52 protein-coding genes, 2 tRNA genes, 2 rRNA genes, 5 pseudogenes and 2 riboswitches are annotated in these 57,052 nt (G+C 35.7%); of the genes and pseudogenes, 13 read left to right on the top strand and 48 right to left on the bottom strand.

Features of this window, described 5'->3' with window-relative positions:
• From I7822_RS26690 to I7822_RS26665, 6 genes are all read right to left on the bottom strand, one after another.
• Positions 1-73, bottom strand: a 16S ribosomal RNA gene (locus tag I7822_RS26690); the annotation flags it as partial.
• 469 nt (positions 74-542) lie between these two features.
• Positions 543-1,865 (bottom strand): NCS2 family permease, encoded by a 1,323-nt coding sequence (locus I7822_RS26685; protein ID WP_207982092.1) that lies wholly within the window; start codon positions 1,863-1,865, stop codon positions 543-545.
• Between the two features lie 168 nt (positions 1,866-2,033).
• Positions 2,034-2,135, bottom strand: a riboswitch (purine riboswitch).
• An 82-nt stretch (positions 2,136-2,217) separates the two neighbouring features.
• Positions 2,218-3,738 carry a glutamine-hydrolyzing GMP synthase gene (gene guaA / locus I7822_RS26680; protein WP_243459699.1) on the bottom strand — a complete coding sequence of 507 codons (1,521 nt, stop codon included), beginning with the start codon at positions 3,736-3,738 and terminating at the stop codon, positions 2,218-2,220.
• A 386-nt stretch (positions 3,739-4,124) separates the two neighbouring features.
• Positions 4,125-4,226, bottom strand: a riboswitch (purine riboswitch).
• A gap of 26 nt (positions 4,227-4,252) precedes the next feature.
• Positions 4,253-6,466 (bottom strand): DUF4129 domain-containing transglutaminase family protein, encoded by a 2,214-nt coding sequence (locus I7822_RS26675; RefSeq protein ID WP_207982090.1) that lies wholly within the window; start codon positions 6,464-6,466, stop codon positions 4,253-4,255.
• Positions 6,463-7,683: a DUF58 domain-containing protein gene (locus I7822_RS26670; protein ID WP_207982089.1), complete on the bottom strand. Its 1,221-nt coding sequence runs from the start codon at positions 7,681-7,683 to the stop codon at positions 6,463-6,465. Before I7822_RS26670 ends, I7822_RS26675 begins: the two co-directional genes overlap by 4 nt.
• The gene (locus I7822_RS26665) at positions 7,683-8,645 is read right to left on the bottom strand and encodes an AAA family ATPase (RefSeq protein WP_207982088.1); all 963 of its coding nucleotides are present in this window, start codon (positions 8,643-8,645) and stop codon (positions 7,683-7,685) included. Before I7822_RS26665 ends, I7822_RS26670 begins: the two co-directional genes overlap by 1 nt.
• 525 nt (positions 8,646-9,170) lie before the next feature.
• On the opposite strand from I7822_RS26665, the gene I7822_RS26660 reads away from it, so the two are divergent.
• Positions 9,171-10,340, top strand: coding sequence for a DUF4317 domain-containing protein (locus I7822_RS26660; RefSeq protein WP_207982087.1), 1,170 nt, complete (start codon positions 9,171-9,173; stop codon positions 10,338-10,340).
• Between the two features lie 182 nt (positions 10,341-10,522).
• Here I7822_RS26660 and I7822_RS26655 read toward each other — a convergent pair whose 3' ends face one another.
• The 4 genes from I7822_RS26655 to I7822_RS26640 all read right to left on the bottom strand — a co-directional run bounded on the left by I7822_RS26655 (position 10,523) and on the right by I7822_RS26640 (position 12,469).
• On the bottom strand, positions 10,523-10,681 hold the full coding sequence (locus I7822_RS26655) for a Fur-regulated basic protein FbpA (RefSeq protein WP_207982086.1): 159 nt from the start codon (positions 10,679-10,681) through the stop codon (positions 10,523-10,525).
• A 25-nt stretch (positions 10,682-10,706) separates the two neighbouring features.
• A complete protein-coding gene (locus I7822_RS26650; protein WP_207982085.1) occupies positions 10,707-11,120 on the bottom strand; it encodes a hypothetical protein in 414 nt (137 codons plus the stop codon).
• Positions 11,121-11,206: 86 nt separating this feature from the next.
• Complete coding sequence (locus I7822_RS26645; RefSeq protein WP_207982084.1) at positions 11,207-11,995, bottom strand: hypothetical protein; 789 nt, start codon at positions 11,993-11,995, stop codon at positions 11,207-11,209.
• 15 nt (positions 11,996-12,010) lie between these two features.
• Complete coding sequence (locus tag I7822_RS26640; protein ID WP_207982083.1) at positions 12,011-12,469, bottom strand: flavodoxin; 459 nt, start codon at positions 12,467-12,469, stop codon at positions 12,011-12,013.
• A 717-nt stretch (positions 12,470-13,186) separates the two neighbouring features.
• Here I7822_RS26640 and I7822_RS26635 point away from each other — a divergent pair.
• Positions 13,187-13,441: a hypothetical protein gene (locus I7822_RS26635; RefSeq protein ID WP_207982082.1), complete on the top strand. Its 255-nt coding sequence runs from the start codon at positions 13,187-13,189 to the stop codon at positions 13,439-13,441.
• A 147-nt stretch (positions 13,442-13,588) separates the two neighbouring features.
• On the opposite strand, the gene I7822_RS26630 is transcribed toward I7822_RS26635, so the two are convergent.
• From I7822_RS26630 to I7822_RS30055, 4 genes and pseudogenes are all read right to left on the bottom strand, one after another.
• Positions 13,589-13,744 (bottom strand): DUF1540 domain-containing protein, encoded by a 156-nt coding sequence (locus I7822_RS26630; protein ID WP_207982081.1) that lies wholly within the window; start codon positions 13,742-13,744, stop codon positions 13,589-13,591.
• A 300-nt stretch (positions 13,745-14,044) separates the two neighbouring features.
• Entirely contained in the window at positions 14,045-14,491 is a 447-nt protein-coding gene (locus I7822_RS26625; RefSeq protein WP_207982080.1) for a hypothetical protein, read from the bottom strand.
• 102 nt (positions 14,492-14,593) lie between these two features.
• The gene (locus I7822_RS26620) at positions 14,594-15,151 is read right to left on the bottom strand and encodes a hypothetical protein (RefSeq protein WP_207982079.1); all 558 of its coding nucleotides are present in this window, start codon (positions 15,149-15,151) and stop codon (positions 14,594-14,596) included.
• A 231-nt stretch (positions 15,152-15,382) separates the two neighbouring features.
• A pseudogene (locus I7822_RS30055) lies at positions 15,383-15,650 on the bottom strand (AIPR family protein); the annotation flags it as partial.
• Between the two features lie 451 nt (positions 15,651-16,101).
• Between I7822_RS30055 and I7822_RS26615 the strand changes: the two are divergent.
• From I7822_RS26615 to I7822_RS26600, 4 genes are all read left to right on the top strand, one after another.
• Positions 16,102-16,332, top strand: coding sequence for a spore coat protein (locus I7822_RS26615; RefSeq protein WP_207982078.1), 231 nt, complete (start codon positions 16,102-16,104; stop codon positions 16,330-16,332).
• A gap of 194 nt (positions 16,333-16,526) precedes the next feature.
• Positions 16,527-16,928, top strand: coding sequence for a spore coat protein (locus I7822_RS26610; protein WP_207982077.1), 402 nt, complete (start codon positions 16,527-16,529; stop codon positions 16,926-16,928).
• Between the two features lie 93 nt (positions 16,929-17,021).
• Entirely contained in the window at positions 17,022-17,456 is a 435-nt protein-coding gene (locus I7822_RS26605) for a spore coat protein (protein ID WP_207982076.1), read from the top strand.
• Positions 17,457-17,487: 31 nt separating this feature from the next.
• Positions 17,488-17,736, top strand: a complete 249-nt coding sequence (locus I7822_RS26600) for a hypothetical protein (RefSeq protein ID WP_207982075.1) — start codon at positions 17,488-17,490, stop codon at positions 17,734-17,736.
• Positions 17,737-18,832: 1,096 nt separating this feature from the next.
• On the opposite strand, the gene I7822_RS26595 is transcribed toward I7822_RS26600, so the two are convergent.
• The 7 genes and pseudogenes from I7822_RS26595 to I7822_RS26570 form a co-directional block, all read right to left on the bottom strand.
• Positions 18,833-19,432, bottom strand: a complete 600-nt coding sequence (locus I7822_RS26595; protein WP_207982074.1) for an NADPH-dependent FMN reductase — start codon at positions 19,430-19,432, stop codon at positions 18,833-18,835.
• Between the two features lie 168 nt (positions 19,433-19,600).
• Entirely contained in the window at positions 19,601-20,026 is a 426-nt protein-coding gene (locus I7822_RS26590; protein WP_207982073.1) for a DoxX family protein, read from the bottom strand.
• Positions 20,027-20,261: 235 nt separating this feature from the next.
• Positions 20,262-20,561 (bottom strand): annotated as a pseudogene (locus tag I7822_RS30050) (LLM class flavin-dependent oxidoreductase); the annotation flags it as partial.
• Between the two features lie 94 nt (positions 20,562-20,655).
• Positions 20,656-20,850: a tautomerase family protein gene (locus tag I7822_RS26585; RefSeq protein WP_207982072.1), complete on the bottom strand. Its 195-nt coding sequence runs from the start codon at positions 20,848-20,850 to the stop codon at positions 20,656-20,658.
• Positions 20,851-20,867: 17 nt separating this feature from the next.
• Positions 20,868-21,638, bottom strand: a complete 771-nt coding sequence (locus I7822_RS26580; protein ID WP_207982071.1) for a 2-keto-4-pentenoate hydratase — start codon at positions 21,636-21,638, stop codon at positions 20,868-20,870.
• A 27-nt stretch (positions 21,639-21,665) separates the two neighbouring features.
• Positions 21,666-22,445: a DODA-type extradiol aromatic ring-opening family dioxygenase gene (locus tag I7822_RS26575; protein WP_207982070.1), complete on the bottom strand. Its 780-nt coding sequence runs from the start codon at positions 22,443-22,445 to the stop codon at positions 21,666-21,668.
• 38 nt (positions 22,446-22,483) lie between these two features.
• Positions 22,484-23,128, bottom strand: a complete 645-nt coding sequence (locus tag I7822_RS26570) for an alpha/beta hydrolase (protein ID WP_207982069.1) — start codon at positions 23,126-23,128, stop codon at positions 22,484-22,486.
• Positions 23,129-23,322: 194 nt separating this feature from the next.
• Between I7822_RS26570 and I7822_RS26565 the strand changes: the two genes are divergently transcribed.
• Positions 23,323-23,859 carry a helix-turn-helix domain-containing protein gene (locus I7822_RS26565; RefSeq protein ID WP_207982068.1) on the top strand — a complete coding sequence of 179 codons (537 nt, stop codon included), beginning with the start codon at positions 23,323-23,325 and terminating at the stop codon, positions 23,857-23,859.
• Positions 23,860-24,293: 434 nt separating this feature from the next.
• Here I7822_RS26565 and I7822_RS26560 read toward each other — a convergent pair whose 3' ends face one another.
• The 10 genes and pseudogenes from I7822_RS26560 to I7822_RS26520 form a co-directional block, all read right to left on the bottom strand.
• Positions 24,294-25,298, bottom strand: coding sequence for a tRNA dihydrouridine synthase (locus I7822_RS26560; RefSeq protein WP_207982067.1), 1,005 nt, complete (start codon positions 25,296-25,298; stop codon positions 24,294-24,296).
• Between the two features lie 712 nt (positions 25,299-26,010).
• Complete coding sequence (fsa, locus tag I7822_RS26555) at positions 26,011-26,679, bottom strand: fructose-6-phosphate aldolase (protein WP_207982066.1); 669 nt, start codon at positions 26,677-26,679, stop codon at positions 26,011-26,013.
• A gap of 105 nt (positions 26,680-26,784) precedes the next feature.
• Positions 26,785-28,797: a transketolase gene (gene tkt / locus I7822_RS26550; RefSeq protein WP_243459694.1), complete on the bottom strand. Its 2,013-nt coding sequence runs from the start codon at positions 28,795-28,797 to the stop codon at positions 26,785-26,787.
• Between the two features lie 220 nt (positions 28,798-29,017).
• Complete coding sequence (gene alsE / locus I7822_RS26545; protein ID WP_207982065.1) at positions 29,018-29,707, bottom strand: D-allulose 6-phosphate 3-epimerase; 690 nt, start codon at positions 29,705-29,707, stop codon at positions 29,018-29,020.
• A 22-nt stretch (positions 29,708-29,729) separates the two neighbouring features.
• Positions 29,730-29,841, bottom strand: a pseudogene (locus I7822_RS30045) (fructose-6-phosphate aldolase); the annotation flags it as partial.
• 20 nt (positions 29,842-29,861) lie between these two features.
• Positions 29,862-30,950 carry a PTS fructose transporter subunit IIC gene (locus tag I7822_RS26540; RefSeq protein ID WP_207982064.1) on the bottom strand — a complete coding sequence of 363 codons (1,089 nt, stop codon included), beginning with the start codon at positions 30,948-30,950 and terminating at the stop codon, positions 29,862-29,864.
• A 29-nt stretch (positions 30,951-30,979) separates the two neighbouring features.
• Positions 30,980-31,435, bottom strand: a complete 456-nt coding sequence (locus I7822_RS26535; protein WP_243459693.1) for a PTS sugar transporter subunit IIA — start codon at positions 31,433-31,435, stop codon at positions 30,980-30,982.
• A 26-nt stretch (positions 31,436-31,461) separates the two neighbouring features.
• The gene (locus I7822_RS26530; RefSeq protein ID WP_207982063.1) at positions 31,462-31,779 is read right to left on the bottom strand and encodes a PTS fructose transporter subunit IIB; all 318 of its coding nucleotides are present in this window, start codon (positions 31,777-31,779) and stop codon (positions 31,462-31,464) included.
• An 11-nt stretch (positions 31,780-31,790) separates the two neighbouring features.
• Positions 31,791-32,228: a PTS sugar transporter subunit IIA gene (locus I7822_RS26525; protein WP_207982062.1), complete on the bottom strand. Its 438-nt coding sequence runs from the start codon at positions 32,226-32,228 to the stop codon at positions 31,791-31,793.
• Entirely contained in the window at positions 32,218-33,714 is a 1,497-nt protein-coding gene (locus tag I7822_RS26520; RefSeq protein ID WP_207982061.1) for a BglG family transcription antiterminator, read from the bottom strand. The genes I7822_RS26525 and I7822_RS26520 overlap by 11 nt, the downstream gene beginning before the upstream one ends.
• A gap of 305 nt (positions 33,715-34,019) precedes the next feature.
• Between I7822_RS26520 and I7822_RS30780 the strand changes: the two are divergent.
• Positions 34,020-34,295, top strand: a pseudogene (locus I7822_RS30780) (tyrosine-type recombinase/integrase); the annotation flags it as partial.
• Between the two features lie 236 nt (positions 34,296-34,531).
• Here the strand turns inward: I7822_RS30780 and I7822_RS26510 are convergent.
• Both I7822_RS26510 and I7822_RS26505 read right to left on the bottom strand, forming a co-directional pair.
• Positions 34,532-35,821: an HNH endonuclease domain-containing protein gene (locus I7822_RS26510; RefSeq protein ID WP_207982059.1), complete on the bottom strand. Its 1,290-nt coding sequence runs from the start codon at positions 35,819-35,821 to the stop codon at positions 34,532-34,534.
• Positions 35,821-37,791 carry an AAA family ATPase gene (locus I7822_RS26505; RefSeq protein WP_207982058.1) on the bottom strand — a complete coding sequence of 657 codons (1,971 nt, stop codon included), beginning with the start codon at positions 37,789-37,791 and terminating at the stop codon, positions 35,821-35,823. The genes I7822_RS26510 and I7822_RS26505 overlap by 1 nt, the downstream gene beginning before the upstream one ends.
• Positions 37,792-38,235: 444 nt before the next feature.
• Here I7822_RS26505 and I7822_RS26500 point away from each other — a divergent pair, with 444 nt between their 5' ends.
• A complete protein-coding gene (locus I7822_RS26500; RefSeq protein ID WP_207982057.1) occupies positions 38,236-38,670 on the top strand; it encodes a hypothetical protein in 435 nt (144 codons plus the stop codon).
• 742 nt (positions 38,671-39,412) lie between these two features.
• Here I7822_RS26500 and I7822_RS26495 read toward each other — a convergent pair.
• Entirely contained in the window at positions 39,413-43,474 is a 4,062-nt protein-coding gene (locus I7822_RS26495; RefSeq protein WP_207982056.1) for a HigA family addiction module antitoxin, read from the bottom strand.
• Between the two features lie 390 nt (positions 43,475-43,864).
• Between I7822_RS26495 and I7822_RS26490 the strand changes: the two are divergent.
• A pseudogene (locus tag I7822_RS26490) lies at positions 43,865-44,081 on the top strand (tyrosine-type recombinase/integrase); the annotation flags it as partial.
• Between the two features lie 114 nt (positions 44,082-44,195).
• Here the strand turns inward: I7822_RS26490 and groL are convergent.
• On the bottom strand, positions 44,196-45,830 hold the full coding sequence (gene groL / locus I7822_RS26485; protein WP_207982055.1) for a chaperonin GroEL: 1,635 nt from the start codon (positions 45,828-45,830) through the stop codon (positions 44,196-44,198).
• A 57-nt stretch (positions 45,831-45,887) separates the two neighbouring features.
• The gene (gene groES, locus I7822_RS26480) at positions 45,888-46,172 is read right to left on the bottom strand and encodes a co-chaperone GroES (protein WP_026561982.1); all 285 of its coding nucleotides are present in this window, start codon (positions 46,170-46,172) and stop codon (positions 45,888-45,890) included.
• Positions 46,173-46,504: 332 nt separating this feature from the next.
• Here groES and I7822_RS26475 point away from each other — a divergent pair, with 332 nt between their 5' ends.
• On the top strand, positions 46,505-47,239 hold the full coding sequence (locus tag I7822_RS26475; RefSeq protein WP_207982054.1) for a CPBP family intramembrane glutamic endopeptidase: 735 nt from the start codon (positions 46,505-46,507) through the stop codon (positions 47,237-47,239).
• On the top strand, positions 47,236-47,439 hold the full coding sequence (locus I7822_RS26470) for a YdiK family protein (RefSeq protein ID WP_207982053.1): 204 nt from the start codon (positions 47,236-47,238) through the stop codon (positions 47,437-47,439). The genes I7822_RS26475 and I7822_RS26470 overlap by 4 nt, the downstream gene beginning before the upstream one ends.
• Before the next feature lie 4 nt (positions 47,440-47,443).
• On the opposite strand, the gene tatC is transcribed toward I7822_RS26470, so the two are convergent.
• The 4 genes from tatC to moaC form a co-directional block, all read right to left on the bottom strand.
• Positions 47,444-48,202: a twin-arginine translocase subunit TatC gene (gene tatC, locus I7822_RS26465; RefSeq protein WP_207982052.1), complete on the bottom strand. Its 759-nt coding sequence runs from the start codon at positions 48,200-48,202 to the stop codon at positions 47,444-47,446.
• Positions 48,203-48,219: 17 nt separating this feature from the next.
• On the bottom strand, positions 48,220-48,414 hold the full coding sequence (locus I7822_RS26460) for a twin-arginine translocase TatA/TatE family subunit (RefSeq protein WP_066335688.1): 195 nt from the start codon (positions 48,412-48,414) through the stop codon (positions 48,220-48,222).
• 24 nt (positions 48,415-48,438) lie between these two features.
• The gene (locus I7822_RS26455; RefSeq protein ID WP_207982051.1) at positions 48,439-49,083 is read right to left on the bottom strand and encodes a redox-sensing transcriptional repressor Rex; all 645 of its coding nucleotides are present in this window, start codon (positions 49,081-49,083) and stop codon (positions 48,439-48,441) included.
• A gap of 297 nt (positions 49,084-49,380) precedes the next feature.
• Positions 49,381-49,869 carry a cyclic pyranopterin monophosphate synthase MoaC gene (gene moaC, locus I7822_RS26450; RefSeq protein WP_207982050.1) on the bottom strand — a complete coding sequence of 163 codons (489 nt, stop codon included), beginning with the start codon at positions 49,867-49,869 and terminating at the stop codon, positions 49,381-49,383.
• Between the two features lie 385 nt (positions 49,870-50,254).
• Here moaC and I7822_RS26445 point away from each other — a divergent pair, with 385 nt between their 5' ends.
• Complete coding sequence (locus tag I7822_RS26445; RefSeq protein ID WP_207982049.1) at positions 50,255-52,192, top strand: ABC-F family ATP-binding cassette domain-containing protein; 1,938 nt, start codon at positions 50,255-50,257, stop codon at positions 52,190-52,192.
• 721 nt (positions 52,193-52,913) lie between these two features.
• Here the strand turns inward: I7822_RS26445 and tsaD are convergent.
• From tsaD to rrf, 8 genes are all read right to left on the bottom strand, one after another.
• Entirely contained in the window at positions 52,914-53,936 is a 1,023-nt protein-coding gene (gene tsaD / locus I7822_RS26440; protein ID WP_207982048.1) for a tRNA (adenosine(37)-N6)-threonylcarbamoyltransferase complex transferase subunit TsaD, read from the bottom strand.
• Positions 53,933-54,385, bottom strand: a complete 453-nt coding sequence (rimI, locus tag I7822_RS26435) for a ribosomal protein S18-alanine N-acetyltransferase (RefSeq protein WP_279382023.1) — start codon at positions 54,383-54,385, stop codon at positions 53,933-53,935. The genes tsaD and rimI overlap by 4 nt, the downstream gene beginning before the upstream one ends.
• A gap of 13 nt (positions 54,386-54,398) precedes the next feature.
• Positions 54,399-55,088 carry a tRNA (adenosine(37)-N6)-threonylcarbamoyltransferase complex dimerization subunit type 1 TsaB gene (gene tsaB / locus I7822_RS26430; RefSeq protein ID WP_207982046.1) on the bottom strand — a complete coding sequence of 230 codons (690 nt, stop codon included), beginning with the start codon at positions 55,086-55,088 and terminating at the stop codon, positions 54,399-54,401.
• Positions 55,069-55,542, bottom strand: coding sequence for a tRNA (adenosine(37)-N6)-threonylcarbamoyltransferase complex ATPase subunit type 1 TsaE (tsaE, locus tag I7822_RS26425; protein ID WP_207982045.1), 474 nt, complete (start codon positions 55,540-55,542; stop codon positions 55,069-55,071). Before tsaE ends, tsaB begins: the two co-directional genes overlap by 20 nt.
• Positions 55,543-55,557: 15 nt before the next feature.
• Positions 55,558-56,541 carry a thiamine-phosphate kinase gene (gene thiL / locus I7822_RS26420; protein WP_207982044.1) on the bottom strand — a complete coding sequence of 328 codons (984 nt, stop codon included), beginning with the start codon at positions 56,539-56,541 and terminating at the stop codon, positions 55,558-55,560.
• Positions 56,542-56,729: 188 nt separating this feature from the next.
• A tRNA-Asp gene (locus tag I7822_RS26415) sits at positions 56,730-56,806 on the bottom strand.
• Positions 56,807-56,809: 3 nt separating this feature from the next.
• Positions 56,810-56,886, bottom strand: a tRNA-Met gene (locus I7822_RS26410).
• 40 nt (positions 56,887-56,926) lie between these two features.
• Positions 56,927-57,042: ribosomal RNA gene (gene rrf, locus I7822_RS26405) — 5S ribosomal RNA — on the bottom strand.
• Positions 57,043-57,052 lie beyond the last annotated feature (10 nt).

Here is a 57,052-nt window from a genome sequence, read left to right as displayed (position 1 = left end):
TGATTCGCTCGACTTGCATGTATTAGGCACGCCGCCAGCGTTCGTCCTGAGCCAGGATCAAACTCTCCAATAAAGTGTTTGATATAGCTCATAAGTTTGTACTATATAGTACGTTGTTTTGTTAATTAAAAATTAACGTTGGCACGCTTGGTTTTGTTTAGTTTTCAAAGATCATCGTTAGTCGTTTCTCTCAGAAGCGACTTTACTAATATAACACATCTCAAAATGCAATGTCAACATATTTTGAAATGTTTTTTCGGTGTCAATCTCTGAGTTATTATTACCTCTCGGATGACCTTTATTACTATAACAGTTAAAAAATGTAGAGTCAACAATTAATTCATAAAGTTTAATCTCAAAAAAGATGGCTCTGTTAAACTTGGTTGTTGATTTCGCAGGCGGCCCGCGAACCTCCCACAGGAGGCTCAGGCCTTACGCTCCAATCAACAAAGTACCAAAATCAACAGCGTGCTTTAACAGAGCCATAAAGATAAAAGAGGAAGATAGTGTGATCTCACTATCTTCCTCTTTATTATTACTATCTATAATATGAAGATAAAATACAAAATAAATACAACAAACAATCCGTACATTATTGGATGTATTTCTTTAGCCCTGCCTTTTAGAACCATTGTAATAGGATAGAAGATGAATCCAATCGCAATACCAGTTGCAATACTATATGCTAATGGCATTGTAATAATAATTAAAAATGCTGGAACTGCAATTTCAAAACGTTCCCAATCAATTTTCCCTAATGATGAAACCATTAATATACCTACAATAATTAAAGCTGGTGCAGTTACCGCAGGTGTAATGACTCCTAATAATGGAGAAAAGAATAATGCTAGCAAGAAGAGCACCGCTGTTACTACTGAAGCAAATCCAGAACGAGCACCTGCCGCAACTCCTGCAGAGGATTCAATATAAGAAGTGGTAGTTGATGTCCCTAAAATGGAACCTACAACTGTTGCTGCTGAATCAGCAAACAATGCTTTCCCTGCTCTTGGTAATTTGTTTTCCTTCATTAAACCAGCTTGATTTGCTACCGCTACTAAAGTACCTGCAGTGTCAAAGAAATCAACAAATAAGAAAGTTAAGATAACAACTAGCATTTGTATTGTGAAAATTTGATCCAAGTTCATAAATGCTTGCCCGAATGTTGGCGCTAAGCTTGGGATCGAACCGACAATCTTTTCAGGTACGTCAATTTGATTAAAGAACATTCCTATAATTGCCGTAATCAGCATTCCGTAGAAAATTCCACCTTTAACGCCACGAACCATTAGTATGATTGTAAGAACCACTCCAAATATAGCTAGAAGTGTTTGCGGGTTTGATAAGTCTCCTAATCCAACAAGTGTTGCATCATTGTTTACAATTATGCCTGCATTTTGAAACCCGATAAATGTAATGAAAAGTCCAATTCCTGCTCCTACAGCAAATTTTAGTTCTGCAGGAATTGAGTTAATGATTTTTTCGCGTAAGCCCGACAGAGTAAGTAGAGTAAAAATTAAACCTGATACCAACACACCAGACAAAGCAGTTTGCCAAGGTACGCCCATCGTTAATACAACTGTGAAAGAGAAAAATGCGTTTAATCCCATACCTGGTGCAAGTGCAATTGGATATTTTGCTAAGAGGCCCATTAAAAGAGACCCAATTGCTGCAGCAATCGCAGTAGCTGTAAAGATCGCACCTGGATCCATTCTCATTTCTGCTGGTAAATCAGGGATCGAGCTCATTGACAATGTAGTTGGATTTACGAACAAAATATATGCCATTGATAAGAAAGTCGTTAATCCACCAATAACCTCACGGCGATAAGTAGTTCCTAATTCATCAAATTGAAAATACTTCTTCATTAAGATTGTCCTCCTAAAATTTAATTCAAATGTTAGCGCAAGGGATATGGGTTTATTTTATATACACTAATGAGTTCTATTCATTTTAAATAATTGTTTCAAACAAAAAACGCCCACCATAGAAACGTGAGCGCTTGACGAACAAAATAGTAACAAACAGTACTTTCTACCTATTTGTTAGTACTTCGTAGTCAAGCCATTTAAGGTAGCTTGGTAGAAACTTTTGGGCCATATCCCCAATATTATACGACGTATTTCGACTTATTTAATCCTTTTTCATTCTATCAGCCTAAAGTCCCTGCGTCAATAAAAAACGAACATTATTCAAAATAATGTTCGTTTTGTTCGTATTTTACTCCCACTCAATTGTTGCAGGTGGCTTACTAGTAATATCGTACACAACACGGTTAATATGTTTTACTTCATTAACGATTCTTGTTGAAATAACCTCTAATACATCCCATGGAATTCGTGCCCAGTCAGATGTCATACCATCAATAGACGTAACTGCACGGATACCGATTGTATAATCATAAGTTCTCGCATCTCCCATTACCCCAACACTACGAATGTCAGGCAAAACTGTGAAGTACTGCCAAATATCACGATCTAGACCAGCCTTTCTAATTTCCTCACGTAAGATATAGTCAGAATCACGAACAATCTCAAGTTTTTCATCCGAAATTTCACCAAGAACTCGAATACCAAGTCCAGGCCCAGGGAATGGTTGTCTCCAGACAATCTCATCTGGAATTCCTAGCTCTGTCCCTAATGCACGAACCTCATCTTTAAATAACGTGCTTAATGGCTCAATTAATTCAAATTCCATATCTTCTGGAAGACCACCAACATTATGATGAGATTTAATTGTTTGAGCTGTTGCTGTACCACTCTCGATGATATCCGTGTAAAGTGTACCTTGGGCTAAGAAATCAATACCTTCTAATTTAGCTGATTCATCATCAAAAACGTAAATAAATTCATTTCCGATAATTTTACGTTTTTGTTCAGGATCTGAAACACCCTTTAATTTGTTTAAGAAGCGATCTTTTGCATCAACTTTTATTACATTCATATTAAAGCCTTCAGTGAATGTCTTCATTACACTCTCAGCTTCATTTTTCCGCAATAGTCCATGATCAACAAAGATACATGTTAATTGGTCACCAATAGCTTTATGGATTAATACCGCTACAACTGAAGAATCAACACCACCACTTAACGCACATAATACCTTTTTATTACCTACTTTTGCCTTCAATTTATCAGTTTCCATCTCAATGAAGTTCTCCATTGACCAGTTACCTGCACACTCACAAATAGAAAATACAAAGTTTTTCAAAAGGTCATTTCCAAATTCAGAGTGGCGTACTTCTGGATGGAATTGAACGCCATAAAACTTACGCTCTTCATTACTTATTGCTGCATATGGACATGATGTACTTATAGCATCTACACGAAACCCTTGAGGGATTTCTTTTACAAGATCACCATGACTCATCCAAACAACTTGTTGCTCAGGTAAGTCAGAGAAAAGGGAAGGCTTTCCGTGAATATCAATTGTCGCTTTACCATATTCACGGTGATCAGCTGCTTCAACTTTTCCACCAAGAGTATGTGTCATAAGCTGCATTCCGTAACAAATACCTAAAACAGGAATCCCTAAATCAAAGATTGCTTCATCACAACTAAAAGCATTTTCACCATATACGCTATTAGGTCCACCTGAAAGAATGATCCCTTTTGGATTCATTTTTTTAATCTCTTCAGCTGTAAGTGTGTGTGGATGCAACTCACTATAAACCCCAAATTCGCGAATTCTTCTAGTAATTAATTGATTATACTGACTACCGAAGTCTAAAACTACTACCATTTCATGAATGTTTGCCAATATCGTCACCTCATCCGTATTATCACTACAATATTACTTATTATACAAAACTCATTTAACATATTCACGTCACCATTAAAATAAGGAAAAAGCTGAGTTTTAATACACGTCCCCTCCTATATGGTGGCGCAAAAGGAGAAAGCTCTATTCTAGTCTATAGAATCTTAACTATCTAAATCAGAAATAGTCTGGTTATGCTAATTAATTAGCGGAGTTCCATCCCCATTTCTTTCATACTAAAAAATTTAGCTATCATACAAAGCATCATAACCCAAAAAATACTTACAAGTATATACCTAAGCCTAAATAGCAAAAAAACTAGACTCCTGTCCTTCAAATAAAAAGAAGGCAGAATTCTAGTCACACGCATGAACTTATTCTGCCTTCATAGTCAGGTTATTTTCGGTTACCCGGTAGAGACTCTCGAACCATATTTTCGAGGATATATGAAGGAATTATATAATTTTATCTATTCTATCAATCTCTTATACAATGGTCAAGATGATGTCCTTTTAATTAAATTTTCCCACAATTCAATTGACTTTTTCCATTCCTCTTTTGCATTATCTCGACGATACAAGGCCCTCTCATAGTTTCTCGTCAATGCTGTCATATGCACAATATTAAAATAACGATCAATATAATGAGCATATTCTCGTAAGGTTTGGCTTTCCTTTCTTTCTATTCCGTAACGATCAAATTGCTTTAAAAGTGACTCATATGCTTGGAAAAACACTTCATCATCCGTACGTTTTTTGTATTTATTAATAATAAACTTAGGCAGCCATTTCATTCTAGTTTTATAAATTGTAAAACCAAGTAAAAGAATAAACAAAAGCATGCCATATAAACTAACACTACCTAATTGAAAGTTAAAAAAGCTTAATCCTTTATTGTCTGTAGGTGCAGTTGGTTCTTGCTCTTCCTTCTCAGGTTTTTCTGGTGTTTGTTTTTGCTCTTGTTCCTCTTTTTCAGTACTGGAATCTTCCTTCTCTATCTGATCTTGCTCTACTTCAGTATTCTTATAGTCAAAAGTAAGATCATAAGGATTTACAAAACCTTTAGTTGGTTCAAAAGGAACCCAGCCAACACCATCAAAATAGATTTCAACCCATGAATGGGCATTATTATTTGTAACCTGATATTCCTTTTCAGTGCTAGTTACGTTATTAATGAAATCCCCTTCTGTATAACCTTTAACCCATCTAGCAGGGATATCAATTGAACGTAATAAAACAATCATTGATGTTGAAAAGTTATCACAATACCCCTTTAATGTTTCAAATAAAAATTGATCAACATAATCTTGATCTTCCTTAGGGATTGCGACTTCTTCCTTATCATATGTGAATTCAACTGACCCTAAGTAATTCTCAATTGCTTTTGCTTGATCGAATTGATTATCTGTATTTGCAGTTATCTGAACTGCAAGATCCCTCACACGGCTAGGGAGTGAATCAGGTAATTGTGTGTATCGATCAATAAACCCCTCGGGAACATTAGAAAACTTTTGCTCCTTCCTCATTTCATTAAGTGGGTATGAAGGGAGTTCATACCCAACCTCATAGGTCATAAACTCTGCCCGTGAACCCTCACCTTCCTGGAACGGAGTTATTAATTCGGTATTCCGATTAAAATAAAAACTCATATTATTATCCGTTTGAATAGACGTTAAGCCAAGGGGATACATCACATGGAGATGGCGATAACTTTCATTAATGGTTATTGTCGATTCCAGACTTTTCGTCTCTACTCTATCATCAGTCCAATTTAATTCCTCAAAACTTTTTAGTTCCTCTAAGCTTGCTTCTGGGTCAGATACCTCCCACCCTTTCCCCGTATAAACGTCTTTCGTTTCAATCCGCCAATAATGTCGGTCTGTTGATACATGTGTAAAAACCTCTGTATCGTCCCCGATAAAACCACCACCAAGCTTCTCATCATTTTGACTGTAACCAATTTTCTTCAAACCACCTTCATCTTCACCCTCGCGCCCTATAGCTGTAATATATGGAACAGGATCTGGCCATTGCGGTGAAGCCTTCGGTGCTAAAAAAGCTAGAAACATCGACAGGAAAATGAAGGCGAATAGTGGTAATATCCAACGGAAGGATGCCATTCCCTTAACTTTTAAGTTTTCTATCTTTTTTAAACGATCAAAATAAAGCAAACCAAGCATAAAAAACCCAATTAATACAGTACGTACAATTGCGAATGTAGCATCATATGGTGTAAAAGTATCTAAAACAGTTATATACAGAAGCGTTAACACAAAGAAAACCATTATACGTTTTTGAAATAGAATCCAATAATGAATCAAGTAAACTAGTAACCATAATAAAATAAAAAACAAGAATGATCTAAATGAAGGAGTCATAGTTATCCAGTTAGCACCTGGAATTAAGCTGATATTAAACACAATATCCTGAACTAGCTCTCTTACCCAAAGGAAACTAAAAAACATACCTTCGAAATAGAGACCATGTAGCATAAATAAAATGATAATTATCTTTACTGGAAAGGTAACATACCAGCGAGATTTAAAGAAAATAAGCAAAAAACTAATTCCGATAAAGAAAACAAATATAAACGTATTTGCAGTATCTGTAAATTCCTGAAGTGGTCTTAGCCACTCCCATAACAGCATAAACGCAAATAAATAATAAACGAAGGCTGTTGCTTTCCCATCATGAGAAATTTGAGTTGTCACGAGCTTTTCACCTCTTTAAACCCTTTATCAGCAGCTAGACTACTAACAACTTTCACATCAATATGATGCTTTTTCAAGCGCTCGATTAAAACAGTCTCTTCTTTTGAGATTTCTTCATGACCGTTTTTAATCACGATCATTATATACTTTTGCTGCTGTCTCACAAGATATTCGAGTTTACGTACAGAATCTACTGATAAATGGCTAGAAACAACGATATTTGTAACTTGCTTCATTTCTGTTTTCAATAGATCGTTTTGTACAATAGTTGATAAAGGTTCGATACTATCACAATCAACTTTTGCAAGATGATACAAAAGTTCCCTACTATGCTGCTCATCAGAATGTAATTGAAAAATACTTTTACTTTTCCCAATTGAAACAAGGCCAACACGAGCACCACTTCTAATAATTGCTCGTATTAAAGAAGCTGTATACGTAATCATCGATTCAAACATAGCCGACTTTGTACGATCCAAAATGATGACAACATCATGACTTTGCATCTGTTCAAATTCCTTAGTCATGATTGAGTCTCTTCTCGCAGTAGCTTTCCAATCAATCCAAGCAAACTTATCCCCAGGCTGATACTCTCTTACACCAACTGCCATCGTAGAGTCCTGCCAATATTTCGCTAAACTAGAGGCAGATCCTTGTTCAAATTGCCTTTGATTTGGATGATAGACTAAACTTACTATTGTGGGGTAAACGAGAAAATAATTCTCCACTGAAAAGAACATCTCTTTTTCAATCAATCCAAAGAGATCTCCTGTTCTAATACGAATCGTGGAAAAATGGTGCTCTCCCCGAGGCATTTGATTTAGAGCGTAACTAAAAGAAATCCTTCTTTTAAACCACGGGAAAAAGATTTTTTTTGGTCCTTCCACCATTTCACTAGCCTGGAGCTTTTCAGAAAGTTCATCCTCAACTAACAAATAAAATAACGGAAATGGTAACTTTCTTTTTATCGTAATCGTACCGATCAGTGTTTGACCAACAGTAAATTGCTCTTGATTAACGGTTCGGGTAACCTGGAATGAACGAACAGGATACAGCATTAACAATAGTGAATAAATCGCAAAGGGTAAAAAACTATAGAAGAGAAACCAGCTAACAAATCCACCTTGAAACATCGCATAGCTAAATGCTGCTAACGTGAGAAATATGAGGGAAACAAGCTTCCAACCTGTACTGAATTTCTTGAAGTAGTTTAACATTAACGACTTAACGACCTTTGAACCGGCACAGTTGTCCTAATGATAATATCACTTACGATTTCTTCAGCAGTTTTCCCCTCAAATTTTGCTTCAGACCTTAAAATAATCCGATGTGGCAACACATACTGTGCTAAAAATTGAATATCATCTGGGATGATATAATCTCTTCCAGTAATAAAAGCATATGCTTGCGCTGCCTTCATTAGTGCAATTGAAGCACGAGGACTTGCTCCTAAATAAATTGATGGATGCTTTCTTGTTTTCCCAGTAATATCTATAATATAATGCTTAATCGTTTCATCTACGAACACATGCTGAATTTCGTTTTGAAGTTCAACTAATTCCTCTTTTGTAATAACACTATCAATTTTATGAATTGGTCTTTCCTTTTCCGCTAGTGTCAGTACCTCAAATTCTTCGGACTTGGATGGGTAACCCATTCTTAGCTTAAACAAAAATCGATCAAGCTGTGCCTCAGGTAGTGGATACGTACCCTCGTAATCTACTGGGTTTTGTGTTGCCATAACAAAGAAAGGCTTAGCAAGGACTCTTGTTATACCATCTACCGTGATACTCCCCTCTTCCATCCCTTCAAGTAATGCAGATTGCGTTTTTGGCGACGTACGATTGATTTCATCCGCTAGAATCACATTACCAAAAATAGGCCCCTCTCGAAACTCAAATCTTAATTCCTTAGGATTATAGATCGACACACCTGTTACATCTGATGGGAGTAAATCTGGAGTAAACTGAATTCGTTTAAATTCTACCCCTACCGATTTTGCAAGTGCACGAACCATCATCGTTTTCCCAACACCAGGCACATCTTCAAGTAAAACATGACCATTTGCAAGTAACGCCACAAGACTTAATACACTAACATCTCTCTTTCCAATCATAACGTTTTCAATATTTTCAATAACTCGTCTGAGTTTTGGATGCATTTCTTCAATATGAGACATGATTTTCCTCCTAGGATGAGTATCTACCTTACTTCCTATTATAGTATTCTGAGAAACTTATCAAAACCCTTTTGCAATTTACAATACTTTCTAATTTTATTATAAGGTAATACTTCTTCTGAGGTTCTTTGCCCCATCCCCTCTGAATGGTAGCGAAACTACACTTAACGCCAAAGCCTGTTCTCCTGTTTAGGATGTCCAGTCCTTTGCTGGATTAGAAGTTAACATCTTTTACGAGAATTTACCGTTTTTCCCTAGTTGGCGTTAGCAAAAGTTAGCATTTTGTTGGTACACTTAGGAGTAGAGTCAGTTTGATCAAAAAGTACATATTTTTTATAAGTTATCAATGTTTACACCCCTGCAACACATTTCCTTCACATATAAATTCACCTAAGTATATAAAATAATTTATGTTAAAATAAATGATACTTCAAACTCAAAAGGTGGAGGTAAATCAAGTGAGCTAATGATTTACTCTCCACCTTCTAATTTACATATCAGTATAGCTTAGGAGTGTATTTAATCATGAACAAAAAAGACATAGCACAGATTAGAAAACAATTCAAAATAAATAATGATTTACTCAAGATCTCCGACATTTTTAATGTATATATTATGAAGGAATCAAGTGACATTTATCATCACCAAAGTCAACCTTTTGAAATGCTTGACCAAGATCAACAAGAGTTATTTTTGAATAACTTTAAAAAATTACTTGCCGGCCAATTGGATGAAAAGCTCTTTGAATTAAAGTTTCAACGTGATGCTGAAAATAACAGTCAGCTAATTTTGCATCAAGGATTACTCAGCGATGTGGAAGGCTGGAAAGAGCAAATGCTAAAAATCGTAGGAAAAATGCTTGTAAATCAACAATACGAGATGGATATTGTCATTACATTCATTCGTGGCGAATATTTAAAGCCAACGAAACGACGAAATGAAGAGGCTGAGATAAGCGAACGAGATACCGTTTACTCCCATCCCTTTATTCTGTGCAGTCTAAATAATACACAAGAACCAAAAAAAGAATTGCTTTTTGACTATGTTGAGAGAGAGTTCAAGTACAGTTTTGTTGTTGACCCAATTATCAACCTCAATGCTCCAATAGCCGGTTTTCTATTTCCTTGTTTTACCGATAATGTAGCAGATGTCAACCACATTCTGTATTCATCTGGAAAGGTGCATGAGCCCGATCATCAATTCATCGAGGAAGTTTTAAATGGCGAAGAAACGATGACTGCAAAAGATGATAAAATCGTTTTTGAGGAAATTATTAAAGAAGCAACAGGGGATCAATTAAATACATCTACTCTTTCTAATGTGTATGAAGAGATTAACCGTATGATTGAAGAAAATGAAGAGGAAGATCAACCAAAATTAGACTCCAAGGACATTGAACGTGTTTTAAAGATAAGCGGCCTTGAAGATATAAGTGAGGAAAAGGTAGAAACAGCCTTCCAAAAAGTAATTGATGATGACAAATATGAGATAAAAGCAAGTAGCGTCGTCCCGAAGTATACTTCAAAATCAATTAAAATCAACACGAAAATAGCTAACATTTCTATTAGTCCACAAGATTTAAGGTACGTCAAACAAGTTCATTTAAGTGGTAAACGCTACCTAATGATTGAAGTGGAAGAAGATACTGTCATCGAAGGCTTCACGATGATTCCAGAAGCTTTTGGCGGGAACTAATAAATAAGAAGTGTTGTTTACCAAATACTAACAAAAGAATAACCACGGTTCTGAAGCTATTTCGCTTGGTTAAAGGAAGAAGCTTTAGAACCTGCCCTATTAATAAAAGTGAACGCAAACCTTATTTCGGAATTGCGCCCTTTTCTTTAATAACTAATAAACTCGTCTAGACTTCGTTATGATTAATGATCTGTCGCTGTTTTATATTCTTTTTCTAATTCATGTAATGTTAACTCATATAACTGACGATCATCTGATGCTTTATAAAATTCCCATTCTAACAACTGCTGAATCATTTGTTCTTTTTGGTTCATGATCGCTTTGTTTGAAGTTTTTTTCATTTTTATTCACATCCCTATGACTCAATTAAATTAGCTGGTTTTCCTCTATATAATTTATATAGTTGTCCAACTTCATCTTAAGGCCATTTAATCCTTTTAAAAACTTTGTATGATATTTAAATGATATTTCGTCCCCTTCATCAAGGGAAAGATTAATCCGAAAATTTAAATAATTAAGCTTTAACTCTATGTCTAATCTAGATAAAATATATTCCTTCTTAAAAAATTGATCTAATGCGTCTAGTGACATATAGAAGCTATAATAATTATTAATGATTACCCAGCAATACCATCCGTGATCGATAACATATTTACGTTCTTTTGAAACTTCAAAGATATCTCCATTTTTTATAATTATTTCACCTGAATGGTCTCCATCAGGGCAAAAACATTCTATATGATGTTCAAAAGTTTTTATTGCAATAAAATGTTGGTTCATTCTTTTTTCTCCTTTACTTAGTTTTAAGCACAATATGATAACTGTTACCTATACTCCCCCTTTAGAGCTAATGCTTTTTCAACTAATTAGTGCAAAAAATTTAGAGTTGAGTTTTTGATCTCTTTGGAGATTTTATAATCGTCCTTACATTGTTGGGTAAATGGACAACTCATACATTCTCTCATTGAAGCTGTTCTTTTATAATCACGAGGTTGTTGGAGAAGACTTTTCATATAGTTCAGATAAAATATTCCTTGAGAAGCATCTTCCTCTGATGGTGAATAGGTATAAATTTCCCCAGTAAAAAGCTGAATGATTTCAATTTTTTCTGGAAGTTTTCCAAATGCTTTATCTGAAAAAACAACGATCAAATAATTGTATAATTTGATCAACTCATCATCTGCTTCGACAAGGAATTTTTTTATTGTAAATGAATGGGTAGACCATTCTACTAATTCGAAGGTCACTGACAGATGTGTTTCCAATTCTCTAGTATACGTCTTAAGTTTTTCATATAAGAATAAAGGTGGATGTTGGTTTTTCCTGGATGTTAAAAATTGAAGCAAATGATCCGTTATTTTTGCCAACGTCATATAATAATGTGATCTCGCCTCAAATAACTGTGGACTTATGTAGCTTGAATATGGATCAAATAGTTTCAAAATACTTAATTTGTTTTGTTCTTGAAATGGAAGTTGGTAATATTTTTGAACCACCTGATTAATGATATATTGTACAATCTCTCTCCATTTAATTTCGCCATCATTTAACGAAAGGACATGGTGATAATAAAATTTATATGGGCACCGTATAAACGATTCCAAATGATAATCAGTAATGGTTTTAATTGAAACTGGATGATTCCAAGTTTCCATTCGTATTCCTTCCTTTCACATACTTGGAGTCTTTAAAAAAGTAACGAATTTCTTTCCAAAGGTACGGCATTCTTCTATTTCTTTTACACCGGGAGTTAATTCGATTTTTAGCTCCTTAGAAAATACCTCTGCTCCTCGTTCTTTCAGTTTTTTTATTAATATGTCAACTGCTGCTCCAAATTCAGGGTATGCTGAATCACAAGAACCGAATACTGCCGCCTTCTTACCTATCAATTGAATACTGTCCATCTCGTCATAAAAGTCTAAAAAATCATCAGGTAATTCACCATCTCCCCATGTATAAGCACCTAACAATATTCCATCAACACTTTCTAAATCAATGACATCTGGACCGTCAAATACATCTATTACTTCTATTTGCTCTCCCATTTCTTTTACACCTTTAGCAATAGCCTGTGCCATCATTTCTGTATTACCGCTCATACTAGCAAAAATAAGAGTGATTTTTGCCATTTAGACCCCTCCAACAAATGATAATAATTCTCAATTAAAGGCACAAAAAATGAATCCACTATCATCGACTTCACAACAGGGACATTGAATCTGTACATTTTCATATTCCACATTTAAATCCTTTTCTTGTATATAACCACACCACTCACAAATGATCATTTTATATCTGAACCTTCCCTAATTATTATAAATATCGCTGTTTATATTCGATCTTCTTTAGTGAGAGTATTTCATCTGAATTTTTTTATCTGTTTTAATAGTGAGTTATTCAAATTGATGATTCACATGATAATGATTATCATTATCGTATATTAGTTAGTTTAATTGAAAATCATTCTCATTGTCAAGTATATGTATAAAATATCGAGGCTATATTTTGTTAATAAAAATAAATTTCATTGGGTATTTCATGTGGGTGAAATATGTCTAAGCATACAAAAAGAGCTTGGTGACCAGCCAAGCTCTTCACTATAAAAGGGGTGGGGAAAATCAGAGATTTAAGACTAATCAAATTCCTCACTTATAATGATAATGATTATCAATATCATTGTCAACTGTATTTATTATATTTTATATATTTTTTTTATAAAAAAAGCATTGTTACTTGTAATCTGTAAAGGGAGTCATTTCTTTCAGTTTATCCACTCATTAAACTCTGTTAATAGCCATATATTTAGTTTATTAAAACGTTTAGTGAAAAAGGAGGAGGAATACTTCATGAATACAAAAGAAGTGCGTTTACGACGTATTCAACAACTCGCACATGAAATTATGGATAAAATGAATATCAAAGAGGAACAAAAACAACATGAGTCCTTACGACTTGTGATAGATAACCTCTCTCGGGCAATCGGTGATTTAGCAGACCCATTTGGTGATTATTCGATCGACTATATTGAAGAAAAATTAGGAAATGCGCATTACTTATTATTTAAAAATAAAAAAAAGGTTCAGTTCATTAGTAACCGGTAACCAGGCCAAGCTGATCTAATTATGTTTTCCTTTTTTAAGGTTCTAAAAAAAATTGAATATTCACGAATGAAAATGATAGTTATTATCAATACTATAGAAAGAACGAGGAAGACTCTAACCCAATTTGAGTCTCCCTCTTATGTACGATTAATGTTCTGGCTTGAATGTTTTGCAATCCGTTTCTTCACTACTTAATGCTTCTTTCCCTTTATGACTAACAACATAGATAGCATCAGCATTACACTTATTGCCCGAACCCCAATACGTACAGTTATTCACTTCACAAAGTACATCTTGTGCCATAGTATCACACCTCCTCTTTTGTATTATTAACAAATTAGGACTGGCTGATACTATTTCATGTCTAATTGCGGAATTAATTTCACTTAAATGGAATGATTTTGATGAGGAAAAGGTAAACCGTTTATTAAAAAAACTGGTATAGATAAAATATTACTCCTCATTCAGACAAACGAACTAGATAATGATGGTAAAGTTTGTGAGTGAATTGGATGGAGAATATTATGAAAACACTCTCAGAAATTGAAGAGAGTACTCTTTATATTGATTCTTTGTTTAAATCTTCAAGGAAAACGTAGGATACTATTCCAAGTCTACTAATTCATATATGGGAGTCCCATATCCAGAATCTCCAACTTCTTTACCCAGCTTCCATTCTTCCTCACCGATCAATTGGAAAAAGCTATAATTGTACCATTCAGTAGTTTCAATTCCTTTTGTAGAAGTTACCTTCACTTCAACCTCTATCTCTATCATATTTACATCATCCTGCGGTAGACCCATTGTAGTAGCATTAATGATATTCATATTACTTAGAACAGCTACATTAAGAATTTTATACTTATCTATCTCTCGATTAGCCCTTATTTCCTCTTTGGCTTTCTGTTCAGCAATCTTTTCAAGGTCTCCCTCTTCAATTGTGCCACCTGTAAACAATCTTACTACAACTAATATAGCTAATATAGAACCAATCATTTTTAAAGCTTTCATTTTCTCTCTCCCAATCATTATATCTATCGTTGATGACATGGAAATGGACACCTCGTGTAGTGAAGTGTCCTTATAACTGCAATTCAACAATTCTAATATTATGTACATTACTAATATAGAAAATAAATGAAGGTGCTTATACTAATATTTTCGAAAGTAGCCTCCGCCTTCTTCCAGACTACGATCCACGCTGGTGTCCCCGTCACCATCTCGGGTGTAACCAGCAACTTGAGTTCCATCAGAACGTACGTAACCACTCACTTCATGGGGATCGACCCACGTTTGATTTGAAGATGAGTCATCGCCGCCATACTCATCCCCATCATCAAATGCTGAGTCAAAACCATCAGAGACATTGAAAATAACGAGCCCCAAAGTTGCCACAGATAAGACAAAAATAAACGGGGTGACAAATGCTCTCGATCTCCCACATAAAAATACCCAAATAAAGAAGCACATTGCCCCGGCAACTATTATCGCGACCAATTCTATATCTTCTAAAGTAAAAAAATCTGTATAGGTGTAAATATAATAGCTTAACGTTTCCTTTATAGTGGGAAAATATTTATATACCACATAAAAGAAAACAGCATTCATCAACAACCCGATCCAGAACCTCAACGAGAAAAATATCCGGATGATCTTTTTAATACGGAAATAAAGTATGATTGCAATTAATATCCCAATTATTACTGTCATGTTAACCTCCCGAAGACTAGGATAGTATCTATAGTCATACAAAATAGTAACATTTTCCTAAAAGAAAGAAAATACTAATCTTAAAGACTTATATCAATTCAGATACAATAGTTCTTTCGACTTATTGAACATCCATTAGAATGCAGCTGTTTATATATAAGAACTTTACAAATTTAACTGCGCATCGAATACACATCAAACGAGAAAAATAATAGAGTGCAATAATGGCTATCGTCCCCCATTGACAATTTGCCACCCAGTTAATCCTTTTACACGAAATAAATTCACACTATCACCTTTTTCAATGTTACTAAAACAAGATACAGTAGATATTCAATTGACGATGCGCTTAATCTTTTAATGTATCTCTAATTCCTTTGTTAGTTCTAACACGTGCTTGAAGAAATGACCTCACATTACGTTCAACTAATTTAGGTCCCAAGTCTTCATATAATTTAGCGAGTAATGTGGCTGGTATAAATCCTATATAACAATCGAAAGCAATTTACCATAAGGAAGCTGAAAATATATGTATGAGGGATGTTAAGATGGGAAAATATCATAATACTTGGCTTATTGTAGGTATTTTATAATGCAAAAAGCTTGCATAGGTAACTCTCTTACTAAAAATAGTACTATTAATAGTAAAACACATATACTTTAAGATACAGTCTTTGTAAATAATTTTTAAATCAAGTTCTATAAAAATCTCTTAATATCTTCCTAATATGATCAAGTTTTTACAAGGCAAGCACCTTATAGTTAAACATGGTTAATTACTTGAAAAGGCTCTCGCTCCACTCATTATCAATTTTATAATAGTGTTAAAATTAATTACTCTATTCTACTTTTTTATTCTAAAAATAGGCAATTAATTAATTCCAAAATTTATATTACTGAATAATATACTAGTAAGATTTAAAAATTTATTTTGAAAGGAGCTAAAAACTATGAGTAAGTCCAATGAGCAGAGAAATTCAAAAATAAGTCCAACATCTAGTAGTCTTACAATTGCAGATTTATTAATATCTGACGTTTTTAAAAAAAATAACATCAATCTAAACAAGGTGAAAACTGAGTTATCTAATGAGAAGAAACAGATGATTAGAAATGTAGTAAATGATTTAACGAAACAGGTTAATGATTATGTTGAAAATACAAAAAAAAAAGATAGTAAATAAAAATCTATTCTATCTGTTACCAACTGGTTTGGTACAGATAGTTTTTTACTTTGGAGAATAAAAAACTAGTAAAAACTATTTATCGCTTTTATCATTTATAAAAAAAGATAGTTTAATAGGGAAACATATCCATACCAAAGTAAAAAATTTACATATAAATAAAGTAAGTTACTAGGAAAGGAGTGAACTCTAAAATGGAGACAAACAAAACAGATACTCTAGATGCTATTTTTTCCCAAGATGGTGACCAATTTTCTTTTTCTGAACAAGACTCAGATGAAATTATTTTCATCAAAGATTCTTGTCATATTGATGTTCATACCACAGACACACAGGCTTCAGTTTCTCTTCAAGTAGGTTTACAGTTAGCAATTGCATTAATTGTTAGTGTCACCGTTGGAGATACTGACCGGTCTAGAATTGTAACACAAGATATCTTCCAAAAGGTACTAGCCCAGCAAACAAATCAACAAAAATTAATAATTGACAATTCAAAAGATGTTTCTATTACAACTACTGACACTGATATTTCTTTAAATATTCAAGCTTTACTACAGGTTTTAATAGCTTTAGTAGTAAGATTAGACGTTCTATAATCCTAAAATATAATGTTGATAATAATAATTTACTAGTCTTAAAAATTATTGTAATAGCCTAATTAAAAATACAACAAAAGTGAGGTGATAAAGATGGCAGAGGAACAAAAGGAATGGAGAGCATTAGATCATTGTTATTCAAATAGACTAGATAATTCAGCTATTTTTCAAGATGGTGATCAATCTATTTTTACTAAGCAAAAATCAAAAGAATTAATTGTTGTAAAAGATTCAGAAGATATCACTGTTCACACTACGGACACTCAGGCTGCTGTAAACCTACAAGTAGGATTACAGGCTGCAATTGTTGCAGTATTAAGTATTACTATTGGCGATACTGACCGCGCAAATTTCGTTGCACAGGATATTTTTCAATTAATCGGAACAAAACAAACAAACAATCAAAAGACAATTATTGTAAACTCTAAACATGTGAATGTGACAACTACTGATACTGACCTTTCTGTTAATATTCAAGCCCTTTTACAAATCTTAATAGTGATCATTGCTAGACTAGATATTCTTTAGAGTTTTACCGTAGAAGAAAGGAGGAATAAAAGTGAATAATAATCAGAGACTTCTTGAACAACTACAAAGAATGAACCAATTATCGATGGACAATATGATAAATCAGCTAAGACAAAAGATGCTTAATAGAAGGTTAAGAAATGAGACAAGAAATATGTTGACTGGACTACAAAACCAGCTTTCAACAGGTACAGAAATCAATCCTAGCTCTAGTAGCCCTAGTAACACTAGTAGCTCCCTTGATGATTTAATGGGACTACTCAATAAGCTAACAAATTAAAGGCAAGAGAGTTTTCTATAATCCCTTTTTTTAAGAAACTCCTATCCTAGGATTTGTAATCCTAGGGTAGGTTTTAATTTAATTAAGTTAGGAAAACAAAGTATTGACTCATTTAATATGTTGTATTCTCCGGCTAATCATTTGAAAACTGAGGCTTTCAAAAAACCGATATTTATCTTACAGTAACAGGAACATGAAGTAATGAAACATAAATACCAAGGACATAAAATTATCATTTAGTAAAAATTTTGAACATACTTATATGAAAGACATGTTGGAGATAGGTTATTGTTTGCTCCAACAATAACCTAATTGCTTATACTCAAAGTAAAAAGAAAGACGATTCTATTTTGCTATTATAGAAAGCAGGGAAAAATTATGAGTAAGACCTATAATGTTCAGAGTATATATACCATATTATGAAGTAGAACTTAATGAACTAACATATAATCCTACATGAATTTTTTGACAAATAGTAACACCAAAGACAAGAAAGTCAAGACGTAAAATTATTGTGGATGAAGATGTAATAAGGGCTTTAGAGGACTACAAAGTAGCTCACAATAAATGGTTAACCTATCGTCATCAAGACCGTTCAAACCAGAATGGCCAGACTGCTTTCTATATCAGAATTGAATACAAACTTAACACCACACTTCCTTGCGACATACACACACGTCGCTTCTAGGAGAAGCTGGTGTAGCATTGAACAAATTATGGATAGACTCGGCCATTCAGATGATCAAATAACCAAAAATGGCTATGTGTTACGCAAGAAATGAAAAAAGAAGCTTCCCACAAGTTTGGTCAACTCATGGAAAGCCTCTGAAAATATCTTCAATGTTAGCAAAATGTTAGCATTTCACTCTCACCTTACCAACAAATCCTTATATATCAAGGGATTTAGGGGCATATTGCATCATGCCGCCCCTCAGGTGAGAGTGTGTAATATCTTTAACGATGTGTACGAAAAGTGCGATATATTAAGGTTTTAGCAAATCAGAATTGTAACATCTTTAACGTGAATTTATTGTTTTTCATTTGATTGCGTTAGCAAAATGTTAGCATAGTTTCAGTTTGATTATTTGCTAATAATTTATCTTAGTGTTTTTAATGCTCCGCTCCAAGCAACAACTTCTTCCAGCATCGTATTTACATTACCCAGATGTAACTCTTGTGGTTTAAACTCAGATCCATTAACAAAATCGGTAAATAGACTTAAAGTTGGATGTGTACGAACATCCGCCACTTTTTGTTCCGCAAGAATTCCCCTTAAATGTTCAGCTGCACGAGCTCCGCCAGTTGAACCATAACTTACGATACCAGCTGCCTTGTTATACCACACTTCACGGGCAAGATCGATAGCGTTCTTTAATGCACCCGTAATACTGTGATTGTACTCTTGAACGATGAATACGAATCCATCGAGGCTTGCAAGCTTTTCATTCCATGCTGCAATTCCTGGTTCTGTTCCATTGGTTGTTCCTAAAAACGGAAGATTAAAGTCAGCAATATCGACAATTTCATAATTGGCATCTCCGCGTTTGTCAGCAATTCCTTTAACCCATTTCCCTACTTGCGGGCTAACACGTCCTTGGCGTGTACTGCCTAGAATGATTCCAATGTTTAATTTTTCTGTTGTCATAGATTCTTCCTCCTTCGATTGTTTCCCAAATAATTTGTCTAAAAAAGCCATTATTTACACCACCTGTACGTTTTTTACTTTATTTGTTTCACTCTGAACGATTGGAGCTACCTCCGTCGCTAACAATTCAATTCCCTCTGCTATTTTCTAAAATGGGACTCTGCCTATATCGATCTGTTCCATAAAACGCTGATGTAATCCTACAATCTACAATCATTCTTAAGCAGCTTTTCTTAATTCATTTGAATCCTTTTTAGAAAATAGTTGATCGATAGATAAAAACTTGCTACCGCTGATTACAAGATATACTGCCATTGCCAAAAATCCTAAATCTAATTCATATCCTGCCATTTGACCATTTCCTAATAATCCAACTGAAAGTTTTACCTTTAATATTGCACCAATCATTAGTAAAGAAAATAAAGTAGAAACAATCCTTGTTCCCAACCCAATAATTAATGCGATGCCACCAATAATTTCAAGCAATGCAACTCCATAAGCCATAAATCCTGGTAATTCAATACTGCTGAACCAGCCTACGATATTTTCAATTCCCCCCTGGAATTTTACAACTCCATGAACTAAAAATAATGCGCCTAATGTTACTCGTAAAATAAGTGCTCCGATTTCGTTTTTTAACAACATTGTGTATTTCCTCCCTAATATGGTATTTAAAATTTTGATTATTTATTTTAATTATAAGAATTATGAATTCAAAGTAATTTAGAACAAAATTAGCACTAATTCTTATTAGTCCACGACCAATTGATGTAATCTATTCCTTAAGTTTTACTTATTTCTTTCCGAACGGCAGGAGCAATCTCGGTAGCCAACAACTCAATACCCTCAGCCACTTTCTTAAACGGCATGCCACCTATATCAGTGGGTCAACAGTGCTTAACACGGTGGTTGCGCTTGTTAATCTAATTCGTTTGGTTATTTAAGCAATAGCAGCTAAAACTACCGGGGGTGCGGAAGTAGCATAGTCTAATCGATGATGTTCTCCTACACCAAAACACATCTAGTCTAGCTTCATCAGCGAGTTTTGCCGCTTCAATTATTTCCTTCATTCTTTGCTGGGCACTAATTGTCCTGCTAGTATGGGGATCGGACCTATATCCCCAAGTGTATAGAGCCCGATTTCTATTCCTGTATTTTTAACTCCCTCTTCTTTTCTCATAGCAGTATATTACCTCCAGCAAAGGCGTAAAATAAATCTCAAAACTGATTATTATTAATTTGAGATAAATGAGAAAAATATATATAATTGTTACTTAATTATCTCGTCTATTACTCATTGGCAAACCAGCTACACCCCAATTTTCATGTGGTACGTCATGTAATAATACTCTGATTGTTTCAGGTGAGTTACCTAACGTCCGGCTAACTACTGCCGTAATCTCTGAAATCAATTGCTGTTTTAATTCTTTCGATCTGCCCTCAAGCAAGTGTACCTGAACAATTGGCATTTTAAACCTCTCAATTATTAAATGACAGTTAAATCAATTTTATCCAACTCAACAAATTCAACCTCAATGGAATCCCCACTAAAAACATGAACTGCTTCTGTTATTCCACCGGTTAGTACAATCATCCCAGGTTCAATACAAAGCCCAGAGGAATGTAACATTCTGACCAATTCAATCACCGAACGAACAGGATTTCCCAAAACGGCTGAACCTTCTCCTTCTTGAACTACTCTACCGTTTAACTTCATTCGAACCTTCGCTTTTTCCCATTGAAACTTATTAGGTATATATATTTGTTCGGAAAGAAAAAATTTTGCACTAGAAGCATTATCTGCAATGACATCAATGAGGTTAAATGAAAAATCTTTATACCGACTGTCAATTACCTCAATTGCAGTCATTATACCCTCAGTCGCCTGCCAAACCTCTTGCTCAGTCACATTATTTCCTTTGAGTTTTTTATTTATTAAGAAAGCAAATTCCGGCTCCAATCGCGGATGAATCAAACCCTCTAAAGAAAGTTCCTTATTGGCCATCTCCATTGACTTTAGCAATCTTCCATAAATGGGCTGATTTACTCCTACTGATTGTTGCTTCGCGAAACTGGTTAACCCCATTTTCCAGCCAACAAAACGATCGCCAGCTTGTAATTCTTTTTCCGTGTTAATTTCTTGAATTTTATAAGCATCTTCAAGAGTAATAGAGGGGAACCGTAATGAGATTTTTTCCATTTCAAGTGCACTTTTTTGATGGCGGTGAATTTCATTAGCTATGAGATGTAGGTTCATTCTTTTTTTCTCCATTTTTATTAAATATTATCCAAATTGCCAAATACTGTGACTAAGATTTCCATATCGAAAACTACGATGAAGTGAAGTAGCTTTTGGATTATTGTCAGCTGTACCCATTGCATAAAAGATTGGAATAAAATGCTCATTTCCGAATGGTGGTACCGCAAATGATGCATGAGGAGCAAGGGAATCATAATGAAATAGTGATTGTAAATCCCAGTTTTCAAGATTTCTTGCTAACCAATCATCAAATTCAAGTGCCCATGAATCAACCTCTCCATTGTCAGCCCACTTTAAGGCTCTTAAATTATGAACGGTTCCCCCACTGGCGATGATTAAAATATCCTTTTCTCTTAACTCAGATAGAGATTTACCGATTTTATATTGCTCATCAGGTGTAAGATTTGGATTCACTGACATAGAAATAACCGGAATATCAGCATTCGGAAAAAGCAGACGAAGAACTACCCATGCCCCGTGATCTAAACCACGAGTTGTGTCATTTTTAAAAGAAATATCATTTTTAATAAAAAGGTCTTCAATTTCGTTCGCAATGTCCCAATTCCCGCGAGCAGGATACTGGATTGTAAATAAGGATGGATCAAAATTGCCGAAATCATATATCGTACTATATTGTTCAACTCTGCTTACCTGTTGAACCTTGGATTCCCAATGGGCTGAAAACAAAACAACAGCTTTTGGGCGAGGAAGGTTTTGACCTAATGTATTTAAAAATTTTGTATAATCGTTATTTTCAATCGCAAGTAATGGTGCACCGTGAGCAATAAATAATGATGGCATCATCTTTTATTTATCTCCCTATTTTTTGTATTTTGGATTAATTATCTTAGTAAATCATTTAAAATCCAAGATTGAAAATCCTGAAAATTTTTTTCGGATACTGTGTGCCCTTCCGGATAAGATTTAAAAGTCACGGGCACCCCAAGCTTAGTAAAATAATCGACATTTTCTTTACCCCACTCATATGGCAGGACCTGATCATATTCCCCGTGTGAGATAAACACTGATAAATGCTTCCCTAGGTTGATCGTGTATTCCTCCTTTACAAATTGAGGAATATAACCACTTAGCGCTACTACACCCTTAATTTTGTTTCCAAGGGTGAGTGCTAATGTCATGGAAACAATGGCTCCTTGGCTAAAGCCCATCAAATATAATTGCTCTGGGTCGATTTCATAATTTATTGAGGCATAATCAATAAACTTAGCTAATTTATTGATTCCGTCATCAAATACTTCTCGATGTGGTTTTCCATACCCCTGGATTGTAAAGTAAGCAAATCCCGGTCCTTGAGTCAAATGTCCCCTTACACTAAAAATAAAGAAGGAATCCTCTAGACCATTAACAAATGAAAGCATATTTTTTTCATTGCTTCCTATACCATGCATAACAAACAATGCGGGATACTTTTTCCCTGGAATCATATTCTTAGGACGGCGAAGTTCATAAATCATTTCAGTTTCCAATAGCAAAACCTCCTCGTATATAACATGATTTGATATAAAAAAATAATACATAATAAAATGTTTGTCTTTTTAAAGTTTTCCTATATGAATTTTTGTTCTCTTATAAAATACCAAAAACAAAAATGGATTGTCAACGGATTTTTTGTTAATATGAAATAAAGTTTACTATTAGGAAACAATCTGAGGTGATTAACATGGATATCGGCTCTAAAATACGTGCCATTAGAAATAGAAAAAAAATAACGATTGCACAAATGTGTGAGGAAACTGGTCTTTCGAAGGGGTTTATAAGTAATGTTGAAAATAATAACACTTCACCATCAATCACTACCTTACAAACAATCGCAGCTTTTTTAAAGGTTCCTTTACCCTACCTTCTTTTAGAAAAAGATGAACACATGACGGTTATACGAAAAAATGAACGAGAAGTAACAACTTCTAAGGAGTCCAATTTAAAGGTAGAGCATTTAGCTTCAAGAGGTGGATTAAGCATTAGATTGGTGGAAATCCCCTCCGGTGCATCTACAGGGGAAAAAAATGCACATGAAGGGGAAGAATGCCACTTGGTCCTAAAGGGGAAAATTCTCGCAGAACAAGGAGAAGACTCCTATATTTTACAACAGGGAGACACTTTCAGCTGGTGCGCAAGTGTCCCTCACTACGTTAAAAATATTGGAGATGACACCGCCGAAATTTTAATCGCTATCTATACCGAAGACTTAGAACTTTAAAAAAAGTTTAACCTAAAGCTAGGATTTTTTTCTAATAATCCTGGCTCTTTATATTGTCATCAGGAAATGTACGAATACTTATTAACAAAACCATCTTCAACAATTAAAACTAAAGGTTTAAATTCTGATTTTGATAAGATAAGTAGGTTTTGCAATGAGACTTGGATTTAACATTGATGATACAGAGGATAATCTATATGTTTGGGAATAACTCCGTAATATTATTAGTAAAGACGCAAAGAAAGACAGTTACTGATACCACTCAAATTACGGAAAAACAGACTTATCGCTAATGGACAAGCCTGTTACTCTCATACCAATTCAATTTTCTCCATAGCCTCACAATGTGCAGAATGTAAGTGGCAACACAAGGGTGCTGGTGGGTTTATTACATTCTTGAGACCTTTTTTCCTCTAACTTTTTTTAGAGTTACATCATTTCACTGTCCCCGTCCCATCAACATTTTTTTCAAAGTTATCAAGCAATGCACGCACTTCATCTGTTGATTTCGTGTTCATCAATTGATTTCTTAATTCACCAGCTCCACGGAATCCTTTGACATAAATTTTAAAAAAGCGATGAAGCCCTGTGATTGAACGTGGCAGTGCTTCCGCATATTGATCTTGAAGATCAAGCTGCAGTCTTAAAAGATCAAGGTATTCTTTACTGCTATGCTCTTTTGGCTCTTTTTCAAAAGCAAAAGGATTTTTAAAAATACCTCGCCCGATCATAACGCCATCAATACCATATTGTTCAGCAAGCTGCAGCCCAGTTTGACGGTCAGGAATGTCTCCATTGATTGTTAGTAGCGTATTTGGTGCGATGCGGTCACGTAATTTTTTGATTTCCGGAATTAGCTCCCAATGCGCATCTACTTGGCTCATTTCCTTTCTTGTACGTAAATGAATAGAAAGGTTCGCAATATCCTGTTTTAAAATATGCGTTAGCCACTCCTCCCACTCCTGAACCTCCTTATCGCCAAGTCGTGTTTTCACGCTGACAGGCAGTCCACCCGCTTTTGCTGCTTGAATAAGTTCTGCCGCAACGTCTGGACGCAGAATAAGGCCACTACCTTTCCCTCTTGATGCCACATTCGGTACAGGGCAGCCCATATTAATATCGATGCCTTTAAATCCTAGCTCTGCCATGCCAATACTCATTTGACGGAAATATTCGGGATTATCCCCCCAAATATGTGCCACCATTGGCTGTTCATCTTCTGTAAAAATCAAACGGCCACGCACACTTTTCATGCCCTCAGGATGACAATAGCTATCCGAGTTTGTAAACTCTGTGAAAAATACATCCGGTCGACCGGCTTCACTTACTACGTGACGAAAAACAACATCTGTCACATCTTCCATTGGTGCAAGTACAAAAAATGGTCGTGGTAAATCACGCCAAAAATTATCTATCATTTCAAACTCAAATCCTCTCACTATGGATACAACTTCAAACTCTCGGTCAAAAAATATAAAGCCAAATGTTCCACTTCTTTTACACTTATATCATGCTTAATAACTTATTATCAAACACACTCCAGTTTCATTTCCTTAAATCCATAACTGCATTCATACTTTTATCCCCTATCTTCATTTTAAATATTAGGTTTAGTATTACAGTACTAAAAATGCAAAGTATTTAAAAAATCCCGGATTAATTACACTATTATACAGTATAACTTATAAAAGAAATCAAGAGATTGAAAGAACATTTAAAGATTGATTAGGCAGTATTTTATAATGAACTCAATGAAAGTAAAACGTATCATTGAAAACACGTAAACAACGAAAAGACCCCGAAATCGCAAAAGTATTTTTTCACGAAATCAGGGTCGGACTAGCAAATTATTTATTTTATTAAAAGTTTTTTGGGGTTACAAATGCAGTGAATCAAGAGAAGTTCATTCAACAATTAGGTGATACTTACAATAATCAGGACTTCATCTTTGCCAAAACAAAGCGACAACCAGGATATCTGATACTCATTAAAATGGTATAACTCAGGATGGCAAGGCTACTTTCTCTTGCAAATTTAAATCTTGAATTAACTCCACATCCACACTCTTTACTTTTCTCTTACCATTACTCTTTATGAAGTAAATTCCACATGAGATATGCATAGGTATACAAGTCATATCAAATGGCTATCTTATTTATTATTCACTTTTTCCCAATCTGCCGCAAATTTTTCCATGCCTTGATCGGTTAGTGGGTGCTTAGAAAGCTGCTCAATGACACTATAAGGAACAGTTGCAATGTGAGCACCAGCCATAGCTACACGAGTTACATGATCAGGATGCCGAACAGATGCTGCAATAATTTGTGAGTCTAAGTTTTGAATGCGAAATAGTTCAGCAATCTTGGTTACTAATTGTACACCATCTTCAGAAATATCATCCAATCGTCCTAAAAATGGGGAAACATATGTAGCCCCAGCACGTGCAGCCAAAAGCGCCTGGTTTACAGTAAAAATAAGTGTAACATTCGTTTTAACACCTTTATCTGCAAGATAACGGCAAGCTTCTAAACCAGCTAATGTCATAGGAAGTTTAATAGTAACTTTTTCATCCCCGCCATTAATTTTGATTAATTCTTCAGCTTGAGCAATCATGTCCACAGCTGTAAGTGCATCTGGAGTTACTTCAGCTGATACAGATTCTACACGTGGAACTGCTTGACAGATTTCAGCAATCCGATCTTCAAATTTCACACCTTCTTTAGCTACTAAAGAAGGATTGGTTGTTACACCAGCTAAAATACCAACTTTATATGCCTTTTTGATATCTTCAAGATTTGCAGTATCAATAAAAAATTTCATATTTGCCTCCATATTTAACTATTTTATTTGTCTTTTTATAAAGGAAATTCGATGGCAACCAAACAAGATGTCTTGTTAAAGTAATTTCGCTAGAAGAACCTGAAATTACTTAACGATCATTTTAAACGTCTCTATAATATTTTCTACTGTAAATCCATATTCTTGCAGTAATTTGTTTGCTGGGGCAGATGCGCCAAAATGATCAATGGTAATCGTTTTTCCAGTCTGTCCGACATATTCTCTCCAGCCAAATTTAGAGCCTAATTCGATCGCAACACGTGCAGTTACATGACTTGGAATCACGCTTTCCTTATATTCTACAGATTGTTGTTCGAAAAGATCCCAGCTTGGCATACTGACAACAGAAACATATACGCCTTCATTTTCCAACACTTGCTGTGCTTCAAGAGCAAGTGTTACTTCTGAACCAGTTGCAAGTAAAAGACCCGCTACTTCTCCTTTTGCTTGTGACACCACATAAGCACCCTTCTTTACACCTTCATACACTTGTTCTTGATCAATCTTAAGAGTTGGAAGATCTTGACGAGTTAATACTAAAGCAGTAGGGTGATCTTGACTTTCAAGTGCTAAACGCCATGCCGCAGCTGTTTCCTTCGCCTCTGCTGGTCTTATGACTGAAATACCAGGCATTGCACGTAATGCCGCTAAGTGCTCGATTGGCTGGTGAGTTGGTCCATCTTCCCCAACAGCAATACTGTCATGAGTAAATACATAAGTGACCGGCAACTTCATTAATGCGGCTAGACGAATCGCTGGGCGTAAGTAATCAGAAAAAACAAAGAAGGTTGCCCCAAATACTTTCACACCGCCGTGAAGAACCATCCCGTTTAATGCTGAACCCATCGCAAATTCACGAACACCAAACCAAATATTGCGTGCTGCATAACCGTCTAACGCAAAGTTCTTTTCTGACGTAATCAATGTTTTATTTGACCCTGCAAGGTCAGCAGAACCGCCGATCATTTGAGGAATCGCATTTGCTGCTGCATTTAATACTTTTCCTGAAGATGCTCTCGTTGCTATTTTTGAACCTGATTCAAAAACAGGCAGGACTTCTTTCCAATTCACAAGAAGTTCACCTTTTATAGCACACTCAAATTGCGCTGCAAGTTCAGGATAGGCTGCTTTGTATCCTTCAAATAGTTCATTCCAAGCTTGTTCTGTAGCTTTTCCTTTTTCTACGATACTTGCAAAATGCTTTTCTACTTCTTCTGGTACAAAGAATGGTTCTTCTGCTTCCCATTGATAGGCTGCTTTTGTTAGTTTAACTTCCTCTTCTCCAAGAGGTGCACCATGACTCGCTGCAGAACCTGACTTATTAGGAGAACCGAAGCCAATTGTTGTTTTAACCTCAATTAAAGTAGGGCGTTCTGTATCTGCCTTTGCTTCTTGAATCGCTTTTTGTATGGCTTCAATATCATTGCCGTCTTCTACACGCAGGACTTGCCATCTGTATGCTTTGAATCGATCTTCTACACTTTCAGAGAAAGATAGATTTAGGTCACCATCTAGTGAAATGTCATTTGAATCATATAATACAACTAATCGACCTAACTTTAAGTGACCTGCTAGTGAAGCTGCTTCAGCAGATACGCCTTCCATTAAATCACCATCACCACAAAGGCTGTATGTATAATGGTTTATAACATTGAATTTTTCTTTGTTGTAAGTTTCAGCAAGATGACATTCTGCCATAGCCATACCAACAGCCATCCCGATACCTTGACCAAGTGGGCCTGTTGTTGCATCTACACCTGCTGTATGTCCAAATTCAGGATGTCCAGGTGTTTTACTTCCCCATTGTCGAAAATTTTTCAAATCATCAATCGTTAAGCCATATCCGAATAAATGAAGCATACTATATAAAAGGGCTGATCCGTGACCAGCTGACAGGATAAATCGATCACGGTTAATCCATTCTGGATTTGTAGGATTTATATTCATTTCCTTCGCCCACAATATATAAGCCATTGGAGCAGCTCCCATCGTAATTCCTGGGTGACCAGAGTTTGCTTTTTCAATTGTGTCAATGGATAATGTTCTAATGGTATTGATAGCTAATTGGGCAATAGCTTGTTTCGTTTGTAATGTTGTCAATCTATTACGCTCCTTTATTATTTTCTTTAAAGTGATTTTATTGGGCGTTTGCTTCAATTTTTGTACCATCAATAAAAATGGCTACTTGATCGATTTGTTTTTCTTGTACGAGTTGGACACAAAACTGCACAAAACATTTACGACTTACTTTTATCAGAAGGTGTCTTTTTTTATAAAAAATAATAAAAGAGGTGGGTTTTGTCCCAGCCCCTTTAAATTTTTATGATACTACTTTCCCAGTCATGTCCTCATAATCTTTACACATGATTTCCCATGAATTTTCGATATCTTCATCTAATCCAAATAAACCGCTACGACCTATGATATAAATATCAGGACCGGCTGCATCAATTCTTTTAAATGTTTTCCGACTAGATGATCCATCCATTTCAATAACATACTGATATCCCTTTTCGTCTCGTAATTCTCTTAATGCTACAATTTTATCTAGGGTACTTTCAATAAAACGTTGCCCAGCGAACCCTGGATCCACTGTCATAATTGTAATTTTATCTACTAATTCAATATAAGGGAAAATCGTTTCAATAGGCGTTTCTGGATTTAATACTACCCCTGCTTTTAAACCAGCATCATGTATTTGATCAATTAATCGAAAGGCCAAACCATCAAGTACTTCTGCATGCATGCAAATCCATTCACACTTTAAATCAACTAATTGTTGAACCCAGAAACTTGGATTCGTTACCATAAGATGGGCGGACATAGGTAAATCACTTATTTTTCGCACTTCTTGGATAAACCATGGGGATAATGTAATATTGGGAACATAATGCCCATCCATAATATCAATATGATAAGAATCTACATGATTGTTTAAAAAAGAGATTTGTTCTTTAAACTTATCTAAGTCCATTGTCATCAATGATGGTGAAAATTCTACTTTTTTCATACTCTATTTCTCCTCCACAAAATCTCTTTTCTTTAGAAATAATTGTAGGGTTTGTAGTCACCCCATCCACTAGCCCTAAAGTATCTATACGTTTAACACTTTCAGCATTTGCTGTCTCTTAAAAAAAACCTCATTTAATGCACTTACATTTTTCTTAAATAATTTTAATATCATCTAAATCAATATCATCTTCTTCAATTTCTACTTCCTCGTCTTCTTTCACTTTTTTCTTAAGCAAAGCCAAGGCCAACCCTGTTACAAGAACATTCACTAAAATGGCTACAGCTCCTGTCCATGGTTGCGACATAGTAGGTAACATCAATACGCCACCAAATGGTACAGTTGCATCTGCTCCTAACACCATCGTCGTTGCTCCACCAGCCGCTCCACCAATCGCTACTGCCGTTACACAACGAACAATATCATTCATAACAATCGGAATGACACCTTCAACAATATTAATAACACCCATTGGAACTGCCGATTTCAAAGTCTCAATTTCTGATCGTGTATATATATTTTTCCTAAACATTTTTGCAATAAAGTAAGCTAACCCAAATCCAATTGGTGTTGCTGTATTTACTAATTGTAATGCTGTAATGGGTCCATTAATTCCTTCTGCCTGCATGGTCAATACGAAGGCAAATACAGTCTTGTTAATTGGGCCACCAAAGTCAACTCCACTCAATAAGCCTACAACTCCACCAAATACTAACAATGAAGAAGTCCCTAAACTGTTTAATGCATTTGTTAATAATGATGTAAAAGCAGCGATAGGGATACCAATAATGTAAACCATGATGAGCCCGCCAATAATGGAGGTGAAAAATGGAACAATTAAAGTTGGCATTAATCCCCTAGCCCAGTTAGGAACTTTAAGATGTTTAATAATAGCTACGACAAGATAGCCCGCTAAAAATCCTCCTAAAATCCCACCAATGAATCCAGCACCAATTGCATTAGCAGTTAAACCAATAATAAAACCTGGAGCGACCCCTGGTTTTCCTGCAATTGAAGCAGAAATCCCTGTTGAAATAACTGCAGGTAGTAAACCTAAAGCAAGGGCTCCCATCTTAGCTAAAGAATCCCAGAAGGTAAAAGGTTGTGTTAAGTCAGCACCACCATTACCTCCAAAACCCATACCAATTGCGATTAAAAAACCTGCTTCACAAACAATTGGAATCAAATATGAAATTGCCGTCAATAAATGACCTTTAAGATTTAAATTTTTTATTCCACTCATTTTTACCCCTCCTATTACTACTAGTCTTTTTAATTACATAAAGCATCTTTCACATCTTCAGCATTTTTCGACTGTAGCATTTTCTCAACTATTTCATCATTACCTAATTTCCTTGCAAATAGAGATAATAATTTTAGATGTTGTTGTGCTCCATCATTGTCTTTTCCAACAGCAAAAAGAATGATTCCCTTTACACCTTTCCCGTCGAGTGTCTCCCAAGGGATTTCTTTTTGCGTAATCCCAATCGCTACTCCAATTTTTTTTACAGAATGACTATTACCATGAGGAATAGCAATATAATTTCCGATTCCAGTTTGTCCAACTGCTTCCCTAGCATAAATATCTTTTAAAAACGCATTAATATCTGTAATGTATTCATTTTGTAGCAACACCTCTGCTAGTTCTTGGATGGCTTCTTCCTTACTATTAACATTTATGTTGGTTTTGATTGAATTTATATCGACAATATCTTTTACTTCCATCATTTTCCCCTCCTATTCGATAGCTTAAATTATTTCTTTTGACTTACAACCTCTGCCGCTTTTTCAATTAATTTATTTGGTGATTTAACAGCGATTTCTGTCGTAACTTGGATGATTCTCTTTCCTTCAAAACGTTCTCTTCCTGCGATTTTAACATCTGCAGCTAAGATCACGATGTCTGCTTCAGCTATTTGTTCTTGAGTCAATTCATTCTCTGTTCCAATCGTTCCTTGTGTTTCAATATGAATAACATGGCCTGCTTTCTTTCCAGCATTCTCTAATTTCTCCTGTGCGATATAAGTGTGGGCAATCCCAACTGTGCATGCTGCAACTCCTACTATTTTCATGATTATTCCTCCTAATTTTTTGAAATTTCTTTAATAAAATTTTCTTTTTCATCACTATTCAATAATCGGTTTAAATACTCTTCATCTGCTAAAGATCGGGTGAATAAGGATATTTCCCTCTTCATTTGAACGCTTTCATTTTCCTTTAATAAAATAACAATCAATAAACGGATATCCTTTATCTGGAAACCCCATGACTGGATTGGATTTGCTAAACGGATAAATAGTATTTGACTCTTCTTTACTAGATTGCTTTCGATATGAGGCAACATTACATGTTCAGCGATTAATGTGCTGCCTACTTTTTCTCTTTCATTTAATTGATTGATGACTTCCTCTTTTTGCGAAAGATTATCCTGACATACGATTTCAGAAATAAAAGAGTGTACTTCTTCTTTTGTTTTTAACTCACAATTAAAATAAATTTGATAGATTGAATTAATCTCCATGATAAATTTCCTCTATCTTTCCCTGAAGTCTCTTCTGGTCATCAATTGTAAACATCGCACTCACTAATAAATAAGGAATGGGTACTTCTTCCTTAATATGAACAGTACTCAGGATCAATTCAGCATCTGAGTATTTCTCTTTTAACATTTGTGTATTTCGTGATGCTACTACATCAACAATTTCTAACTCGGGAAATTTCTTTGAAACTTTTGCTTTTAATAGTTCTGAAGTTCCAATTCCTGTCGTACACATGATTAGTATTTTTATAGGGCGTTGATGTCTGCCCGTTTCAATAGCTTTTGCAAAATAGAGGGTGATAAACCCATTTTCATCGTCATTTATGGCTGGTAAGTTAAATTTTTCACTTACCAATTCGGATACGTTTGTTACGCCCAAAAATACTTCTTCATACGTTACCTTAATCTGACTTAACAAGCTGTTTTTAATTCGAATTTTATGCACTAATCGGTTAAGCATCGGTTTAATATGGTTGGCTAACTCAGTAAAAATAGACTGATTGTCTATATCAATTCCTAAGCTAGTACTCATTCCTTCAATATATGCTTTAGTCACTTGTATAACTTCTGATGAATAAGCAGAAGTTTTAGCAAGAGATCCCTGCATTCTTGATGACACTAAATACTGATATAGAAAATAAATCTCACTATCTGGCAAAGAACTGTTTAAATATTTTTCAATATTATGGACAATAGCTCTTGCGACCGGATACAATATATCTTTTTTCATATTTTCCATTTCTTCATTAGAAACCTTATCAGTAAACAGTCTGGTAGGAACTTTTCTTGAGCGACTTAGTAGTATATATAAATGCGAGAAAATGTTTACATTATATGGATAGGGAATCGTTATATCTAAATCTTCTTCGATCTTTCTTAATTGATCCGATATAAGCAAAACATCATACTGATTAAAATTAAGTTCTTGATTCCTTTTTAAATCATCAATATCAATAGTATTAAAGATTTCAATAATATCTTTAATGGCCTTCCGAATATTAACTTCTTCCCCTATTATGGCTAGTGTTCTGTTTTTTCGCTCTAGAACTAAATTGTACTTTTTAAGCTCTTCGCTCATTATTTGTTCGTCATTAAAAGTAACGGAGTCTCCTACATTATAGTGACTAAATAAATGGTAAACATTTATAGGTTTAGGCGAAGACAACAATAATTCTTCCATAATTCGTTTACGTCTCTCGTTAGGAGAAAATTGTATTTCTTTGTATTTATTATTGCTTTTTTGATAATTAATAAATTTTTCGTAATCTAGTTTATACCCTCTCCCTCTTTCAGAAATAATTAAAGGGCCATCCTCGTACTCGTACTCGTTGTTAATTTTATTTATTAAACGATATACTGTTTTTTGAGAAACATTTAGTACTTCTAGGAGATCCTTCGAAGTAACATAATCTTGATTTTTCGAAAGAAACAGTAACAGATCTTGTTCATGGTTACTTTTTGAACTCATCTCCTTGCCTCCCTGATATTATATTAACCTATAATATTGTAAACGGTTCGCTAAAAAATGACCGTTGCAACGGTCACTTTTTTTGACATTCTATAAGCTTTTTCTAAAGTTACCTCTATTAAAACGTTAATAGAGGCAAGAAACAGTATCCTTGCCTTTCTAAAAGTCCGTAAGCGCCATAATTAACTTGACATTTATTTATATCAGATAGGAAAATCACTGTTAAAACGATAGCTAAATAAACAAATCATAATGTATTAAAATATCCCGAGGAATCAAAAAAATACGCTGGCTTTCCAACTTATCCAAAGAAATTTGAAAACAGAATGACCCGCATTTTAATAATGACTGATTTAAATCATGAACTGCAGCCTCACTCACTCCGCCACAGTCATACATCTATATTAGCCGTACTTGGATTTGATTTAATAGAAATTATGGACCGCTTAGGTCATACCATAGAGGAAACAACTGTGAATGTGTATCTCCATGTAACAAAAGGAAAGAAAAAGAGACCCCCAACAAGTTCAGTGAACTCATTAGGGGTCTCCGTTAGACAAATGTTAAATTTTAAGTTTTAAGGACTAACAGAAACTTAGAGCCTAAAGGGCTGGGGGGCGATTATTACATCATGCCGCCCATTCAACATGACATAGAATAACCAAAAACAGACCTAAAAAACTGTTGATATGTTAGGGGTTTACTTATTAATTATTAATAAATAAAAACAGAATCTAAAAATACTATGAGCAAAATTATGAGCAATTTATCATTAGTAGTGGCTATCCTTTTTACCCGTAACCGCCAAAAATCTCCACTAAACTTTTACTTTACTACCATCTTCAATGATCTTTTTTAGCTGTGTAATAAGGTGGTCATTTCCAGTAGTACTTAAGAAACCTAACTGCTCAGCAAGGTCGCGTCTTAATTTTAGAAAAGCTTCGTCATTCAGTTTGCTTTTGTCATCAATAAACCCAATAATGAGTTGCTTTACATCATTTACACTATTAAAATAGTGAGCATTATCTTTATACAGCCTTTGGATATATTCATCTGGATAGGAAATCCTTTTTGTAATCATTTCCTTTACTTGCCCTCGATGGTAATTATATAACGTTTCAATTTTAAAGATATCGATATGTTTCATTATTTCTGGATTGGTACCGAGGATTTTAATTGTAATCTCGTAGTTACGTATATTTGCTCTGAATTTGAAGTAATCACTGATATGATCCTCATAAGGACTAATGCTGTCAAAGCTAAATTCTCTATCACCTTTTAAAGATTGGTTACACGACTTACATACTGGTACTAAATTATATAGTGACATTGAGAAATAAGGAAATTTGCTCTTGGGTAAAAAGTGGTCAATGTCCGCCCGCATCTTTCCGTTATCCGAATAAATCGGCGTAATATACTGGCGGTTACAATAAGGACATACCCTTAACCCGCTCTCCATAATAAACGCATAGTCGTTCCATTCCTTACCGAATATTTTATGCTGTTTAAAATTATCCATTGTAATGTCACATCGTCGCAGCTCACGGAATGCTGCCTTACACTCACTAGCCTTAAGATGCCGATCTTTCGGAAATACCTCATTAATTTCCTTCTTTCGTTTTGGATAATTGGTCTTTAATATCCTAACCATCTCATAGTAGACCTTCTCATTATATCTTTCCTCATCTACAATAATCTGAGCCTTTAGTTTAATATAGTGATACAAATCTTTAACTTTGAACTTTTCATAGCCGAACAACTGATAAAGATAGTCTTTATATGACTGTTTAAGAGATGGATGGTTCAACTCAATCATTCTCTTAATTAACGGAAATTTTTTCTGTATCTCTTCATTTAATTCTTCTAATTTATATTTTCTGCCTATTGCAAAGTGTTTATATCTATTTTTGACAAAGCCGATAAATTGAAAATGCTGTTTTTGGAACTTCTTCTTAAAGACATTTGGGTCTTCCTTCAATAATCTTATTTCCTTTGTCTTATATTCATAATGTTTTCTTCGACTTTTGAGTAGATCATTTAGAATATTTTCTTCAAAATACTTCAGATGCTTTTTCTCTATCTCATGTGAGAGTTCAATTTTCCTCATTATTCGGTATCCTTCTCGCTTAAACTGATTATATGTTGAATTAGAAGATTTCTTTCCTCAGATGTCAAACCATTATACAAGTTGATTGCCTCTTTAAGTGTCTCCGTTTGGTAAGCCATTTCAACTTCTTTCAGTTTAAATTCAAAAGCCTTTCTAATAATAGGTTCACCAATTATGCTAATAATTGACTTGTAATACTCCAAGTTATGCTTGTTTCTGCTTTTTGGATCTTTATTTTGTGCTTGTTTAGCCAGTACATCTAAATCGTTACCCACATCTTGTATAATCCGGTTTGAAAAGTGACCCGTTGCTTTATCTAAAAAGAATGCGTCGGTAAATAAGGTATGGATGTTCTGACCGAACGTTTCTTGATGGTTGTTGGCAGAGTCATTTATACCTTTTTTTAGATAGATGACATTGCTTTTAGGAACATCCGATAAGAGAATTGGTGAATGTGTTGTCAAAATAACCTGCACCCGACAACTCCGAAACAAATCCGAAACCAATTTTAATAAAACGTCCACGTACATTATTTGCCATTTAGGATGGAATGATAAATCAGCTTCGTCGATCAAAAGTAACACATTATCGCATTTTACTTTTCTTGTAAAGTAGTTATAAATCCTGCCTTCCCCCCTAATATTAACATCCAGGACAGAATACAACCTAGCAAACAGACTCAACATGTTGCTTTCTCCTGTACTTAATCCCCATGAGAAATTCAAAAAGTAAAAGGGTTGGCAAGTTTTATTGTAATGGGCAAAGAATTCCTGAAAATATTCTTTATTAGAATCATTAAGTTTAATATATATTGTGTCAGTCTCTATATCACTTATTTCAAATTCAAACAAATTATTGTCATCTAGCCACTTAAGGAAATCTTGGTACGGAGCTACCCTGTTTGCATGATTTGATATCCTCTCTAGGCTATCTCTTAACCTAATTAAATAATTACTAATATATAAGAGCAGAGAACCTCCTTGATATGGCTGATATGCTGCAATTAAACAATCTAACTCATGTAGCCGTGTATCTTTTGTAGTATTCGGTTTAGCCACTTCTATTAATGCATTTAAAAATAAGTGTTGAACCATATTAAAGACCCTTACTTGTTTTGGATCCAACTGCTTTATCCATTCTGGCTGATGAGTCATATTCACTACAGAAGTGATTGCTTTCTCTATTGACTTGTTCCTTTGTGAGTTCCCTTTGGAATCTTTAACATGATTAATTAATAAATCTCCTATAACATCATTTAACCGATCCCCAATTAGTAAAGTTTTTACTTTTAAAATATCGGGTAACTTAAACGGAATAATTGTACCCATATTTTTATGATTATATCCATATAAGAATTTTAATTGTCTATATACTTCATTATTGAAATAATTGAGAAGAGGATTCTCATCAGATTTGATATAGTTCATTTCACCATTCCGGAGAAAATCATCTCTTATTAGTCCGCCTAGGGAGGCATCCTTCACATTTCCAACCTTTCGATATGAATAATCATTAAGATCCAGTACATTATTCATATATATTAGTTTAGTTCGTTTCATTACTTGCCGAAATTCACTTTTGCTCACAGGGCTTACCTTGACAGTTTTGCATTCCTTAGTAGTCATGTTTAGCTTGTTCATATTATAGCTAAAAACTTTCAACTCCGAATTATGATAATCATAAAATGCCCCTAGAAACTTTCCAAGGTGGCCATAATCTTCATATGTACCCAAAAATTCAATAATACCTCTTAAAAGTGAGGTTTTACCTGCCCCATTATCACCAACAACAACACTCAAGTTTGAAATGTTCTTACTATAGAGGACAGGGTTCATAATTTTTGTATGCGAGTCAGAAATAGCTAGATTACTAGTTTCTTTGTTGTATTTAAATTCAAACATATTACTAAAGTGAAATCCTGTATCTTTAAAGTACCCATATTTTTCAACCCACAAATATACAAGCTCCAATATTTTTCTCTCCTTAAAACACTATTTTAACGCTAAAACCAACAATCTTGGCTCAAGAAATTAAACATTTCAATTTTATAATTACAAAACTAGAACTGGAAAAGCCAGTGTATTGAAAGCCTATATTTTTAGGCTTTCTTTCATACCTTTAAGAATGGATATTATCTACTAATATCTATTTGGTGGTCAAAAACGAATGCTATACCGATTATTTTTCACCATGAATAAACTAGATTACTGAAGGGTGAAAGTTCTTACTTCCCTATTACTTTCAAACTACCCTCTATATCCAAATTCACACCGTCCTTATAGCCCCCATGTCTTTCGACTTTAATTTACCGGAGGCATGCAAAATCACCATCCATCCTTGGACATTTGTAGTTCCTTTCAGCTATCTAGGCATGGTAAAGTAAAAGATGGAATAAAGAATGGGGGAACCACTCGGTGCACGTAAATAGAACATTATTAGACAGACTAAAAAAAGATGTATCAGTTAAAAGAACTTTATCACACGGACATTCAAACATAACAGGCGAATTGGGAAAAATCATCCCACTAATAGAAAACCATGTAAAGCAAAGTAGTGTCGAAAAATCCTCAAACTGGATGCTTTACAAAGACCTCTGGTTGCAAAATGAATCTGGACATTTAAGAAGTTCAGCCAGACACAGAAATTACACTAGAGGCAGTATTATCATGTCTATTGACTGGGGCACAATTAACATTGGCACCGAAATTAGATATCCGCACCCCGGAGTTGTTTTATATGACCAAGGTGAAGATTGGGTTATAGCAGCACCGATAACAGCTGCAAAGATTAACCATCAAACTCAACAACCAGTGATTCACCCTCCTTTTGAGGTACTGGCATTCAAATAAAACATTCAACCTGAAGACCAAAACGAATACTGGTTTAGAAAACACTCCGTAATACAGGTAGACCAAATACAACGCATAAGTAAATATCGTGCAGTGAATAAAAACAGCTACAGAATTAAGCAAAATTTACTGAACCAAATCGACAACCTAATATTAGAATATTATATACCTGGTAAACATGCCCTTTTGGAAAAGTTGAAGACCACGTTACTTAATAAAAACGAGGAATTAAAAGCAGCCAAAGCTGAAATACAAAGGATAAAAGGCGAAGCTTGATTATTAGAAAGTTCTCCAAAATTGCGAAAAACATCAAAAAATATGCAAAATTGGACCAAAATGACGATAAATAAAAGATTCAACTTGTTGACAGTTGTTCACGGTTGTCTTTATAATTACATTAAGGTTGGTAGTTTTGAACAACTAGTTTTGTTTAAAACCCATTATTTGAAGATTGGTTCTTGTAACCAATAGTAAGCACCCTGCACTCTCACAAGGAATGCAGGTTTTTCATTTTTTCAGGTTTTAATTTTCTCTTGTCGGGCATATTTATTACTAAGGTTGGCTAATAGCCAGTATGGAAAGGAAGCTGGGGACTCACAAGGTGCCCAGCTTCATTACTTACAACAGCAAAATCTCACATAAGGCTCATTTTTTGCAGAGCTAGATTCCTCTACAAGTTTGCCTCTTGCCATCCATTTTTTTCAAAACCCCTCCTAAACACGCTTGAGTTCTAAAGCTGACCCTAGTCAAGTAAGCGTCTTGCTACACCCGCCAACTGATCCTCCCTAATAGCTTCGTCGTGATAGGATTTCGCAACTTTTCTTAAGGTAACTGCGACCTGTGGGTAACTAAATTCCAAGGCCTTCGCCCATTTTTCATACATTCCAGCCAGCTCTCTCTCTTGATCACCACCTTCTCCGCGCCATTGGACACCGCGAGAGTTATAAACCCCCACTATTATGCCCCTAGAAATTTTATCATTTAAGACAGAATCAAGGGCTTTACGAACTGGTTCACATGGCCAAACGCCATCCTCACCGATTGGTGCTTTGGAAAATAAATTTCCAATACAAATATCGCATACATCTCCGCGGGAAAGTTCTATCGAAGCCTCACGAACCTTTTTAACCCAGTGCTCAATTCTTTTCGAGTCTAGCTCACCTTCGCTATTATGCCCAGGAATGGATGATAACTTTTCTAAAAGTCTGTGTGATGCAGTTGCAAGCTGTTCCCTCACCTGCTGGTTTGGAACACGGAGCTCTTCTGGATCCTCTCCTCCATCAGCCCTCTTGTACGCCATCGCTACAGCTTGAACATAGAGTTCTGGATGTTCCTCTATATGCTTTTCAAGATTAGGAATATTAGACCCTTCATCCGAAAACGCATCAATAAATTGAAATTCTAACCCTGCCATTTGGTCAACAGGGATTTCTCCACTTTTTGTTAGAAGTTTAAATGCTTCTTTAACATGATAACTGTCAAGCATGTAGGTTCCCTTAGGTTCAGTAGAGCAGGTTGTTATTGCAGAAATCAGCCTGAATAAGAGCTTCGGCGGGATTGCTTTCAAGTTATACTGAACGTTTCTAAAAGCAGCTCTAGGTCGATTTACACTAATGAGTTGGTCAATGGCATATTGCATGTTTTCTTGTCCTAAATTTCCAATTCCATTGGGGATAATATCTTTCCAATATCGCTCCTGCACCGGGGCTTCTAGAGTTTCAATAATATCCCAAGTCTCTTTAATGAATGGTGCCTGTATTAACAGAGATACAGTGTCAGTAGACTCATATTGCTTAACCATTTGTGGGATGAGTTCGAAGTCACCTTGACTGACTAATGCTTCCATCACTCCCGAAATAATTGATTGCCGGACGGGCGACTCTCCCAATGGGCCAATTCCTATAATATTCTCGACAGCTTTTAGTAACTCACTTCTGTCTGTAAGGATATTGGACAGTAGACGCCCAATAATAGTTGAACATTCTCCACGACTTGCTAAATCCAGAACACCTTGTATTCCTTTTTCAGACATTATTTCCGAGAGAGCCTCAAGTCTGAGAGCCTCAGTTTTTGCGGAACGTGACTTATAATCTAGGTTTTCCTCTTCCAACTCTTCATAGGATTCTTCGACCCACGGACTTTTAAACAGCCAAACATAGTGTAAAATAGTATCGGTTGGCTCTAAAAGCTCATAAGTTCTTTGAGCATGCCCCTTAAGCTCTATATGTTTATTTTTAGAGCTGGCCCGGAGCGAGAAGATACTAGTTCGTATCCTTTCACGAAGAATAGATTTTTCAGTATCATCTGCTGTGTAGCTCCACGTTTCAATAAGATCCCAAATACGTTTATGGTATTCCTCAGGAAGTTCCCCTATGCACGAGACCAAATCACCAAGTGTACCAGCATTATGGGTTCGCCAGTTTAACGCAAGTTCAAGTGCCTTCCTTGCAAAGATACCTGTTTCTTGTCTACTCACCAGCTCGCCTGCCCCATGAGCTTCAGTCCGCCAACGAGGCTTATAACTATAGGAACCGATTCTTGAATGCCCATTAAACTGTTCAACACACAAGGACCACCCTATTTTTGGGTACCTTCTTACTAAATATTCAAGAGCAGCAGTTCGTTCCTCTAAAGATGCCGTTGTTTGGGGCATCCAGCAGCGAAAAATAGCACTTAGACTTTCTATCGGCTTATTTACCCAATTATCGTTAATTTCAGGCTTGGCAAGTTCAGCAAGAATTTTTATCACTCTCATAAGATATTCTGATGACCAAGCAATACTCTCCAAGGCCCAAAGTAAACCCGTTCTAGGATTCCGTCCAAAAAATCCCGCTTGAACAGATCTCATAAGACCAAGAGATTGAGGTTGACTAGAATTCAAATCTTCAACCAGGATTTGAAGAAACACATCCGGAGTAGCCTCTGCGTACAAGGGCAAATTATCTGATTGGGCTTCTAATTTACGGGTTGTCAAAGGACAAAGAAGTGATTTCACCAAAACCTCAATCTTATACTGAACATTCCCCATTCTCTCTTGAAAGAGTGCATTCCCATAAACCGCGAGGAGAACTAACGTTTCACCAATACCTTTTCTTAGAGCTGAGGAAATTTCTCTCGTTTTACCATAGATACTAGCTGCCCACCGGTTTTCTTCTGGAAGATCCAACGAAGGATCATCCTCGGACAACACAAGCTCCGCCACATCGAGGAAGCGGTCAATGTCTTCACTTGTCAGCCGCCTGTAAATAGCATAAAGAGCGTCAATTTTAGAGACTAATCCCCGCGTATAGCCAATAGACCAAACAGGACTATCTTCTAAATGAAGTAATTCGATAAACTTGCTTTCTAATTTCTCGTATTCTATTTCACCGGATAGAAGTGAAAGTATTTCCTTGTCCCCTTCGTTATTAGCCTCCCAGGTCCCTGCAAAAAGAATCCCGGAGAGAGTATTTGCTATTTCCTTATCAGACACCCATTTCGGAGTACGGATTGCAACTAAACTGGACAGCCTTCGTCTTAAAACTGTAAGTGACCTACCAGACTCGTGGCCCAACCTATGAATTTGATCACGATTGTATCCCATTTTCTCGAGCGCCTTACTAAAAGCCTCTTGACCAATCGGCTCAAGAACTATGTCTGCCTCTGCATTAGTCGCATTACGTGGATATAAAATTATGGATCGTATGTCTTTTTTATAGGGTGCAAACTCCTGTTCTACCTGCCGATTTGTTATAACAGCGATGAAATCCGAGTGTTTTGTTGCCAATTTCGATAATGCTCCCGGTTGAGTAAACACCGCTATTCGATCACGAAAAATTGCAAGTTCTGAGTCTTCGGTCGTAAATAAACTGGAAAGAAACGCTAATGCCTCTTCCTTTGAATCACTTGCAATGATTATCGGTTCTAACTTAGCCAACTTTTTAAGCGTGATATTTTTAGCCTTCTCAACAAAAGTATCAAATAGTCTCTCTGAGAGCGTCGGTTCAGTGTCTGCCACCCACCTTTTCCAACAATCATCAAGCGAAATAACACCTTGCGCAGGTATACCTATCTCACCTGCAAGCCATGCCTGGCCTGGAATCGACTGTTCAAGCCATTGTTCAAGATCACTCGCATCGAAGACTAATACTTCTTTCCAATTCTCTTCTGCTTGTCTTTCTTTTCTCCATGCTTCCTTACCCGACCAGCGCATTGGTGTCACGAAAACGAAAGTCATCTCCATTCGAATAGAAGATGTATTCTGTTCGACACTCTTTTTGTAGTCCTTATCCGCCTTTTTCTTTGGGTCATTATTAGTACCAAATTCCCACCCAGATAAGCCAACAGGAACCCACGGCATTCCTTCCTCAGTTTCTAAATATCCATCCCACCCCGGACGCTCAGCATCGTCATTACCAGGAAAGTCTATTTTCTTTATTTTCAACCCAGTCGAATTTATTAATGTCCGTAGAAAAACAGCAAAGCGGGTTCGAGCTTTGATTGTGCACGCCCAATTTTCTATATCATTAGCTTTAAATTGCATAAATGGTGGGATATAGGCCCTTGTTGAAGCTGCCACCCCTTTCTCTTTGGCAAGTTTTGCATTATAAGTTGCCTGCATGTCCAGCAAATGATGCGCACTGATTCCAAATGCTCGTTCCAAACGCGCCGCCATATCAGACGACAGCGAGGAATGTCCATTAAGAAGGTTTGAAAGAGCCGGACGCCCTACCCCCAGCAATTCAGCAGCAGCTTTTACTGATATCTTTTTCGGTATAACATTTTCCCTAATATAGGCACCTATTTTATTTATCGGTTTATTCATCCCTTACCCTCCACCTTGGTTATATTATCCATATTATCGTATCGTGTAGCGTTACGCAATACACATTGTGAATTTTTCCATTTTTTCCAATTGAAAACATCATTCTGAAAACGGCATTCAAGTTTTTTTGAGAAAGCATATATTTTTAGGACTCTTTTATTTTCTTAAAAAGAGAGAATAGAAGTGGGAAAGAAAAATGAGATTTTCGGTTTGAAGGAATTATGTTGGTCATTAAAAATAATTATATTGTTAGTTAAATTGTTTATGTAACCAAAGTGCCTTCCGAGAAGAGATGCTTTTTTCACACCGTAAAGGCAGAAAAAAAGGGTGTATAACACACCCTTACTCTCTAGCCTATTCCGCGTTGTGCTTTTCTTGATATTTTTCAATATAAAAAAGGCAGGTATTGATAAAAACATTACCCCTCATTCATTCAGACATACACATACATCTCTTAATTGAAGCGGGTGTGGGAGTAAAGGAGATCCAGCAGCGTTTAGGCCACACTGACATAAACACTACAATGAATATTTACGCTCATATGACAGCGAATATGGAAGAAAAGGCCTCCCACCAGTTCAGTAAACTGATGAAAGACCTTCTCTGATAAGATGGTTTTTGTGAAAAAAGTGAGCATTTTTTGCTTACTATGAGCAAAAGTATGAGCATTTACCTTTATTCTACTTAAAAACCCCTATATATCAAGGCTTTATGATGTTGATTACATCATGCCGCCCATTCCACCCATGCCGCCCATGCCGCTCATATCAGGCATGCCGCCACCTTCTTCAGGCTTGTCAGCGATAACAGCTTCAGTTGTTAAGAACATTGCTGCTACAGAAGCTGCGTTTTGTAATGCAGAACGAGTTACCTTAGTTGGGTCAACGATACCAGCTTCAAACATGTTTACCCACTGGCCGTTTGCAGCGTTGAAGCCAATTCCAACTTCTTCTTTCTTTAAGCGCTCAACAACAACAGATCCTTCAAGTCCTGCATTGTGTGCGATTTGACGAACCGGCTCTTCAAGTGCACGAAGAATGATGTTGATACCTGTTTGAGTATCTCCTTCTTCTTGAAGTGCAGCTACTTTGTTATATACATTTACTAGAGCTGTACCACCACCAGAAACGATACCTTCTTCTACTGCAGCACGAGTAGAGTTTAGAGCATCTTCGATACGTAATTTACGCTCTTTTAATTCAGTTTCAGTTGCAGCACCAACTTTGATTACTGCTACACCGCCAGCTAATTTAGCTAAACGTTCTTGTAATTTTTCCTTATCAAATTCAGAAGTAGTTTCTTCTAATTGAGCACGGATTTGGCTTACACGGCCTGCAATTTGATCAGCTTCTCCAGCACCTTCAACGATTGTTGTATTTTCTTTTGATACAACAATTTTAGAAGCGCGGCCTAATTGACTAATATTAGCAGATTTAAGATCTAAACCTAATTCTTCAGTGATAACTTCACCACCAGTTAAGATCGCAATGTCTTCAAGCATTGCTTTACGGCGATCACCGAAGCCAGGTGCTTTTACTGCTACTGCATTGAATGTACCGCGAAGTTTATTAACTACTAGAGTAGCTAATGCTTCACCTTCTACATCTTCTGCAATTAATAATAGAGGCTTACCTTGTTGAACAACTTGCTCTAATACAGGTAAGATTTCTTGAATGTTTGTAATTTTTTTATCAGTGATTAATACATATGGGTTTTCAAGAACTGCTTCCATTTTATCAGAATCAGTTACCATGTATGGAGATGCATAACCACGGTCAAATTGCATACCTTCTACTACTTCTAATTCAGTAGAGAAACCTTTAGATTCTTCAATTGTGATAACACCGTCGTTACCAACGCGTTCCATTGCTTCTGCGATTAATTGCCCTACTTCTTCATCGGCTGAAGAGATTGCAGCAACTTGTGCAATAGATTCTTTACCTTCGATTGGTTTAGAAATAGCTTGTAGCTCTTCTAAAGCAACTGCAACAGCTTTTTCAATTCCCTTACGAACAACCATTGGATTTGCTCCAGCAGTTACGTTCTTTAATCCTTCACGGATCATCGCTTGAGCTAAAACAGTTGCAGTTGTTGTACCGTCACCAGCAACATCGTTTGTTTTGCTTGCAACTTCAGCAACAAGTTTAGCACCCATGTTTTCGAAAGCATCTTCTAATTCGATTTCTTTCGCAATTGTAACACCATCATTTGTAATTAAAGGAGAACCGTATTTCTTTTCTAATACGACGTTACGTCCTTTAGGTCCTAATGTAACTTTAACAGCATCTGCCAATGCATCAACACCACGAAGCATTGAACGTCGAGCATCTTCACTGAATTTAATATCTTTAGCCATTTTTACAAGACCTCCTCAAAGTTTTAAATGTTTTCTATGATATGTGTGCTGTTTCTATTAACCGATAACAGCTAAAATGTCGTTTTCACGTAAAATTAAGTATTCTGTACCTTCATATTTCACTTCAGTACCAGCATATTTTGAGAAGATAATACGATCGCCTTCTGCTACTTCAAGGGCTACTTTTTCTCCACTATCTAAAACACGACCTGTACCAACAGCTACTACTTTACCTTCTTGTGGCTTCTCTTTCGCACTATCTGGAAGGACGATACCACTAGCAGTTTTTTCTTCTGATTCAACTAACTCGATAATAACGCGATCACCTAATGGCTTTAACAAGTGAAACAACCTCCTCAAATTCGTTAAAAAATGATTATTTTTCCTTTTTATTAGCACTCGTTGTCCTTGAGTGCTAACACAATTATTATATTATATAAGATCTCTTCTAATTTCAAGTATGAAGTTAAAATTTTTTAAAAGAACTTGCCTAATAGATTTTGTCTAAATTGTAAATTGAATAAACATCTTTTGATTAATTCAACATAGTTATCATACATATGATAATAGAAAGGTATGATACAATAAGGTTTGATTAATTTTACCCATGTTCAATTCCATGATCAGATGTTTCTGTCAAATATCTCATCATTAGTCAAATGAAGGAGGCCTCTATGAAAAAGCATTATTGGTTTATTTTATTAACATATATGCTCATGCAGCTTTCAGGGATAGCTGGGATCAGCTTATTTCATTTTTTAGATATAGGTGCTACACAAGTTGAAAGATTTGCTTATTGGACAATCTTTAGCTTTACCCTTGCGTTTATCATTATTCTCTTTTTATTAAGAAAAGAACGTAAGAATGAGAGTTTACTTCGCGGCGAACCATCATCTGTTTCCGCTTCTGTCGGTTGGGCAATTGGCGGATTCTTTTTAGCTATTTTCGCCCAATACTTTGCAGCAAACATTGAAATCAACCTATTTGGTGTAGAGCCTGGATCAGAAAACACAGAAATGATTGTTAGTGTCATTGAAGTAACACCCTTAGTCATTATTGTCACTTCAATTATCGGACCGATACTAGAAGAGATCATTTTCCGAAAAATAATCTTTGGTGTGTTATATAAAAGGACGAACTTTATTATTGCTGGACTTATCAGTTCACTTCTTTTTTCCCTTTTGCATGGTGAGCCTCAGCATCTTCTTTTATATGCATCGATGGGTTTTACCTTTGCCTTTTTATATGTAAAAACAAAGCGGATCATTGTACCTATCTTTGCCCATGTGGCGATGAATACGATGGTAGTCATAGTTCAAACTGTATTTCGTGAGGACATTGAAAAAATGATGAAGCAAGTTGAAGAAATGCAGCAAGTGCAAGTTATTATTGGAGGCCTTTTAACATGAGAACAAACCCTATATCCATGGGATTCTTTTATTTAACGATGGGGTTGATGTTTACGTATTTAGCAATTAACAGTGCTGAAAATGGGATTTTTTCTTTCCCGACAATCGTTTTAATGCTAATTGCAACCTTCGATATCGGAGTGGCAATTAGAATGTTTATCCTATCTAGTAAAATCAAAAAAATGAACAAAAAAAAATGAGACTTTATTGAGTCTCATTTTTTGCATTCTCTTCCTCGAACCTTAGCTTCTGAGCTTTCCTATATGTAATACGGGATACCCATATACTAATTTCATATAAAATAAACAACGGTATCGAAACCAGTAAATGTGATGTTAATTCTGGTGGTGTAATCAGTGCAGCAATGACAAGTAGAACAAAGTATGCATATTTTCGCACCTGAGATAAGAACATCGGCGTAACAATTCCAAGTCTAGTAAGAAACATAATAACTACAGGTAACTGAAACAACAGTCCAAACGGAACGGTTAGCTGCAATAAAAAAGTAAAATACTCATGAATTCCAATTACTTGATTAACTTCTAGATCGTTCGAGATCCTTTCCATAAAATCTACGACAAATGGAAACAAGATAAAATATGAAAAGGAAACACCTACAAAAAACAACCCTAGTGACATTGGGATATAACTTAAAGTCACGCGCCTTTCTTTCTCATATAAGCCTGGACTAACGAACGACCATAGCTGATACAAAATAACAGGTGACGTTATGACAAATGCAATAAGAAACGCAAATTGCATGTAAACCATTAATGGATCAGTTAAATTAAACGAATTTAGTGTTAAATCCTTCGCTTCTTCTGTTTGCTGTAAATATACGATAATCGGTCTTGAAAGTAAAAAGCCAGCAATAATAGCTATGAAAAAGAAAACGACAACAATAACAAGTCGTTTTCTAAGCTCTGTTATATGTTCAATGACCGACATTTCATTATGTTTCATATCGGTTTCATCCTATCTTACTTGACTTCGTCCTTCTTTTCTATCTTTTTCACATCATCTTCTTCATCATCTGCTAAACCTTTTGTTGCATTTTTAAACTCACGTAACGAATTACCGACCGCTTTACCAAGATCAGGTAACTTTTTTGGGCCAAAAATTAGTAATGCAACAAATGCAATTAATAATAGGCTTCCGAATCCAAGTGTTGGCATCGAAATCCACCTCCTTTGCCTTTATTATTTATCTTCATTAGGATAATGTTTTAAAAAATATACCAGCGACTGAAGCTCAACCGCTAAATCAATATGATGGATCCGTATTTCATCTGGAACATTTAATCTGGCCGGCGTAAAGTTCAAGATCCCTTTAATTCCCTTGACAATAAGTCTGTCAGTAATAGACTGAGCGACTGTTGCAGGTACTGTTAAAATTGCAACAGTTACATCCTCTGGAATAATTTCTTCGAGATGGTTTAAATCATAGACATGAACTCCACCAATTTCTGTTCCAATTTTCTTATTATCCACATCAAATGCAAGTGAAATAACTGTATTATTATTCTTGGTAAAATTATAATGTAAAAAAGCTGTCCCTAAATTACCGACACCTATTAAACATACCTTCGTTGTTTCATCTTGATCTAATGTTTTTCTAAAAAAGGATAACAAATAATTCACATTATAACCATACCCTTTTTTACCTAGCGCACCAAAATATGAGAAATCTCTCCGAATAGTGGCAGAATCTACCTTTACAGCATCACTTAGCTCGGCAGAAGAAACACGCTGCTTACCAGATGAGTGTAAATTTTTTAAAAACCGGTAATATAAAGGCAAACGCTTAGCAGTTGCCTGCGGTATTTTAGATTGTTCTATATTCACTCTTTATCCCTCACATTCATACAAAACGTGCTATGACGTACCAACGTCACCATCCAAAATGAAGGGAAGAACTGTGTATAACTACAAGCCCAACACCAATATGGCGGCGTGAACGGAGCAAGCTCTATAAATATTTATTGCAAAGAACTAGTCTATTTTTTAACTAATATGTTTAATAATGAAAAATAGCTCGGTTTTCTATCCTCATTTCCTTCATACAAAGCCTCTATGACGTAAATTCATGAAGAACAGTCTAGTGAAACTAAAAAGCTAAATCCACTATTGGAAACCAGTAGCTTATATATCTTTCCTGATGAAATCTCCACTTTTTCCACCAGTTTTTTCTACTAGATAGGTTGGTCCAATAACCATCCCTTTATCCACAGCTTTACACATATCATAAATTGTAAGAGCTGAAATGCTTGCAGAGGTTAACGCTTCCATTTCGACACCTGTACTGCCTTTTGTTTTTACAGTTGAACTTATCAAAAGTACATATGTACTATCACTATTTTCCCATTCAAACTCAATATCTACACCTTTAATTGGAATAGGGTGACACATAGGGATGACATTTGCTGTTTGTTTAGCTGCCATTATCCCAGCAACCTGTGCAACTGATAAAACATCACCTTTTCCAATTTCATGATTGGTGATCTTTTGATATACCTCTTTCGTCACTTGAATGCTTGTCTTTGCACGTGCTGTTCTAACTGTTATTTCTTTTGCAGAGATATCAACCATTTTTGCTCTGCCTTGTTCATTAAAATGGGTAAATTCTGACATATCCATATCTCCTTATACGTAGACTATACACTATTTTTTAAAATCTGTCTGTTTGTTATTGTGACAATTGTATGGCTAGAACAAAAGCGCAAGCGCCTTGATCAGCCCCGACAAGCATAAGATGATTTAGAATAGAAGGCGTTCTTTGCCTTCAATTCTAAATTAGCTTATGACCTCGAGGGGCTAGGCGCTGGAGCTGGATGTCGTGCGCTTATCCACAGTTCAAGAATTTTATAATTTCCTAAACGAGAACAAAAGCGCAAGCGCCTTGATCAGCGCCGTAGAAAAAAGAGCACTCCGTCCATCATTATAGATATCTATTGTATCTTTGTTGCCCATAAGTCGCTATTAAGCTACACTTAAAGCATTAGTAGAGGTGAAAACAATGATATTGTTACAAATAAATCAACTTAATAAATATTTTGGCGCTGATCCTATTTTATCGAATATTAAGCTAGAAGTACAAACAAGAGACAAAGTTGCCATTGTGGGGCGTAATGGGGCTGGAAAATCTACCCTTTTAAAAATAATTGCTGGAGTCATGTCACATGATTCAGGTGATATCATAAAACCAAAAGATGTATCAATAGGCTACTTAGCTCAAGATACGGGATTAGAATCTCAATTATCAATTTGGGAAGAAATGAATTTAGTATTTAAAGAGCTTCAATTAATGGAAAAGGAAATGAGACTTGTTGAGCAAAGAATGGCAACAGTTGACCCTGCCCATGAATCACTTAAATTTGAGAAACTCCTCAAAGAATATGACACCTTACAAGTGAAATTTAAAGAAAATGGCGGCTATCAATATGAAGCTGATATTCGATCTATCCTCCATGGACTCGGTTTTAGCGAGTTTGATCCAGGTACAAAAATATCTTCGTTGAGTGGCGGTCAAAAAACCCGCCTCGCACTAGGGAAACTACTATTAACAAGCCCTGATCTTTTAATATTAGATGAACCAACAAACCACTTAGATATTGAAACCTTGACATGGCTTGAACAATACTTGCAGAACTACCCTGGAGCGATTTTAATTGTCTCTCATGACAGGTATTTTTTGGACAAAATTGTCACACAGGTGTACGAAATTAGTCGTCATACAAGTACAAAATATCTCGGTAATTACAGCAGCTACTTAAAGTATAAAGCAGAAAACTACGAAAAAGAGCTTAAAACCTTTGAAAGACAACAGGAAGAAGTAGCTAAGTTAAAAGACTTTATCCAACGTAATCTGGCCCGTGCTTCGACAACTAAGCTCGCCCAAAGCAGAAGAAAAAAGTTAGAGAAAATGGATTTAATAAATCGGCCACTTGGTGATGAAAAATCGGCTAACTTTCAATTTGATATCGAAAGACAAAGTGGAAATGATGTATTAAAGGCAAAAGACATCTCTGTCTCATATGACTCAGTTCATCCTGTCATTTCAAACATATCCTTTTCTATTTCACGTGGTGATAGTATCGCCCTAGTTGGCCCAAATGGTATTGGTAAATCTACATTACTCAAATCTATTGTTCAAAAGCTTGACTCATTAACTGGATCATTTGCCCTTGGCTCCCATGTACAAATTGGCTATTACGATCAGCAGCAGGCAGATCTAACTTCTAATAAGCGTGTACTGGACGAGCTTTGGGATGAATATCCACAGAAGACGGAAAAAGAAATTCGTACAGTTCTAGGAAACTTTCTATTTTCTGGTGACGATGTTTTAAAGCCTGTTTCAACTCTTAGTGGTGGAGAAAAAGCGAGACTTGCTCTATCAAAACTAATGCTTCAAAACGCGAACTTTCTTATTTTAGATGAACCGACAAACCATCTTGATCTAGACAGTAAAGAAATTTTAGAAAACGCATTAATTGATTACCCTGGAACAATTTTGTTTGTTTCACATGATCGGTATTTTATCAACAGAATTGCTACAAAGATATTTGAACTCTCACCTAATCATTTGAGAGAGTATTTAGGAGACTATGATTATTTCCTAACAAAAAAAGAAGAACAATTAGAGCTAGAACGGTTAGAACAAGAGGCTACGGGAAAATCAACTTCTCAAAAGGTGATGACAACACAGCCAGAAGGTAAGCTTTCCTATCAACAAGAAAAAGAATTAAAAAAGCTTGAAAGACAGAAGCAACGAAGAATAGAAGAGATCGAGGCTGAGATAGGTCATTTAGAAGAACAAATAGAAAAAAATGAAGCTCTTCTCTGTGATCCAAACATCTATCAAAATCATGAAGAAGTGCAAAGAATTAATTCTGAGAACGAACTTCTTCAATTAAAGCTAGAAAATTTAATGAATGAATGGGAAGAGTTACACTAAGAAAAGCGCAAGCGCCTTGATCAGCGACGTATGAACTGGAGCAATCCGTATGAGATAAAGCGAGACTTCCATCAGTGGGTTTTCTGATGGATAGCGAGACTTATCGGACTTTTACGGACAGTTTTTATTTACTGCCCGTTAATGTGCGGCAAAGGAAACACGAAGAGCGATAGCGATTCGATGTTGACTTATCGTAAGGAGGAGTGTGAAGTTCACTAGTCGCTAGGCGCTGGAGCTAGACACCAAAACTAAGTATAAAAATTTATACTTCTTTACTTCTAAAAAACAGCGAAGCAATTTCGCTGTTTTTTACTTCCTTCATCTTTAAATGTCGGTTGCATACATCTTTCGACATTTTTTTATCTCTTAGATAATAATAGAGAGATCAGAAAGTTTCCCTTGATTTTTATCCACACTACAATTCCTTTATTTCCAACATATCAACAGACTTATACACATTATCCACAAAAATTCTAAATATTATCCTAGTTATACACAGCCTAAACAAAGCTGATATGACAGGATTTTTACTTGTTTTACACAATTCTACAAATATCGTGCATATTCTGTGGATAACTATGTTCATAACTATCATTTACATATAAAAAAGGTGACTCAAATACCAAGGATCATACCTTCCAGCTCAATATATAGATCAATTCAAGTTAAAAGATCTATATATAAGTAAATAGGGAAGGTTATGACCCAATTGAGTCACCTCTTAATAAGATGTTAATTCAAGTCCAGGATTTGCATTTAGAGCTAAATCACTTCTAATTCCTTTATCATATAGAACGCTACCAATAGCAGCAATCATTGCTGCATTATCTGTACAGAGGGACAAGGGTGGAATAATTAACTCTAACCCATCCCTTGAAGAAAACTCTTTTTCTAAAGCTGTACGCAAGCCTTTATTTGCTGCAACACCACCAGCTAGTAACAGTTGTTTCACAGGATATTTATCCACAGCTTGTGATGTTTTTTTCACCAACACATCAATGACACTTGCTTGAAAACTAGCAGCAACATCTTTAGCTTCCAATGTTATTCCCTTTTGCTTAGCATTATGAAGCGTATTTATAACTGCTGATTTGAGGCCACTAAAGCTAAAATCAAATGATCCTTCACCTAACCAAGCTCTTGGTAAATCAATTGTTGGTTTTCCCTCATGTGCTAATCGGTCAATATGTGGACCACCAGGATACGGGAGCCCTAAAGTTCTTGCAACCTTATCATATGCTTCCCCTGCTGCATCATCCAATGTTTCACCAATTACTTCAAAATTAGCATGCTCTTTCATATAAACAAGCTCAGTATGCCCACCTGATACCACTAAAGCTAATAACGGGAACTCTAACTCTTTAATAAGACGATTTGCATAAATATGGCCAGCTATATGATGAACACCTATAAGTGGTATACCATGGGAAAATGCTAACGCTTTTGCGGCATTAATCCCTGTTAATAAGGCACCAACTAGACCTGGTCCTTCAGTTACAGAAATTGCTGATATTTCATTAAAGTCAAGGTTCGCTTGTTTCATTGCTTCCTCAAAAACGATCGTTAATTGTTCAACATGGTGTCTAGAAGCAATCTCTGGGACTACACCTCCAAATCGCTTATGACTCTCAATTTGCGAGGCTACTACATTTGCTACGATTTCACGTCCGTTTTTAATAATAGCTACAGCTGTTTCATCACAGCTTGTTTCTACACCTAATATATATTGATCTGATTGATTCATACTAAATTCACCCACATTACTAAAGCATCTTCTTGATTATCTGTATAATATCTCTTTCTTATTCCGCCTGATAAAAACCCGACCTTTTTATATAAAGACTGTGCGATATGATTAGAAACTCGTACCTCTAAAGATAACCGTTTTGCATTCATTTCTTTACTTAGCTGGATTGAAAACCTTAGAAGAGCTTCACCAATCTTCATATTTCGATAATCAGGGTGTACTGCTATATTTGTAATTTGTGCATCATCCATAATCACCCATAAGCCGCAGTAGCCAATCACTTTTCCCTCAAATTCCACTACTAAATACTTTGCAAATAAATTTTGCTCGAGTTCATAAAATAATGACTCTTTCGACCAAGGTGCTGAAAATGACAGTAATTCGATTTGATAAACCTCTTCAATATCTTCTCTTTGCATCTTTCTTATCGTAAACCTATTATCCAAGTTCTCCACCATCTTATTTTTGCTGTTCTAGCCATTTTGCTTCTGCTTCAGCTAGTCGGATATAATTTGGAACAAGGGAATGGACATCTGACGCTTCTTTTGTTAAGCCAATTAGCCCTAGCTCACTTGGTCTCGGGTTATTTAACGTAACTTGTCCAATTTCACCCATATCTCCTAACGTGCTAACGATTGTTTCTTTATGAATTTCAACATCATTACCTACAAATAAAACACGTTCCTTTTTAGCTTCAAGCATTTTTAGCCAATCAGCAAGTAAAAGGTTTTGATCCTTTTCAATTGTTACTAATTCTCCATTAGCATATTGATATAAGCCTGTATAAACTTGGCCTCTTCTCGCATCAAATATAGGAGAAATGAATCCATTAAAAAATCTTCCGTTTGCTGCTAACACCTCTAGGCTAGAGACGCCTACTATTGGAATTTTCAAAGACCATGCCATTGTTTTCGCGATCGATACTCCGATACGAACCCCAGTATATGATCCGGGACCAGTAGCTACCACTATTTTATCAAGTTGCTTTGGGGCTACTTCACAATCACCTAATAGGCTTTCTATAGCTGGCATTGCACGTACAGAATGGTTCTTTTTCAAATTTGTAATATACTCACCAATCACTTTTTCTTCATCGACTAACGATATTCCGAGCACATAATTAGTTGTATCAATTGCTAATACTTTCATTGCTTAACTCCTTACATATTTCAACATAATGAGAACCATATGGAGTCATCATGATTTTCCTTGTTGAATCATTTACATATAAGATTTTTATATCCAAACGCTCACTTGGTAATTGGTCTTCTATCAGATGTGCCCACTCTACCACTGTAATGCCATCTCCATGAAAGTACTCATCAAATCCTAAATCTTCATCAGCATCCTCTAGACGATAAACATCCATGTGATATAAAGGCAATCTTCCACCTTTATATTCTTTAATAATTGTAAAAGTTGGACTGTTTACATTGCGCTTTATTCCTAAACCTTTTGCTAGTCCTTTTGTAAATGTTGTTTTTCCTGCACCTAAATCACCTTCAAGCGTTACAACATCACTTTTTATTACTTTTTCAGAAAGTCTTTTTGCAATTTCTAATGTTTCTTCAGAGCTTTTTGTACTAAATTCAAATTCTTCCACTCTTACTCACCTTACTTATCTATTGAAGTGGTTGTAACCAGACTTTTCAAGCTTTATCACTTCTTGATTTTCACTATTTAGTAAAACGCCAGAATGGCTACAAGTAACCAAGCCAATCTTAGTGATTTTAATCATTTGCTCATCACATGCTTGTTTTAATTCATCCCATGATTCTTTTGAGGTAGTACCAACTAACTCAAAATCCTCACCACCAAAAAGTATCCACTTGTTTATATCATAAACAGTTTTTAAAAAGAACAATTCATTACTAACTGGAAGATCAATTTCATTAATTGCTATTCCTAACTGACTTGCTTCAGCAATTTCATGAAGCTCACTTGCTAATCCATCACTAATATCATTTAAAGAAGCTCTTTCCAGTTTTGCGATAAGCCTACCCGCTTTAACCTGTGGATTTGGCTTCTTATGACGATTAATAAGATAATTCTTATACGTTTTATCTTCAATTGCTACTTGGTTTAATAACAGCGCTAATCCAGCAGAAGAGTCTCCAATATTCCCTGTAACAAAAACGATATCTCCGTCTCTAGCATTATTTCTAAGTGTCTGTACATGGGTTTCTACTTCACCAATAACCGTAACTGTTACAATCAGCTTGTCAGTAGTAGAAACAGTGTCACCACCTAATAAATCCATTTGATACATTTCCGCAAGCTCTTGCATTCCCTTAAATATCTCTAAAAGCTCATGTTCTTCCCAACTAGATGGAATAGCAATAGATACCAAATAATAGATAGGAATTGCTCCCATTGCTGCAATATCGCTTATATTCACAGCTAACGACTTATATCCAATTTCTCGCGGAGAAGACAAAGTTTTCAGAAAATGTACACCTTCTACCATTGAATCAACACATACTACTTGATTTTTATGAGCTGAAGGCTCATAAACAGCAGCATCATCACCAATTCCTACTTTTACATTTTCTTGAAATATACGATTGGGCTTTATTTTACTGATAAAATCAAATTCATCCATGTCTTTCTCCTAAATTATGAAAAAACCTTAGGAATTGTTTCCTAAGGAATGATCTCTTTTTAGTTTAGCTAATAGTTGTAGTTTATCCAAGTTATTCACATTCTATCGTATCACATTTATCTTTTTGTTGGCATTAAAAAAAGACATAAAAAAAACGAAACATCTATGTTTCGTAAACAATCAAAAAATGGCGGTCCGGACGGGACTCGAACCCGCGACCTCCTGCGTGACAGGCAGGCATTCTAACCAACTGAACTACCGGACCATTTGGTTGCGGGGACAGGATTTGAACCTGCGACCTTCGGGTTATGAGCCCGACGAGCTACCAGACTGCTCCACCCCGCGATAATAAAAAGTATTTAGTTATTAATAAACTTAAGAAAATACCTGGCAACGTCCTACTCTCACAGGGGGAAACCCCCAACTACCATCGGCGCTGAAGAGCTTAACTTCCGTGTTCGGCATGGGAACGGGTGTGGCCTCTTCGCCATCATTACCAGATAATTTATTA

This window comes from Metabacillus bambusae (assembly GCF_017497975.1).
In the GTDB taxonomy this organism is placed as follows: Bacteria; Bacillota; Bacilli; order Bacillales; family Bacillaceae; genus Metabacillus; species Metabacillus bambusae.
The sequence above is the reverse complement of the archived record's forward strand: the minus strand, read 5'-3'. Positions and strand labels throughout refer to the sequence as shown.

What these genes read in the sequence shown, in the direction of transcription:
- I7822_RS26685 (WP_207982092.1), bottom strand. Translation starts at nt 1,865, where the DNA reads ATGAAGAAGTATTTTCAATTTGATGAATTAGGAACTACTTATCGCCGT.
- guaA (WP_243459699.1), bottom strand. Translation starts at nt 3,738, where the DNA reads ATGGTAGTAGTTTTAGACTTCGGTAGTCAGTATAATCAATTAATTACT.
- I7822_RS26670 (WP_207982089.1), bottom strand. Translation starts at nt 7,683, where the DNA reads ATGTTAAACTACTTCAAGAAATTCAGTACAGGTTGGAAGCTTGTTTCC.
- I7822_RS26665 (WP_207982088.1), bottom strand. Translation starts at nt 8,645, where the DNA reads ATGTCTCATATTGAAGAAATGCATCCAAAACTCAGACGAGTTATTGAA.
- I7822_RS26660 (WP_207982087.1), top strand. Translation starts at nt 9,171, where the DNA reads ATGAACAAAAAAGACATAGCACAGATTAGAAAACAATTCAAAATAAAT.
- I7822_RS26655 (WP_207982086.1), bottom strand. Translation starts at nt 10,681, where the DNA reads ATGAAAAAAACTTCAAACAAAGCGATCATGAACCAAAAAGAACAAATG.
- I7822_RS26650 (WP_207982085.1), bottom strand. Translation starts at nt 11,120, where the DNA reads ATGAACCAACATTTTATTGCAATAAAAACTTTTGAACATCATATAGAA.
- I7822_RS26645 (WP_207982084.1), bottom strand. Translation starts at nt 11,995, where the DNA reads ATGGAAACTTGGAATCATCCAGTTTCAATTAAAACCATTACTGATTAT.
- I7822_RS26640 (WP_207982083.1), bottom strand. Translation starts at nt 12,469, where the DNA reads ATGGCAAAAATCACTCTTATTTTTGCTAGTATGAGCGGTAATACAGAA.
- I7822_RS26635 (WP_207982082.1), top strand. Translation starts at nt 13,187, where the DNA reads ATGAATACAAAAGAAGTGCGTTTACGACGTATTCAACAACTCGCACAT.
- I7822_RS26630 (WP_207982081.1), bottom strand. Translation starts at nt 13,744, where the DNA reads ATGGCACAAGATGTACTTTGTGAAGTGAATAACTGTACGTATTGGGGT.
- I7822_RS26625 (WP_207982080.1), bottom strand. Translation starts at nt 14,491, where the DNA reads ATGTCATCAACGATAGATATAATGATTGGGAGAGAGAAAATGAAAGCT.
- I7822_RS26620 (WP_207982079.1), bottom strand. Translation starts at nt 15,151, where the DNA reads ATGACAGTAATAATTGGGATATTAATTGCAATCATACTTTATTTCCGT.
- I7822_RS26615 (WP_207982078.1), top strand. Translation starts at nt 16,102, where the DNA reads ATGAGTAAGTCCAATGAGCAGAGAAATTCAAAAATAAGTCCAACATCT.
- I7822_RS26610 (WP_207982077.1), top strand. Translation starts at nt 16,527, where the DNA reads ATGGAGACAAACAAAACAGATACTCTAGATGCTATTTTTTCCCAAGAT.
- I7822_RS26605 (WP_207982076.1), top strand. Translation starts at nt 17,022, where the DNA reads ATGGCAGAGGAACAAAAGGAATGGAGAGCATTAGATCATTGTTATTCA.
- I7822_RS26595 (WP_207982074.1), bottom strand. Translation starts at nt 19,432, where the DNA reads ATGGCTTTTTTAGACAAATTATTTGGGAAACAATCGAAGGAGGAAGAA.
- I7822_RS26590 (WP_207982073.1), bottom strand. Translation starts at nt 20,026, where the DNA reads ATGTTGTTAAAAAACGAAATCGGAGCACTTATTTTACGAGTAACATTA.
- I7822_RS26585 (WP_207982072.1), bottom strand. Translation starts at nt 20,850, where the DNA reads ATGCCAATTGTTCAGGTACACTTGCTTGAGGGCAGATCGAAAGAATTA.
- I7822_RS26580 (WP_207982071.1), bottom strand. Translation starts at nt 21,638, where the DNA reads ATGAACCTACATCTCATAGCTAATGAAATTCACCGCCATCAAAAAAGT.
- I7822_RS26575 (WP_207982070.1), bottom strand. Translation starts at nt 22,445, where the DNA reads ATGATGCCATCATTATTTATTGCTCACGGTGCACCATTACTTGCGATT.
- I7822_RS26565 (WP_207982068.1), top strand. Translation starts at nt 23,323, where the DNA reads ATGGATATCGGCTCTAAAATACGTGCCATTAGAAATAGAAAAAAAATA.
- fsa (WP_207982066.1), bottom strand. Translation starts at nt 26,679, where the DNA reads ATGAAATTTTTTATTGATACTGCAAATCTTGAAGATATCAAAAAGGCA.
- alsE (WP_207982065.1), bottom strand. Translation starts at nt 29,707, where the DNA reads ATGAAAAAAGTAGAATTTTCACCATCATTGATGACAATGGACTTAGAT.
- I7822_RS26540 (WP_207982064.1), bottom strand. Translation starts at nt 30,950, where the DNA reads ATGAGTGGAATAAAAAATTTAAATCTTAAAGGTCATTTATTGACGGCA.
- I7822_RS26535 (WP_243459693.1), bottom strand. Translation starts at nt 31,435, where the DNA reads ATGATGGAAGTAAAAGATATTGTCGATATAAATTCAATCAAAACCAAC.
- I7822_RS26530 (WP_207982063.1), bottom strand. Translation starts at nt 31,779, where the DNA reads ATGAAAATAGTAGGAGTTGCAGCATGCACAGTTGGGATTGCCCACACT.
- I7822_RS26525 (WP_207982062.1), bottom strand. Translation starts at nt 32,228, where the DNA reads ATGGAGATTAATTCAATCTATCAAATTTATTTTAATTGTGAGTTAAAA.
- I7822_RS26520 (WP_207982061.1), bottom strand. Translation starts at nt 33,714, where the DNA reads ATGAGTTCAAAAAGTAACCATGAACAAGATCTGTTACTGTTTCTTTCG.
- I7822_RS26510 (WP_207982059.1), bottom strand. Translation starts at nt 35,821, where the DNA reads ATGAGGAAAATTGAACTCTCACATGAGATAGAGAAAAAGCATCTGAAG.
- I7822_RS26495 (WP_207982056.1), bottom strand. Translation starts at nt 43,474, where the DNA reads ATGAATAAACCGATAAATAAAATAGGTGCCTATATTAGGGAAAATGTT.
- groL (WP_207982055.1), bottom strand. Translation starts at nt 45,830, where the DNA reads ATGGCTAAAGATATTAAATTCAGTGAAGATGCTCGACGTTCAATGCTT.
- I7822_RS26475 (WP_207982054.1), top strand. Translation starts at nt 46,505, where the DNA reads ATGAAAAAGCATTATTGGTTTATTTTATTAACATATATGCTCATGCAG.
- I7822_RS26470 (WP_207982053.1), top strand. Translation starts at nt 47,236, where the DNA reads ATGAGAACAAACCCTATATCCATGGGATTCTTTTATTTAACGATGGGG.
- tatC (WP_207982052.1), bottom strand. Translation starts at nt 48,202, where the DNA reads ATGAAACATAATGAAATGTCGGTCATTGAACATATAACAGAGCTTAGA.
- I7822_RS26460 (WP_066335688.1), bottom strand. Translation starts at nt 48,414, where the DNA reads ATGCCAACACTTGGATTCGGAAGCCTATTATTAATTGCATTTGTTGCA.
- moaC (WP_207982050.1), bottom strand. Translation starts at nt 49,869, where the DNA reads ATGTCAGAATTTACCCATTTTAATGAACAAGGCAGAGCAAAAATGGTT.
- I7822_RS26445 (WP_207982049.1), top strand. Translation starts at nt 50,255, where the DNA reads ATGATATTGTTACAAATAAATCAACTTAATAAATATTTTGGCGCTGAT.
- tsaD (WP_207982048.1), bottom strand. Translation starts at nt 53,936, where the DNA reads ATGAATCAATCAGATCAATATATATTAGGTGTAGAAACAAGCTGTGAT.
- tsaB (WP_207982046.1), bottom strand. Translation starts at nt 55,088, where the DNA reads ATGAAAGTATTAGCAATTGATACAACTAATTATGTGCTCGGAATATCG.
- thiL (WP_207982044.1), bottom strand. Translation starts at nt 56,541, where the DNA reads ATGGATGAATTTGATTTTATCAGTAAAATAAAGCCCAATCGTATATTT.